Genomic DNA, 57,671 nt, shown 5'->3' on the forward strand with positions numbered 1-57,671 from the left:
TCTAAATGATTTATTCTCTTGTTTTTAATTAACCGTTTCCAGTTAATTTTTACGCTGTCAATTCAATATGTTAATGAACTTATTTCTTTACTTTTACTTAACATTGTTTTGTTAAGCGGGTGCAAATATATAACCCTTTTTTCATTCCCACAACTTTAATTTAAAAAAGTTTTTAAGCCCTTTTTCTAACTAAAATTATCTGACAATGAACGTACGAAACTTGACTTGCTGTATTTGTTTCGGGGTGCAAATATAGAACCCTTTTCTAAACCCACAACATCCTTGAGCGTTTTATTTTATTTTTTATTTTAACCCTTTAACACCCCGCAATTTAACACTCCTTAAATCTTCGGCTTCTACTTACAACACTGGTTTTTTATCGATTTTACTGCGAAAATGATGGTTTAAACTGCTCATCCTTTATTTGAATTGCCTTGCATTAGTGGTAGAAGCGGCATCCTTTTTTTATAGGACCACTTAACCTTCTTTATATACCATACATATATAGGTAAACCCACACCCTCCCCTAAGCTTTAAGTAAAAAAAGATATAGCGGATGACGCGGCACTTTTGCTGCTGAAAAGCAAAAGGGCAATGCCCTAATAAAAGCTTAACATATTTAATAGAAACTTCACTTTGTCTATTCCTTATATACGTCTATCTTTGTAAGCTAAATTTTATACAATATAAATAATGATACAAATTACTCTACCAGATGGTTCGGTTAGATCTTTTGAAAAAGATGTGACTCCTTATGAAGTGGCTGTAGACATTAGTGCTGGATTTGCACGTAATGTTATTTCAGCAAAATTCAACGATACAGTTGTTGAAACCACCACTCCATTAACCACGGACGGTAGTCTTACGCTATATACCTTTAAAGATGCAGCTGGAAAAAAGGCTTTTTGGCATTCTTCTGCGCACGTGTTAGCCCAAGCTTTAGAGGAACTTTATCCTAATGTGAAATTATGGGTTGGACCTGCTATAGATAATGGTTTTTATTATGATGTTGATTTAGGTGAAGGCACTATCTCTGAAAAGGACTTTAAGGCTATTGAGTCTAAAATGATAGAAATTGCTCGCGGTAAGCATGATTTTAAAATGCGTGAGGTTTCTAAAGCGGATGCCCTTGCTTATTATAAGGATAAGAATGACTATAAGGTAGATTTAATTGAAAATCTTGAGGATGGTACCATTAGTTTCTGCGACCACTCTTCATTCACTGATTTATGTCGTGGTGGACACATCCCTAACACAGGGATTATTAAAGCGGTTAAAATTTTAAGCGTTGCCGGTGCTTATTATAAAGGAGATGAAAACAACAAGCAATTAACCCGTGTTTACGGAATTTCGTTTCCGAAACAAAAGGAGTTAACGGAATACCTTCAACTTTTAGAAGAAGCTAAGAAGCGTGACCACCGAAAATTAGGAAAGGAACTTGAATTGTTTACCTTTTCTAAGAAAGTAGGACAAGGTTTACCACTATGGTTGCCAAAAGGTGCAGCCTTACGTGAGCGTTTAGAAAACTTTTTAAAAGCGGCACAGAAAAAAGCAGGTTATGAAATGGTGGCCACACCGCATATTGGAAGTAAGGAGTTATACGTCACTTCTGGACACTATGCAAAATATGGGGAAGACAGTTTTCAGCCTATTACCACACCTGCTGAAGGGGAAGAGTTCTTATTAAAACCTATGAACTGTCCGCATCACTGTGAGATATATAATAGCAAGCCTTTTTCTTATAAAGAATTACCAAAGCGTTTTGCAGAATTTGGTACCGTTTACAGATATGAGCAAAGTGGAGAATTACATGGTTTAACGCGTGTAAGAGGATTTACTCAAGATGATGCCCATATTTTCTGTACTCCTGATCAATTAGATGAAGAGTTTAAAGCTGTTATTGATTTGGTTCTTTATGTCTTTGGATCTTTAGGATTTGAAGATTTTACGGCACAGGTATCTTTGAGAGATCCAGAAAAGCCAGAGAAATATATTGGTAGTGATGAGAATTGGGAAAAAGCAGAGCAAGCGATTTTAAATGCAGCCATAGCTAAAGATTTAAATTATGTTGTAGAAACAGGTGAAGCTGCTTTTTACGGTCCTAAATTAGATTTTATGGTTAAAGATGCCTTAGGACGTCAGTGGCAATTAGGAACTATACAGGTAGATTACAACTTACCTGAGCGTTTTGATTTAACGTATAAAGGTAGTGATAATGAGATGCACCGCCCAGTTATGATCCATAGAGCACCTTTTGGAAGTATGGAACGTTTTATCGCTATTTTATTAGAACATACAGGCGGAGATTTCCCATTATGGCTGATGCCAGAGCAGGTTATTATCCTTTCTGTAAGTGAGAAATATGAAAAATACGCTAAAAAAGTTTTAAATGTGCTAGAAAATGACGAAATTCGCGCCCTCACAGACAACAGAAATGAAACTGTAGGTAAGAAAATACGTGAAGCTGAATTACAAAAGTTTCCGTATATGATCATTGTCGGTGAGCAGGAAGCAAATGATAATACGATAACTGTGCGTCAAAGAGGTGGTGAAGACCTTGGCACGATTACTGTAGAAGACTTTGCAACGATAGTAAAAGATAAGATTAAAAAAAGTTTAAAAACTTTTAATTAATATAAGTTTAATTTAAATACAGAAGCCATAGCAATACGTAGAAACAGAAAGAATTTTACAAGACGTGTATCTCAAGAAGATAAACACCGTATAAATTCTAAGATCAGATCTGAAGAAGTAAGATTAGTCGGAGATAATGTTGAAATAGGAGTTTATCCCGTTAAAAAAGCGTTGTCCATAGCCGATGAACAAGGTTTAGATCTCGTAGAGATTTCGCCAAATGCGAACCCTCCTGTTTGTAAAGTTATGGATTATAAAAAATTCCTTTACGAACAGAAGAAACGAGAAAAAACGTTAAAATCTAAAGCAACCAAAGTGGTTGTTAAAGAAATTCGTTTTGGTCCTCAAACCGATGACCACGATTACGAGTTCAAGAAGAAACATGCTGAAAAATTCTTAAAAGACGGAGCAAAGTTAAAAGCCTTTGTATTCTTTAAGGGACGATCTATCGTCTTTAAAGAGCAGGGTCAAATTTTATTATTAAAATTAGCTCAAGATCTTGAAGAATTTGGAAAGGTAGAACAACTACCAAAGCTTGAAGGTAAGCGAATGATTATGTTCATCGCACCAAAGAAAAAATAGTCTAAGGGCTATTAAAACAACACTTTTCTAAAGTCGTTGTGTATTAAAATGTAAAGAATATCCTTGCCTTTGGCATAGGTGTATTAAGATAATAAGCGAAACGAAATTAAATAGAGGAGAAAATGCCTAAAATGAAAACTAAATCGAGTGCTAAGAAACGTTTCAAACTAACTGGCACTGGTAAAATAAAAAGAAAGCACGCTTTTAAGAGTCACATTTTGACAAAAAAATCTAAAAAGCGCAAGCTAGCGTTAACTCATGATACAGTAGTACATAAGGCTGACGAGAAGAATGTTAAAATCATGTTACGTATTAAGTAATATTTTTTTAACCGGTTAGAATAAATTATAAACCCTGGAGTTAGGCAAAACCATTTAGCAAGTGTCTTAATAGACCGCCTACTACAAAACAAAATTAAAAGAAATGCCAAGATCAGTAAATTCAGTAGCAAAGAGAGCCCGAAGAAAAAAGGTTCTTAAGCAAGCAAAAGGTTACTTTGGAAGACGTAAAAACGTTTGGACAGTAGCTAAAAACGCGGTTGACAAAGCGATGCAATATTCGTACAGAGACCGTAGAAATAAAAAGAGAACATTCCGTTCGTTATGGATTATGCGTATTAACGCAGGTGCAAGACAACATGGAATGAGCTATTCAAAATTTATGGGAGGATTAAAAGCTAACAATATCGACTTGAACCGTAAAGTTCTTGCTGATTTAGCAATGAATCACCCAGAAGCTTTTGAAGCTATCATTAACAAAGTTAAGTAAGGCTTTTAGCCAAATTAATAACATCATTTCGCTTATAAAATCCGGTTCATTTATTTGAATCGGATTTTTTATTTCTATACATTTAAAAGCCTTAAACCATAAGCCCTAAAAAAGACTGATATGAAAGACATAAAAATGGTAGTCACCGATATGGATGGCACCTTACTGAACTCTAAGCACGAAGTTAGCCCACGATTTTTTGAAGCATTTAAACAGTTACAACAACAAAACATTCGTTTTGTAGCGGCAAGCGGTAGGCCTTATTATAGTATCGTGGATAAGCTAAAGACCATAAAGCATGACATTACGGTTGTTGCTGAAAACGGCGGTTTAGTTATAGAAGATGACACTGTTTTATTAGCCAACACCCTTGATAGAAACCGTATATTGGAACTCTATACTATTGTGACAAAAATTCCTGATACCTACCCTATTTTTTGCACTAAGGATCAAGCTTATATTTTAAGAGCTTCTGACGAGATGGTGACTATTTTTTCTGAATATTATTCAAAATACACCCTTATAGATCATTTTGATGAGATTGATGCTGATGTCATTAAAATTGCGCTCTACCATACCGTTAATTCTGAAGCGCATATCTATCCCTTAGTCAAGTATTTAAAACCTGAATTAAACGTTGTGGTTTCTGGTAACCATTGGGTGGATATTTCTGAAGCCATTACCAATAAAGGCAATGCCATTACTTTGCTCCAAAAACAATACAATATAAGTCCTGAGCAAACCATGGCTTTTGGTGATTATAATAACGATTTAGAACTTTTACAATGTGCTGCCTACAGTTATGCGATGGAAAATGCACACCCAGATGTTAAACGTGTTGCAAAGTATGAAACCAAAACGAATGATGCTTATGGTGTTGAAGTTATATTAGAGCAATTAATTTCCGAAAGCGGTAAGCACTAAAGACCTGCCACCGCCTTCATTTCTATGCTCGCAAAGGTAAATGCCTTGCCAAGTCCCTAAGTTAAGCTGGCCATTAGTAATAGGGATTTGTACAGTGCTTCCCATTAGGGAGGCTTTTATATGCGCAGGCATATCATCAGAACCTTCATATGTATGCCGGTAATAGGGCTGGTTTTCTGGAACCACTACGTTTAAGTGACTTTCAAAATCTAATCTTACTGTGGCGTCTGCATTTTCGTTAATCGTTAAACTGGCTGATGTATGCTTAATAAACACATTTAATTGTCCCACTTGTATGTTCTTAATTTCTGGAAATAATTGTGTTATTTCTGAAGTAATTAAATGAAAACCTCTTGGATAGGTTTTTAACTGTATTTCTTTTTGAATGCACTGCATCATTATTCTTATGGTTTAGTCATCAATAACCGTAGTTACGGTTTTCCTTTTTAATTCGGTATTTTCCTATTTGAAGGCTTTAAGCCTAGCTCTCTAAATTTTCCATCCTGTTCATTTGCTGTCCTTCTCCTCTATTTCAGCTTTTCATGGCGAATTACAGACTATTGTCGTCTATGTTTACCCTTAAAGATCGATGTGAATATAAGGATATCTACCTAAAAAGTAGGTATAAAAAAAGAGATCGCATATCTGCGATCTCTTTATAATGATTAAAAACCCTACTTCTTAATCATCCCTTTCGAAATTTCCCCAAACCTCGAATAATATTGTTTTGTTCTATGCTTTGCATTTTATACTGGTCTACCCCATTTGAGACCATTTTCATCTATAATTCTCTAATTATAAGAATTATGAACTATAAACACAAGCCTACCAAAAGTACAATTAAATTTAAAAACAGCCTACTATAAGGTTTGAAATACAAGATTTTGTATGCGAATGACTATTTAAAATGACTTGCGTAGGTTCTTGAAAGTGGTATTTCAAAATTATTAATACAAACCGATGATGCGGTAACGCGTCCTACCTTATTTCGGTTCACTAAATAAGACCGATGTGTTTTTACAAATAACTCAGAAGGTAGTTTTTCGGCTATAGTATTTAAAGATTGTCTTATGGTATATTTATCGGTTTCTGTATGAATATCGATATAATTTCCGTCGGCGACCACATAATTAATAGCGTCATAAGGAATGTTAAGCGTATCGTGACCATCCTTAACTTGTAAGGTTTGCACTTGCTTTTTTATAAGCGCTAAGTTAATAGAAGCTAATAAATCTACTTGTTTAATAGGCTTCGTGAGGTAGGCATGTGGATTTGTTTTTAAGGCCTTGGTCATTAAAGCCACATCGCTTTGCCCGGTTAAAAATATAACCATCGCTTCCTTATTTTTCCGTCTAGACAGTTCAATACCCGAGTTCTCCCCTTCCAAATTAATATCCATTAATATAATATGAGGTAAGAATAATGACATTTCAATTTGTGCCATCTCTTTATCATGAGTAATTTTTACATGTGTATAACCTTCTTCTGCTAGAATTTCAGAAATATGTTCAGCAATGAGCACTTCATCTTCTACAATTAAAATTTTTATGTCTTTTTTAGGATACATTATTGATCTCTTTTACGAATGAAAATTTAAACCCTTCACGAGTTTCAACTTTATATTCTAGTTTTAATTGTCGGCATAACTTGTCAATCAGTTTCAATTTTAAAGTTTTTCCTAATACGTTCTCTCCATTATCAGTATATGTAAAGTACAAGATATTTAATTTTTGTTCTAAATGAAACACAATACGGTTTTCCTCGTGTCCTTCAAAAGCATGCTTTATAGAATTAATAAACAATTCGGTGAGCAATAATCCATAATACATGGCATCATTAGTAGGAAGAATTAAAGGTTCTACTTTAAATTGAAGTTCAATATTATTTTCATCAAAAATTTCAGAAAAACTAAGCCTTACATCACGAAGGTAATTGGCAATTTCAATTTTTTCCTTGTCTTCATTTTGATGCAAATGCTGATGTAAGGTAGAGATGGTCTCTACTTTAGACAACACATTTTTAAGTAATAAGCTATTGTGTTCTGTCGCTTGCTTTAATTGATCTGATATTAAAATTATGACCAATTGTAAATTGTTATTTATACGATGATTGGCCTCACTTAATAAAAATTCGTTTTGCTGTGACAAAAATTGCAGTTTTATATTATCGCGTTTTGCTTTTTTGAAATAAAACGCCGTTAAAAAAGCCATTATTGCCGTACTAAATAACAAACTTGAACTAATGACCAAGCGCGTTTTATTCGTTTCTAGTTCCTTATTTTTACTCGATAATTCTAAGGTATTGCTCAGCAGCTGATTTTCTCTTTCTGTGGATTTATATTTCTCCTCTAGTTCAAACAAAAACTTATTATGTTCTAATTCGTAATACCGCTCCGTAAGTTTTAATCTTGTTTTTAAATATTGAAGCGCCTTATCGGTATCTCCTAACTTCTCGTATGTGTTTCTAATATTATCGGTAATAATAATTTCGCCATACAATAATTCATTTTTCTTAGCATAAGCTAAAGCCGTTAAAGATTGGTCTAACCCTTTTTTATACTGTTTAGCTTTTATGAGTATCCTCGTGTAATTAATATAAGCATCAACCTTATTTTGAACCAGGTTATTTTCATTAGCATAGGTAATAAGATCTTCTAAAAAGATAATTGCCTTATCATATTCTCTTAATTCTTCATAAACGCTAGACATTTCTAAAGTGGCATAGAAAATACCGTTGGCATCGTTAAGCTCTTTTGATAGTTGCAATGACTTTTCAGCATAGAAAAAGGTAGAGTCTGGCTGAAAATAATACTCTGTAAATAAAGCGGCTTTTCTACCGTAAAATTTGGCTAGATACCGTTTGTCAATAGTATTAGATGCTTTTAGCGCTTCTGCTTTTTTAAGATGATTGGCAGCTTCTGAAAATAAAGTCCGTTTTCTATAGAACTCAGCGATTTTTACATGATAATAGAACTCTAGATTCTTATTTTCACTTTTTTTCATTTCAGCTTGTGCCAAAGTATAATACTCTTGCGCCTTCTGATAATTAAGTTTTAATTTATAAACCTCTGCTAAGCCAATAAACAAATGCATTCTTAGGCTATGCGCTTCTGAAACTTCAATATGCGCATTATAAAACGTTATAGCCTCCTCCAGTTTATTTTGCTCAAGTAATTTGAGCCCCATATCTACAATCGGATCGTTATGAGAAAAGGACCATTGACCAACGACCAAACAAAGCCATAAGAATATATACTTCATATTAGGTCTTCTGCTTTTTCTTTTTTGCCGCAGGAAATAACACATTATTTAAAATTAAGCGATATCCTGGCGAGGTAGGATGTAAATCTAATTCCGTTTTAGGATCTCCCACTTTATGGGTATAATCCTCTGGATCGTGACCGCCATAAAAGGTAAAAAATCCTTTTCCTTTAATACCGTGGATGTATTTGGCTTCTCCATTGGTTCTGTTTTCACCCATAACCAAAACATTTGATTTGATAAGCCCTCTAGAAAATGAGGTTGTTTGTCCCATAAAACCTTTCACTAACGCGGTATGGTTTTGCGTTAACATAGTAGGAATAGGATCCCATTTTGCAGAATATTCCATTAAGGAGAAATAATCTGTCATTTTGGGAATATGGCGTTTATTGGTCATATCTATAGAAGAAAACTCATAGACATTAGGATTACGTTCTAATATATAATCTTTAAAGGCGAAAGTTTTGGTATAATCTATTTTAGTTTGATAGCCGGGATCACTACCATCACCATCAAACATAGGTTCGCAGATGTCTACACCTTCTGCGGATAAAGCGATATCAAAGCTATCGGTCGCTGAGCACATGGCAAACATAAATCCGCCACCAACAACATAATCTCTTATTTTTAAGGAGACCGCTAATTTCTCTTCAGAAACTTTGGCATAGCCTAATTTCTGCGCTAAAGCTTCAGCATTCTTTTTCTCTTCTATATACCAAGCTGCCGCACGGTAATTCTTATAAAACTTACCATATTGCCCAGTAAAATCTTCATGGTGTAAATGCAACCAATCGTACAGCAGTAATTCGTCATTTAAAACGGCCTCATCATAAATGGTTTCATAAGGAATCTCTGCGTATGATAATACCATGGTAACGGCATCATCCCAAGGTTTAGTTCCGCTTGGTGTATAAACAGCAATTTTAGGAGCTTTTTCTAAAACAATAGCATCTTGATTTACGGCAGGGCTTGCAATATCTTGTAATATTTGTGCTGCCTTGGCATCGGAAATCACTTCAAAAGACACCCCTCTAATTTGGCATTCGCGTTGAATAATTTCGGCGTCGGGTAAGAGAAAAGCGCCACCTCTATAATTCAGCAGCCATTTTACTTTTAACTCACGTTCTAAGGTCCAATAGGTCACTCCGTAAGCTTTTAAGTGATTTTCTTGTGATTCTGCATCCATCGGAATAAGAATGTAAGACGCATAGGTCTTCATGCTTAAAACAAGGAAAAAACATAAAAGGACAATTTTCTTCAAGTTCATAATTTTATGAACCGAATATAATTAATTTTTAGGCGTTAAGGCCTGAATTTATTATTCTTTTAAGACCCAAGGCACTTCTAAATGACAGATTGCTAGCTTTTAATTTAATTCGGTTTCGTTGCCAGAGAGCAAACTTGCTATGAGTTTAGTCCCTTCAAATTGCTCTAGAATAATCTTCACAAATACGGTAATAGGAATGGCCATTATTAAGCCTGGAATTCCCCATAGGAAGCCCCAGAACATCAGCATTACTAAAACTGCGATGATATTTATAGAGAACGATTTCCCCATAAAAACAGGTTCTAAAATAGCGCCAAACGTTACTTGTACCATAGAAATCGCTATAATAAAGAAGAACAGCGTACTTGTTGGATCGAGCTCTACAAAGGCGAAAATAGACAACATAATTACAGAAATAAACGAGCCTACCATTTGTACAAAATTTATGGTAAAGGCAAATAGCCCCCAAAAGATTGGGAAGCTCACATCAAAGAACACACACATTAGTCCTGTAAAAATACCTGTTAAAGCACTAACTAAAACTTTAACCTTGATGAATTTTATAAGATCTTTTTCAATCTTCATAAAGGTTTTAACCGAGGTATGCTTTCGTTTTAAGATGGTATTGTTCAGTAATTTATGGACATTGATAGACTCTGCAAGCCATAAGACGACGAAGAAGACCGTCATTAATAAGCCTGTTAGAAAGGAGTTTAAAAATCCTAAGGTAGAGCCGAGATTTTCCTTTTGAAAGAATTGCCCAAGGAGTCCATGCTCTTGCTCTACAACGATTCCGAAATTATCAAACAAATAGACTTTGAGGTCTGCTATTTTTACTTCTGCTTTCATAAGAAACTCCGTATTATTCGCCAGAATTTGCTTGCTTGAAAGTTGCACCAACTCTACCCCAATTTTAAGGCCTATAGTTACCAAAAGCAATACGATAATAATACTGACTACTTTAGGTACATTTCTACGCCCTAACCATCGCATTAAGGGTAAAAACAATAAAGCTATAAACATTGAAAAGATCAATGGAATAAAAATAAAAGACAAGATCTTAAGTAAGTAAAATACTAAAGGAACTGTAATAATTAACAACAAAATGTTTGTTGTACGTCTTTGTTCTAACATGAGGCATATTTGTTTTAACTACAAAGTTCAAAGATAAGTTAAATACAGATTTCATTTCTATAAAATCCCTTTAAAAAGGAACTCCATCATCTTCGGGTCCATCAAAAGCATCAGAAGGTGAAGGAAACTTATCTGGAGTGAAGGTATTCTCAGTTCCGGATTCGTTCATTTTAGAATGAAATTCACCGAATGGCGTATCAAAATCATCCAAATTCTCAAATTTACCGAGGTGTCCAACGAATTTAAGTCTAATATTTTCTAGTCCACCATTTCTATGTTTCGCAACAATAAACTCCCCTTGACCTTCGGTTGGAGAACGCTCTTCGTCATCCCACTCGTCAATTTTATAGTATTCGGGTCTATAGATAAACGACACAATATCGGCATCTTGCTCAATCGCTCCAGATTCACGTAAATCTGATAGTAAAGGACGTTTACTACCTCCACGCGTTTCAACGGCACGAGATAACTGTGATAAGGCAATTACCGGTACACTTAATTCTTTTGCTAAAGCTTTAAGGTTACGCGAAATCATCGATATTTCTTGTTCACGATTTCCACCTTTCTGACTTCCTCCTGCGGTCATTAATTGCAAATAATCAATCATAATCATTTTAATGCCGTATTGCGAGGCTAAACGTCTAGCTTTCGCCCTTAAATCGAAAATAGAAAGTGATGGTGTATCATCAATATATAATGGGGCATTTTCTAATGCCTTCACTTTAACATTTAATTGCTCCCACTCATGCTTCTCTAATTTCCCTGTTCTTAATTTCTCTGAAGACAAGGTTGTTTCACTAGAAATAAGACGGGTAATTAACTGTACAGAAGACATCTCTAAAGAGAAAAAGGCTACAGGAATATTACTATCTACGGCCATGTTACGGGCCATTGTTAGTGTAATTGCTGTTTTACCCATACCAGGACGAGCTGCAACAATAATTAAATCACTAGGTTGCCACCCCGAGGTAAGCTCATCGAGCTTATCAAACCCAGTAGGAATACCACTCATTCCCTCTTTATTGGACATTTCTTCAATCTTCTTTTTAGCTTGAATTACCAAACTTTGAGCCGATTCTGTAGATTTCTTTACGTTACCTTGGGTGACTTCATAAAGCTTTGCTTCCGCAGTATCTAAGAGATCAAAAACGTCTTTTGTTTCATCGTAAGCTTCTTCAATAATTTCGTTTGAAATTTTAATTAAACTACGCTGAATGAATTTCTGAAGAATAATACGCGCATGAAATTCTATATGGGCAGAAGATGACACACGTTGTGTTAACGAAATCAAATAAAAATCACCTCCAGAAGCTTCTAACTTCTGATCTTTTTTTAATTGACTCGATACGGTAAGTAAATCGATAGGTTCACTGTTTTCAAATAACTTGAAAATAGCTTCGAAGATGTATTTATGCGCTTCTTTATAGAAGGCTTCAGGGCTTAAAATATCGATAACTTCATCAACCCCTTTTTTATCAATCATCATGGCACCTAAAACAACCTCCTCTAAATCAGTTGCCTGTGGTGGTATTTTTCCTTTTTCTAAATTGATAATGGTGCCTTTATCAACTTTATAGCCTTGTACTGGATTGGGTTGTTTCATAAGTGACAAAAGTAGTTAAATACTACTGACCAAATGCAGATAATCGGATACTGATTTCAACAAATCGTCAACAGTCTAACTGTTAATAACTCTTTTTTATTGTTAATAGTGCCAAAAAAAACCGAAGCTTTAACTTCAGTTTTTCAGGTAATTGCAATGTTTATGGTGGTTTTAATCCTTGTAAACTCCCATATCATCATACTTGGCCATACGCTGACTTACTAAGTCTGCTGGCTCTAAAACTTTTAATTCGTCGTAAGCTTTAACGATAGCATTTTTTACCGCAGAAAATGTTTTATCTCTATCGGTATGTGCCCCACCAAGTGGTTCTTTAATAATCGCATCAACAAGTTTCATACGCTTCATATCCTTAGCGGTTAACTTAAGGGCTTCAGCGGCTTGCTCTTTATACTCCCAACTTCTCCATAATATTGAAGAACAAGATTCTGGTGAAATTACCGAGTACCATGTGTTTTCTAACATCATTACACGATCTCCAACACCAATACCTAAAGCACCTCCTGAAGCACCTTCACCAATAATAATGGTAATAATAGGAACTTTTAAGCGTGCCATTTCTAAGATATTTCTAGCAATAGCTTCTCCTTGACCACGTTCTTCAGCCTCTAATCCTGGATAAGCACCCGGAGTGTCAATTAAAGTCACCACAGGAATTCCAAATTTTTCAGCCGATTTCATTAAACGTAAAGCTTTACGGTAACCTTCTGGATTAGACATCCCGAAATTACGGTACTGTCTTGTTTTGGTATTGAAACCTTTTTGCTGTCCGATAAACATATAAGATTGATCACCGATTTTACCCAGTCCACCAATCATAGCTTTATCATCTTTTACATTTCGATCTCCATGTAACTCTAACCATGTGTCGCCACATAGCGCTTTAATATGATCTAATGTATAAGGCCTATTAGGATGACGAGACAACTGAACACGTTGCCAAGCCGTCAGGTTCTTATAAATTTCTTTCTTAGTTTCAGCGAGCTTTTTTTCAATTTGTTTACAGGTTTCAGTAACATCGACTTCACTTTCTTTTCCTATAATCTCACACTTATCTAGCTGCTGCTCTAGTTCTTTTATGGGTAATTCAAACTCTAAGTATTCCATACAATTTGAAATTAGTTTTTCTCTTTAGTTAGTATTTAAGGGTACAAATATAAAAACTTTAATCGGGAATACGTTCGGTTTTAGTTCTTCGTCTCTTATAGTTTTTAAAAATTGCATCAAATAAAACCGTAACCAAAACAAGCACAGCGCCTAGATAAAATTGTGGAGACATTTTTTCGGTCTCCGGAAAAAGCATCAGAGCAAAGGCAATGCTATAAACCGGTTCTAAATTATAGCTGATAATCACCGTAAATGGGCTTATATATCGCATGACGTGTACCGAACCTATAAACGCATAGGCTGTACAGATGGAAGCGAGAATAAAAAGGTAGATCCAGTCGGCAGTTGAAAGGTTGAAAAAGGCTGCGTTAAACTGTCTCCCCGACACTAATATAAAGAGCGTAAGGAAGGCTACCCCACTAACAAACTCATAAAACGAAATTACAGAAGCGGTATGTTTTTCTATAAACCGACCATTAATAACCGCGAATAAGGTGGATAACAAGGCCGAAATTAGCCCCAGCACAATACCATTAACATAGCCCATTTGGCTACTGGTAATTAAAAAGACCCCAATAATAACTATTATTCCGAAGATAATTTCTGAAGCAAAAACACGTCGTTTAAAAAATAAGGGTTCTATAAAAGAGGCAAAAAATGCCCCTGACGAAAACATCGCTAACGCAATTGAGACGTTAGACTGGTTTATGGCTTCAAAAAAAGTAATCCAATGCAGGGCTATAATCACACCCGCTACTGAAAACTGTAAAAATGTTTTCTTAGAAATTTTGAGATTTACGCCAACAATTTTAATGTAAACAAACATTAAAATACCGGCCATTACCATTCTAAACCACACTAATTCTATGGCGCCAATGGTAATAAGTTCGCCTAAAATTGCTGTAAAACCAGCAATTAAAACGAGAACATGAAGCTGTAGGTAGTGTTTTAGCTTAGCGTTTGGCATTTTGCAGCAGATAAATGGCTAAGATACCAAAGATAACATTAGGAAACCATACCGCCACCATAGCCGGAAAATTAGACTGTTCTGCCATCACTCCAAAGACCTTATCAAAAAATACATAAATCATGGCAATCGCAATACCGAAGGCCAGGTTTACCCCCATCCCTCCACGACGTTTAACCGAAGATACGGCAACAGCAATAATGGTTAGAATAAATATAGAAACAGGTAAACTCCATTTCTTTAATTTAACCACTTCATACCGGCCAATATTAGGCGAACCTCTACGTTTTTCAGCTGCAATAAACTTTAATAGCTCACCGTAAGATTTAGTTTCTGCGGCATATTCCACAGGTGTTAAGTCTTCAAGTTCAAAAGGGAATTGCATGAGTTGATTGGTATGTTTTTCTACTGTTTCTATTCCGTTATTAAAGCTACGTTTTAAATACGTAGTAAGCCTATAGGCTGAATCTTTTTCTATATAACGAATTCTATCAGCAAAGATCTTGTACTTCAATTCATTTCCTTCAAAGTGCTCGTAAGTAAAGTTTAAGCCCGATTTATTTTTAGGAATAAAATTACTTACATAAATATAATCGTTATCATTAATTTGCTGATAGACATCCCTAGTCTGTTGTACCGATTTATTTTTCTTGAGATATTTAAATTTAAATTCATTAAACCCCTGACTAGCAATCGGTGCCAAATACATTCCTAAAAACATAGCAAAGAGCGCTACAACGGTGGCTCCTATCATATAAGGTCTTAAAAATCTTGAAAAAGAAACCCCTGAACTTAAAAAAGCGACGATTTCTGTATTATTCGCCAATTTTGAGGTGAACCAAATTACAGAAAGGAACAGGAATAAAGGAAATAACAAATTCGCGAAATACACCGTAAAATCCAGATAATAGAATGCCACTTCTGAGAACGGCACGTTATTTTCTAGCATTTTCCCTACTTTTTCGGCTAAATCTACCGTTATTCCAATAGGAACAAACAGCAATAACATCATTAGAAATGTAAATAAATACCGTTTAATTATGTACCAATCAAGTATTTTCAAGGTCTTGCGTTGTTATAAATTTGTGAGTGTATTACGAATTAGGATTATAACCTATTATCCATTTGCTTTACCATCTTATCTTTCCATTCTCTAAAGTCACCAGCAATAATATGCTTTCTCGCTTCTCGCGTTAACCAAAGGTAAAATCCTAAATTGTGAATGGTAGCAATCTGCTTCCCTAACAATTCATTTACGGTAAATAAGTGTCTTAAATAGGCTTTACTATACTCTGTATCTACAAAGGTAATTCCCATTTCATCAATCGGTGAAAAGTCATTAGCCCATTTTAAATTCTTAATATTTATAGACCCATGTGCTGTAAATAACATACCATTTCTAGCATTACGCGTTGGCATCACACAGTCAAACATATCTACACCTAAAGCAATATTTTCTAAAATATTGATTGGTGTTCCCACTCCCATTAAGTAACGCGGTTTGTCTTCTGGTAAAATGCTACATACCACATCGGTCATGGCGTACATTTCCTCCGCTGGCTCCCCTACAGAAAGTCCTCCAATGGCGTTTCCTTCAGCACCTGCATTGGCGATGTATTCTGCCGATTGTTTTCTTAAGTCTTTATACGTACTCCCTTGAACAATAGGAAAAAAGGTTTGTTCATAATCATAAGTAAACGGGGTCTTTTTTAAATGTGTTAAACAACGTTCTAACCAACGATGCGTCATGTGCATAGAGCGTTTCGCATAGTTATAATCGCATGGATAAGGTGTACATTCATCAAAAGCCATAATGATATCGGCCCCAATACTTCGTTGTACCTCCATTACATTTTCGGGTGTAAACACATGGTAACTCCCATCAATATGGGACTTAAATTTTACCCCTTCCTCTTTAATCTTACGGTTAGAGGATAACGAATAAACCTGATACCCACCAGAATCGGTTAAAATATTACGATCCCAGTTCATAAATTTATGCAACCCTCCGGCTTGTTCTAATATTGGCGTTTGCGGTCTAAGGTAGAGATGGTAAGTATTCCCTAAAATAATATCGGGATTAATATCGTTTTTTAATTCGCGTTGGTGCACCCCTTTTACCGAGGCTACAGTACCAACAGGCATAAAAATTGGGGTTTCTATCTTACCGTGATCTGTGGTGATTACTCCGGCTCTGGCCTTAGATTGCTTATCTTGTGCTACTCTTTGAAATTTCATGTATTGTTTACTTATTATTTTTCAGAGGACACAAGTCGGTTGTAATTATTCATCGCTAATTTCAGCCTCCTTATTTCATGAATTGTAAGTGAGACGGCAAATATAAATAACTCTGTAAGATTCCCTCTTAAATTAGTTTTAAAAAAATATATCCTCAGTGTTTTCCCGCGATATTTTAATTTTTTTCAAGTAAAATCCCTACCAAAAATTAGAAATAAGAAAATATTGTTAGCAAATCTTGTAATTCGTTAATAAGTGCCTTACTCCAATCTTTGAATAAGTCCCTTTTAAAAGTTATTTTTGCAGCACAAAACTTAAGCAACATAACATGCCAAACATTAAAGAATTAAACGATTTAACAACCCAAGTTCGTAGAGATATTTTACGAATGGTACACAAAGTCAATTCTGGTCACCCAGGAGGATCATTAGGCTGTGCCGAATTTTTTGTTTCACTTTACAACGACATTTTAGAAACCAAAGACGGTTTTGATATGGATGGTATTGGTGAAGATTTATTTTTCTTATCTAACGGTCATATCTCTCCTGTTTATTACAGTGTTTTAGCTAGAGCAGGATATTTCCCTGTTGAAGAACTAAACACGTTTAGACTTATAGACTCGCGTTTACAAGGTCACCCAACGACACACGAAGGTTTACCAGGAATCCGTATTGCTTCTGGATCATTAGGTCAAGGAATGTCTGTAGCGATCGGTGCTGCACAAGCTAAGAAGTTAAACAATGACGATCATTTAGTTTACAGTCTTCATGGTGATGGTGAATTACAAGAAGGGCAAAACTGGGAAGCTATTATGTATGCTTCAGCAAAAAAAGTAGATAACCTTATTTCTACAATTGATTTAAACCAGCAACAGATTGATGGTTCTACAGATGATGTATTACCAATGGGAAGCCTTAGAGCTAAATTTGAAGCTTTTGGATGGACGGTTTTAGAAATTGAAGAAGGTAACAATGTGGAAGCTGTCTTAAAAGGAATGAAAGACGCTAAAGCCTTAACCGGACAAGGGAAACCTGTTTGTGTATTATTACATACGGTAATGGGTCATGGTGTTGATTTTATGATGCATACGCACGCTTGGCATGGTAAAGCTCCAAATGATGAGCAACTTGAAAACGGTTTAGCTCAAAATCCTGAAACATTAGGAGATTACTAAATAAAGTCTAATTAAACAGATACCCATTTTTATGGGCATTATTATGAAAACATATACATACACAGAAAAAAAAGATACAAGAAGTGGATTTGGTGCTGGATTAGCAGAATTAGGAAGAACAAATCCTAATGTGGTTGCGCTTTGTGCCGATTTAATTGGATCTTTAAAAATGGATGAATTCATTAAGGAGAATCCTGAGCGTTTTTTCCAAATTGGAATTGCAGAAGCAAACATGATGGGAATTGCAGCCGGATTAACCATCGGTGGTAAGATTCCATTTACTGGAACCTTTGCTAACTTTTCTACCGGACGTGTTTACGATCAAATTCGTCAATCTATCGCTTACTCTGGTAAAAATGTAAAAGTTTGTGCTTCGCATGCCGGAATTACTTTAGGTGAAGATGGAGCTACACACCAGATTTTAGAAGATATCGGATTAATGAAAATGTTACCTGGTATGGTGGTTATTAATCCTTGTGATTACAACCAAACCAAAGCTGCTACAATGGCTATTGCTGAATATGACGGTCCTGTATATTTAAGATTTGGACGTCCAGCAGTTCCTGTTTTTACACCCGCCGATCAGAAGTTTGAAATTGGTAAAGCGGTTCAGTTTACTGAAGGAACAGATGTTACTATTGTAGCTACAGGTCACTTAGTCTGGGAAGCCTTAGAAGCATCAAAAGCTTTAAACGAAGCTGGTATTTCTGCTGAAGTTATAAACATACACACCATTAAGCCTTTAGATGATAAAGCCATTTTAGATTCTGTTGCAAAAACAGGATGTATAGTTACTGCTGAAGAGCACAACTACCTTGGTGGTCTTGGAGAGAGTGTTGCAAGAGTACTTGCTGAGCACCGTCCGACGCCTCAAGAATTTGTTGCGACTAAAGATACGTTTGGTGAGTCTGGTACTCCTGCACAATTAATGGACAAATACGGATTAAACAGTGCAGCCATCCAAAAGGCCGTTAAAAAAGTTATCGCTAGAAAATAATTTTCATTTGGCATCGTTTTTGAAAGTAGGTGCTTAATCTTAAAAAAAACGAACATTATGAGTTATTTTAAAAAAGTAGTTATGGCCAGTGCATTTTTTGCATTGGTAGGATTTTCAGCCTCGGCACAAAATGGTAATTCATTTGGACTTCGAGGAGGATTAAACTATAGTGCTAACGGTGATTATTTTGAATCTGCTAGTTCTAATGCTAAGAACCCAGATCGTAATATTGGTTATCACATTGGTGTGTTTGGTAAAATAGGAAATGAGTTTTTCTTAAAACCTGAATTGGTCTACACAACCACCAAGAGTGATTATAGTGATGATGAATTTTCGGTTCAGAAAATTGATGCCCCAATATTATTTGGTGTTCAAGTTCTTGGTCCTTTAAATGTTTTTGCCGGCCCTTCTTTTCAGTATATTTTAGATACCGAGTTTGATGGTATTGAAATTAATGATGTTGAAGAAGATTTTACCGTAGGCTTAAACTTTGGTGTAGGTCTTAGCTTTGATAATATTGGTATTGACCTTCGTTACGAACGTGGTTTTAATGAAAATGAAGCCACATTTATTGACACCAATTTAGGATCTGCTTCCGTAAGTCGTATAGACACCAGACCCGATCAATTAATTCTAAGTTTATCTATCGCTCTATAATTGCTGTAGAATAACTGTTATATAGAAAAAGCCACTCCTTTTCGGAGTGGCTTTTTCTTGTTATAAGTTTGCGCCTAGCACTACCCTACTCAAGTTAATATGTCCATCGCTAAGGGCCTTTATTCAATCATTGACACTTCCTTTAAAAGACCTTTATCTTAGAGGTGAACTTCTTCAGCAATACCTATTATCTCCCCTTCACCAATAGTTGAAACACGACCGTTAATATGGCTCGTATTATGCACTAAAAAAAGAAAGCCTCGCTGTTTAGCGAGGCTTCCTTTTTTATTTATTTAAATGTTTCTATAGACTTAGTTGTTATAATCTACAGCAATATCAGCATCTAAATAATCTGGAAGTCCATCGTTGTTAGAATCGATTAAGACTACCGTATTAAGCGTTATAATACCATCTTCTTCAAATCTACCACTTACATATTCGTTATCAGCTAACATTGGTTCTACTTCACCTTCATTTGTATTAATGGTATAGCTGTTTTGTGAAATTTCGTTAATAGTTAAAATACCATCACCATCATCATCAACATCTACAAAGTCAGGAAATCCGTTGCCGTCGGTATCATCATCCGTAACATCTAAGTCGTTATTCAAATCTTCTAAATAAGACGGCACACCATCTTCATCATGATCTTCAATTTCAAACTTTAGCAATTCAAACTTAAACATTAAATTATCGTAAGACGAGCCCGTATTAGTTCCTGAAAAATAAGCCAATCCAGAAGGCACAAACATTATTCCCAATCCAGGGTTCATAAAGTTTACATTTCCATTACCATCAATACTATAGTTAGATGAAGCATTAAATGTTGGCATTACCAATTGCCAGGCTTCTATAACTGTAGAGGTTGTTCCGTTGGTTTGTAAATTGAAAAACGCAGGAATTGGAGACGAATCAAACGGCTCAAGTTCCCCTTGTAATGCATCGTTTATAGAACTTCCTTCATATCTTACACTAATAACATCCGTAAAATAAGGCGACTCTCCGTCTCCTTGGTACAGGTTAAGAACGTAATACTCATAGTCTACATCTAAATACGTTGTGTTTCTAGTTTCTACAGCATCCATTAATAAGGTATGACCTTCTGGTACGGTTTCGCCTTCTAGCAATTCGTCAATAACAATATCCGTATATTTATAATCTGTTCCTGTTTCAAAGAAGCTTGAATTGTAATAATGAGAAGATAAGTAAGTCACTAAAGAGTCATTATCTTTTTCTTGTTGTTCTGTTCTATCTTCTTCAACAAAAGGTTCTACATTATTATCGTCATCATCATTACAAGAAACCATCACGGATAACAACGCGATAAATACAAGACTAAATTTTAAAGTTTTGATTGTCATAGAAAATTATATTACCTGCTTCAACCATCACAGTTGAGCAAGGATGTTCATTATTGCTTAATTTTAATGCGCAAGATACAATAATATAATATTTTTGCACTACTAGATTAATGTAGTTTTTAGAATACAAGATATGCGAATTGATAAATATTTATGGTGTGTGCGTTATTACAAAACCCGCAGTATTGCTACGAAAGCCTGTAAAAAAGGGCAAGTAAAAGTCAATGGAGCGGCAGTAAAACCCTCTAGAGAAGTTTTCCCTACGGATAAAATAGAACTCCGAAAAGACCAAATTATCTATCAACTTACTGTAAACGACTTACCGCCTAACCGTGTAGGCGCCAAACTTGTGGATTTGTACCGTGTAGACACAACTCCGAAATCTGCTTTTGAGGCCCAAGAACTCTTAAAATACAGTAAAGATTACTATAGAAAGAAAGGAACCGGAAGGCCGACTAAGAAAGACCGCCGTGATATTGATGATTTTCGTGACGATAGCGAAGAATAGCCCTTACCTTTAAGACTTAAGACTGATGAATACCTTAGACAAAAGCTATTGGCAAAACCGCTATATTAAGAATGAAATGGGCTGGAACATTGGCGCTCCATCAAGGCCATTACAAACTTATATCAACCAGCTTAGTGATAAAACAATAAAAATTCTTATTCCCGGAGCGGGGCGTGCGTATGAAGCTGAATATTTGTGGCAGCAAGGATTTAAACAAGTTTATGTGCTTGATTTTGCCTCAGAAGCCTTAGATCATTTTAAGGCTCGTGTGCCCGATTTTCCTGAATCGCAAGTTATCATTCAAGATTTCTTTACCCTCAAGGATCAGTTTGATCTTATTTTAGAACAAACCTTTTTTTGTGCCCTTACACCACATCTAAGAACCCACTACGTGCAACAAATGCATCAGCTCTTAAAGCCCGATGGACAATTAGTAGGATTGCTATTCAATTTTGAATTAACACAAGTTGGTCCTCCTTTTGGAGGCGACTTAGAGACTTACCAATCTTTATTTGAACCCTTTTTTAAAATAAAAACTTTAGAACCTGCAATTAATTCCATAAAAGAAAGACAAGGTAAAGAACTGTTTTTTATCTTTGAAAAAAAGAGTTAATGGCACTTACAAAGAATACAATTTTAAGTCAGAAAGAGATTGAGCACAAAATTAAACGTATTGCTTATCAAATTTACGAAAGTAACGTTGACGAAACTGAACTTATCATCGCTGGAATAGAAAGTAATGGCTATCTATTAGCGAAGAAAATAAAAACCACTTTAGACGAGATCTCTACTATAGAATCGACCTTGTGTAAGGTGAAAATTAATAAAACAGAGCCTACAGCACCTATTAGCACTTCAATACCAGCAGCAGACTACACTAACAAATCTATAGTTCTTGTAGATGATGTCTTAAACTCTGGAAGTACGTTAATCTATGGTATTAAACACTTTTTAGATGTGCCTCTAAAACAGTTTAAAACTGCCGTATTGGTAAACCGAAACCATAAGAAATACCCGGTAAAAGCCGATTTTAAAGGTATTTCACTTTCAACCTCTTTATATGAGCACGTCCATGTTAATTTATCTAAGCAACCTTACGAGGCGTATTTAGATTAATTGGGTTTCTATAGCTTCAATAATTTCTTGAGGCGTTTTATGATCTGTCACTAGCACATGGTCTGCTTCACTATAATAGGCGGAACGCTCAAATAAGTGTTTGCCTATAAACTCTGTTAGGTCCTCTTTAGTTTGAAGATGACTTATTAAGGGTCTATGATCTTTCTCTTTAGATAAACGTGTTACCAAATTAGGAATGCTCAGTTTTAAATAAAAACTTTTCACGTTATCACTTTCTGTTATTATAGACATATTATTACCATAACACGGTGTTCCACCTCCGAGAGCGAGCACCGTATCTTCTTCCGCATTAAGAATAGCTTTTAAATGCGTCATCTCTTTTTTTCTAAAGTAAATTTCTCCTTTAGTTTTAAAAATTTCCGATACAGAGGCCGATTCTTGCTCGGAAATATAGTCGTCAAGATCTAAAAAACGGTAAGACAAGGATTTAGCTAATGCTTTTCCAATTGTGGATTTTCCGGAGCCCATATATCCTATTAAAACTAAAATCATAATGCTTATAAATTGATTATTAAACTGATAGGTTTTCGAACAACAAAAAAACAAAAAAAAATTAAAAAAAGTGTTGTTAAATCGAAGAAAGCTTATATATTTGCACCCTCGTTAGAAAAAACGATAACGACCAGTTAGCTCAGTTGGCAGAGCATCTCCCTTTTAAGGAGAGGGTCCTGGGTTCGAGCCCCAGACTGGTCACAGAAAATGTAAAGTATAAAAGCTTTCATTTTGACATAGATTGCCAACAAGAAAAGACATCAGAAAAATTAAAAATTTTATAGATTCTCTTCTTGTAGTTAAAAAAAAGAGGGTATATTTGCACCCTCATTAAAAAAAACATAATGACCAGTTAGCTCAGTTGGCAGAGCATCTCCCTTTTAAGGAGAGGGTCCTGGGTTCGAGCCCCAGACTGGTCACAGAAAAAAAGTTAAGCAATCCGCTTAACTTTTTTTATATTTACCTTATAGTTATTTGCGCACGTGGCGGAATTGGTAGACGCGTCAGCTTGAGGGGTTGATGGACATTAGTCCGTGGAAGTTCGAGTCTTCTCGTGCGCACCATATAAATCCTTGTTATCCTTTATTGAAAAGGCTTTCAAGGATTTTTTTGTCTCTTGGTCATACTTCCAAAAACGAGCACACTACCCAAACCCCTCCTAGTTTAAGCATTCGCCTTTATTTAGACAAAGTGCCTTGTAGAACTTCAACAAATACACATTTGAGTCTATTAAATACAAGGCTCCTTTTAGTTTTTCCACTACCATTAGTATTATGACTTGCGTTGCATACCGCTTCGGAATTGAGGTTGTTTTACTTTTCTTACACTTTTTTCTATATTTTTTGTTAATTTCAAACTTCATATAAGTTTAAACACTATTTTTGTTTAAACATTTTTACAAAAAAATGAACAATATTAAAAGTAGGTTCAGTATAAAGGACCTAGAAAATCTTACAGGTATCAAAGCCCACACCATTAGAATATGGGAAAAACGATACAACCTCCTTGAACCTAAACGTACAGATACGAATATTAGGTATTATGACTTAGCTAACTTTCAAAAGTTACTCAACGTAAGTTACCTTAATAATAATGGTTTTAAAATTTCAAAAATTGCAACCATTGATGCGCAAGAGATTCCGAAGTTAGTAAGAGAACATGCCAGTGAAGCCAATTCAGATAGCCATACGATTAACGCATTTAAATTGGCTATGCTTAATTTTGATCAAACCTTGTTTTACACCACTTATGATGCGCTGCTCTCAGAAAAATCATTTGAAACCATATTCTATAATATTTTCATTCCCTTATTACAGGATATAGGTTTCTTATGGCAAACAGATACCATCACTCCGGCGCACGAGCACTTTATTTCCATTCTTATACGTCAGAAGATTTTAATTAATATTGAAAAAATTCAAGCCAATCAACAATTAAAGCCTTTAAAGACCTTTGTTTTATTCCTTCCGGATAACGAAATACACGATTTAGGCTTAACCTTTATCCATCATGAAGTGACCAGTCATGGGCATCGTTCAATCTATTTAGGACAGAGTGTGCCCTTAGATAATTTATTGGCCTTACAGAATTATTATGATGATATCACCTTTATTTCTTATTTTACAGTGAAACCAGAACAAGATAAAGTTTTGGCCTATATCAATGAATTTGAATCGCTGTTATTAAATAAGCCTAATACCAATTTTTGGATTTTAGGAAATAGACTTAATGCTATTGACCCTGATCATTTACCTGAAGGCATCACCACCTTTAAAACAATTAAATCGCTTACTAACGCCCTATAATTACAATGCGTAAAACAATCTCTATTGTCGGTTCTGGATTTTCTGCACTCTCAGCCTCCTGTTATTTAGCTAAAGCAGGACATAAGGTTTCTGTGTATGAAAAAAATGCAAACGTTGGCGGTAGAGCACGACAAATTGTAAAAGAAGGTTTTACTTTTGATATTGGTCCCAGTTGGTACTGGATGCCCGATATATTTGATAAATTCTTCAGTGATTTCGGAAAAGCTACTAGCGACTATTACCAATTAGACAAATTGAGTCCGGCCTATAAAATTTTCTTTTCAGATGATGTTATTACCATCGGAGATCATATGGATCAAATTTGTGAAGAGTTTGAACGTATTGAAGCCGGAAGCTCTAAGCCCCTGCGTCGCTTTATTGCTAAAGCACAAGATAATTACAACATTGCCATTAATAAAATTGTTTTAAAACCAGGGCTTTCGCCATTAGAACTTGTCACTAAAGACACCATAACAAGGTTAGATCAATTTTATAAGACTATTAGTTCTGAAGTGCGTAAAAATTTTAAAAATCCTAAACTGATTTCTACCTTAGAATTTCCAGTTTTGTTTTTAGGCGCTAAACCGAACCAAACTCCGTCCTTTTATAGTTTTATGAATTTTGCCGATTTTGGCTTAGGGACTTGGCATCCTAAAGGCGGCATGTATGAAATTGTTAAGGCTATAAAAACCTTAGCCGAAAGTTTAGGCGTTACTATCTATACCGATAGTAATGTTGAAAAAATTACGGTTGAAAATAACAAAGCGGTAAGCATCACGGTGAATAATCAAATCATTCATTCTGATGTCATCTTAAGTGGTGCGGACTACCACCATAGCGAAACTCTTTTAGACCAAAAGTATCGACAATATAGCGAAGCGTATTGGGAGAGTCGTACGTTTGCGCCGTCTTCCCTCCTCTTTTATGTTGGGATTAAAAAGAAGCTAAAAAACGTAGAACACCACAATTTATTCTTCGATACTAATTTCGAAAATCATGCTGAAGAGATTTATGATGACCCAAAATGGCCTAAAAATCCATTATTTTATGTTAACTTTCCTTCAGTTACCGACGCGAGTATGGCACCTCAAGGCTGTGAGACTGGTTTTTTCTTAATTCCAATTGCCCCTGGCTTAGAAGATACTCCAGCTTTAAGAGCGCAATATTTCGATTTAATTATGGATCGTTTTGAAGCACGAACGGGTCAAAATTTAAAAGACCACATTCAATTTAAAGCCTCGTACTGTGTCAATGATTTTATTGAAGATTACAATTCTTATAAAGGTAATGCTTATGGTATGGCCAACACCCTAATGCAAACTGCCTTTTTAAGACCTAAATTAAAAAGTAAGAAAGTAAATGGATTATATTTTACAGGACAACTTACGGTTCCTGGTCCCGGCGTTCCTCCGGCTTTAATTTCAGGTAAGCTCGTTGCTGAACTGATACAACAAAATGAAGTTTAACAATTAAGACATCTGAACCTATGAAATCAATTTTTGACACCGTTTCTAAGACCTGCAGCCAAGTTGTAACAAACGCTTACAGTACGTCATTCTCCTTAGCGACCAAAATGCTCTCAAAAAATATAAGACAGGACATCTATAATATTTATGGTTTTGTACGGTTTGCTGATGAGATTGTAGATTCTTTTCATGATTATGATAAAGAAACGCTTTTTAACCGATTTGAAAACGATCTTGAAGCCGCATTAAAAGATAAGATTAGTTTAAATCCGATATTGAACGCCTTTCAAGAAACCTATCATAATTACGGAATTGACAAACACTATGTAGAAGCTTTTATGCACAGTATGCGTCTAGACCTTCATAAAAAAGATTACTTAACGGATGCTGAATATAAAACTTACATTTACGGATCTGCAGATGTTGTAGGCCTCATGTGCTTAAAGGTTTTTGTGAAAGGAGATCAGGCTAAGTTTGATGAATTAAAGGACTCTGCTATGAGTTTAGGTTCCGCTTTTCAAAAGGTGAATTTCTTGCGCGATTTAAAGGCCGATTTTGAAGATTTAAGTCGAACGTATTTTCCCAATACCGATTTAAATCAGTTAGATGAAGCTTCAAAAAAAGCCATTATCACGGAAATTGAAGCTGATTTTGCTAAAGGATTACAAGGAATAAGGAAATTACCTTTAGAAGCGAAGTTTGGCGTGTTTATGGCTTATCGCTATTATAGCAAACTACTAGAAAAACTAAAGAATACCCCGGCTTTACAGATTAAATCAACTCGAATAAGAGTTCCTAATTATAGAAAAATAGAATTACTCACAAGAAGTTATGTTAAGTACCAACTTAATTTACTTTAAACCTAGTTAACACTTATTATGCAAACGTTTTATTGGATCCTTATTTTTCTCGGAACATTTTCTATGATGGAATTTAATGCGTGGTTTACGCATAAATATATTATGCATGGTTTTCTATGGAGCCTGCATAAGGACCATCATCATAAAGACCACGATAGCTGGTTTGAGCGTAACGATGCGTTCTTTATCTTTTACGCTATTGTAAGTATCACCTGCTTTTATTTGTGGAGTTATGAAGATGTTTGGTATACCCTACCCATTGGTTTGGGCATCTTAGTCTATGGAATGGCTTATTTTATTGTACACGATATCTTTATTCACCAACGTTTTAAATGGTTAAGAAATATCGATAACAAATATGCTCGAGGCTTAAGACGTGCCCATAAAATTCATCATAAACACTTAGGCAAACACAAAGGTGAAAATTTTGGGATGCTCGTTGTTCCTTTTAAATATTTTAAATAGATAATTGCCTATAAGGTTTCCGCCAATAGTGCATCTAATTGTGCTCTAACGCTAGCACTATTCCAGTTTACAGCACCTGTTTCATCGACGACAATAGCCCCATATTTATTAATGATAAGGGTTCTAGGAATAGAACTGGTTAATAAGCCTTGCGGTGGCTTAGTTATAGGCTGGACACTTTTGAAATTGAAACCGCGCTTCTCTTTAAACGCTTCAACAGTTTCAATAGCATCATTGGTTACAAATAAAAACACCACTTCATCGCCATAATCCTCATACAAGGCTTGAAGACTTGGCATTTCTGCAATACACGGAGGACACCATGTCGCCCAGAAATTTATAAGTACCACTTTACCTTTAGTACGGCTAAAATTTATGGTATTCCCATCCTCTTCTTTTAGAATCCAATTGAGATCATCCAGTTGAATTTGTTGTTCTTCTTCGATCATAGAAGATGATTTTATATAACTCAACCCTTTATGTAACACCACTTGTAGAGGCATTCTAGTTTGAGGGATTAAAAGCAACAAAATGATTACAATAAATGAAATATTATAAACCTTTTCTTTTTTAGACTTTTGGGGTTTTTCTTGATGCATTATTAGAATGATTAAAACGTTTCGTTATGCCGTTTGGTCTTAGACCACTGCCATAACTTACGAACTTTTAAGTATAAAAAAAACTCCTGAATACTCAGGAGTTTTTATCACGTTAGGCCTTTTTAACTATTAGGCATTTTGCTTTTTAATCAGGTTTAATGCAGACCCTTCATTATACCACTCAATTTGTGCTTGATTATAGGTATGATTTAAGGCTAACACATCCTTAGTTCCATCTTTATGAACCACTTCTACATGTAATTGCTTATCTGGAGCGAATTCATTTAAATCTGTAAAGTTGAACGTATCATCTTCTTGTATTAAATCGTAGTCCGCTTCATTATCGAATGTTAAACCTAACATTCCCTGTTTTTTAAGATTGGTTTCATGGATACGTGCAAAAGACTTTACAATCACTGCAGCCACACCCAAATGTCTTGGTTGCATTGCCGCGTGCTCTCTAGAAGATCCTTCACCATAATTATGATCACCTACTACGATAGATTTTATTCCAGCTGCTTTATACGCTCTTGCGGTATCTGGCACCCCTTCATATTCTCCAGTTAATTGATTCTTCACAAAATTGGTTTTCTTTCCGAAGGCGTTTACGGCTCCAATTAACGTATTGTTTGCAATATTATCTAAGTGCCCTCTAAAACGTAACCAAGGTCCTGCCATAGAAATGTGGTCTGTGGTACATTTTCCAAAAGCCTTAATCAATAACTTCGCTCCTGTAATACTATCTCCGAGCGGTGTAAATGGCTCTAGTAATTGCAGACGTTCAGAATCATCAGCTACAGACACCACAACGCTACTACCATCTTCTCTTGGTGCTAAATAACCATTATCTTTCACTTCAAAACCTTTAGGAGGTAGTTCCCATCCTGTTGGTTCTTCAAACATCACTTCTTCTCCGTTTTCATTAATAAGTTTGTCCGTTAAAGGATTAAAATCTAAGCGTCCAGCAATAGCAATTGCTGCCGTTAATTCTGGAGAAGCGACGAAGGCATGCGTATTAGGGTTTCCGTCTGCGCGCTTGGCAAAGTTTCGGTTAAACGAATGAACGATACTGTTTTTTGGTGCGTTTTTAGGATCGCTATAACGAGCCCACTGACCTATACATGGTCCACAAGCATTAGTAAAAATTTTAGCATCTAGTTTTTCAAAAATGCCTAAAATACCATCGCGTTCTGCAGTGTAACGTACTTGCTCTGATCCTGGATTTATTCCTAAATCGGCTTTAATTTTTAAACCTTTATCTAAAGCTTGCTGCGCTATAGATGAGGCTCTAGATAAATCTTCATAAGAAGAATTGGTACAAGACCCAATGAGTCCCCATTCTACTTGAAGTGGCCACTCATTAGCCGTTGCTTTTTCTGTCATCGCCGACCCAACTTCTGTAGATAAGTCTGGCGTAAACGGACCATTTAAAAGTGGACCTAATTCTGAAAGGTTAATTTCGATCACTTGATCAAAGTATGCCTCTGGATTTGCATAAACTTCATCATCAGCTGTTAAATAGGGTCTAATAGCATTAGCTGCATCCGCGACGTCGGCACGGTCTGTAGAACGTAAATAACGTTCCATAGAATCATCGTATCCAAAGGTTGACGTTGTAGCTCCAATTTCAGCTCCCATATTACAGATGGTACCTTTACCTGTACAAGACATAGACGTTGCTCCTGGTCCAAAATATTCTACAATAGCTCCTGTCCCTCCTTTTACGGTAAGAATTTCAGCCACTTTTAAAATTACATCTTTAGGTGCGGTCCATCCTGAAAGTGTTCCGGTTAGTTTCACACCAATCAGTTTAGGGAATTTAAGCTCCCAAGCCATACCTGCCATAACGTCTACAGCATCTGCACCACCTACACCAATAGCAACCATTCCTAATCCCCCGGCATTTACGGTATGTGAATCTGTACCTATCATCATTCCACCAGGAAAAGCATAATTTTCTAAAACAACTTGGTGAATAATACCAGCACCTGGTTTCCAAAATCCAATGCCGTACTTATTAGAAACGGACTCTAAAAAATTGAAAACTTCGCTACTCGTTTGGTTAGCATGTTTTAAATCTGCCGCCGCCCCATCTTTAGCTTGAATTAAATGGTCACAATGTACTGTGGTAGGGACTGCAACTTTAGGCTTACCCGCTTGCATAAATTGTAACAAGGCCATTTGTGCTGTTGCATCTTGGCAAGCCACACGGTCTGGTGCAAAATCTACATAATCCTTCCCTCTTGTAAACGCTTGATCTGTTTTACCATCCCACAAGTGAGAATAAAGTATTTTTTCTGAAAGTGTTAGTGGTTTACCTACAATCTTGCGTGCTTCGTCTACACGGTCAGTCATTTTGGTGTACACACCTTTAATCATGTCGATGTCAAATGCCATATGTATATCTGTTAAAATTTAAATTAATTCAATTCTACAATATACAAAATATAGAATTATTATAAAAACGAAACGGGTGAAGTTTGGGGCAGATCTTCTCATTTGAAAATAAACATAGAATTAGGGCCAGTTTGCCGCTAGTCATCTTTAAAAGGATTAGCCCATTTACAAGAATTATTGACACAAAAAAGCCTGAGTTTAAAAACTCAGGCTTTGTCTCTATTAAAATATTATCTCTTATACGGCTAACAACTTGCTAGAAGGCTTAAACTTTGTTAAGTTAATCCCTTCTACAGCGGCTTGATACTCCGTAAGGTTTGGTGTTCTTCCTAAGATTGTAGATAACACTACAACTGGTGTTGACGTTAATAAAGATTCTCCTTTTTTCTCTCCTGAATCTTTAACCACACGTCCTTGGAATAAACGTGTTGATGTTGCCATTACCGTATCTCCTGGTTCGGCTTTCTCTTGGTTACCCATACATAGGTTACATCCTGGACGCTCTAAATACAACATATTTTCATATTTAGTACGTGCTGCAGCTTTAGGCGCATTATCATCAAATTCAAACCCAGAATACTTCTGTAAAACTTCCCAGTCGCCTTCTTCTTTTAATTCATCTACAATATTGTACGTTGGAGGTGCCACAACTAAAGGCGCATTAAATTCCACCTTTCCTTGTTGTGCTTCGATATTCTTTAGCATCTGTGCTAAAATCTTCATATCGCCTTTATGCACCATACAAGATCCTATAAACCCTAAATCAACTTGTTTTGTACCTCCGTAGAATGATAAAGGCCTAATGGTATCATGTGTATAACGCTTAGAAACATCATCATTATTAACATCTGGATCTGCAATCATTGGTTCTGCAATCTGATCTAGATCTACAACCACTTCTGCAAAATATTTAGCATTTGCATCTGGTGCCAAAGCAGGTTTTTCGCCCGACTTAATTTCAGCAATACGCTTTTCAGCAATGTCAATTAATCCTTGAAGTACGTTCAATTTGTTGTCCATACCTTTATCAATCATAATCTGGATTCTGCTTTTCGCAATCTCTAAAGATTCGATTAAAGTTTCGTCTTCAGAAATACAGATTGATGCTTTTGCTTTCATTTCAGCAGTCCAATCGGTAAATGTAAAGGCCTGATCGGCAGTTAAAGTTCCTAAATGAACTTCAATAATACGCCCTTGGAATACGTTATCTCCACCAAACTGTGAAAGCATTTGTTGTTGCGTTGCATGAACGACATCACGGAAATCCATATAGTCTTTCATCTCTCCTTTAAAGGTCACTTTTACAGACTGTGGAATTGGCATAGATGCCTCACCGGTTGCTAAAGCTAAGGCTACGGTACCAGAATCGGCTCCGAACGCTACACCTTTAGACATTCTTGTATGTGAATCTCCACCAATAATTATAGCCCAATCATCGACAGTAATGTCATTCAACACTTTGTGAATCACATCGGTCATTGGCTTGTATTTGTTTTCAGGATCACGAGCTGTAATCAATCCGAAATCATTCATAAATTTCATCAATCTAGGAATGTTCGCTTTAGATTTATTATCCCAAACCGAAGCGGTATGACAACCTGATTGGTAAGCCCCATCAACAATTGGAGAAATAATCGTTGCTGCCATCATTTCTAACTCTTGAGAAGTCATTAAACCTGTGGTATCTTGAGACCCAACAATATTAACTTCTACACGTACATCAGAACCTGCATGTAAGGTTTTACCCGGTGTTGTTCCTACGGCGTTTTTGTTGAATATTTTTTCAACAGCTGTAAGGCCTTGCCCTTCAATAGAGATTTCTTTTGATGTCGCATAAACGGGTACCACATCAATATCTAAGCATTTTGAAGCGAAGGTTTGTAATTTTTTACCAAATACCACAGCATAAGATCCACCAGCTTTAATAAACTCTAACTTCTGAGGCGTTAATGACGCTGAAATATCCATTAACTCTTGATCGCCGTTGTATAATTTTTTCTCTTTTGTATTAACGGTTAATACCGTACCAGTAGCTACAGAATAGGCTTCCTCTAATACAGGATCTCCGTTTTCATCTCTGATAACGTTTCCTTCTGCATCATAAGTTTTTACCCAGTTTTTAAGGTCAATTCCTATCCCTCCTGTTACCCCAACAGTGGTTAAGAAAATTGGAGATATACCGTTTGTCCCAGCAATAATTGGGGCAATATTTATAAATGGTACGTAAGGACTTGATTTAATACCGGTCCATAACGCCACGTTATTTACACCAGACATTCTAGAAGATCCTACTCCCATGGTTCCTTTTTCAGCAATAAGCATCACGCGTTTATCCGGGTGCTCTGCTTGTAAGGCTTTTAATTCATTTTGCTTTTCTTTATTGTGCTCAAATAAACACTGACCATGCAATTCTCTATCCGATCTAGAGTGTGCATCACCTCCTGGCGATAATAAATCGGTAGAAATATCACCAACTCCTGCAATAAAGGTTACAACTTTAATTTCTTCTTCAACTTCAGGAAGCTTCGTGAAAAATTCTGCTTTCGCATAGCTCTCAATGATCTCTTTTGCAATTGCACTTCCTTCTTTATAAGCCGCTTCTAAACGTGCGGTATCTGCTTCATAAAGGAATACTTGAGTTTTTAAAACTTCAGCAGCCTCTTTAGCAATAGCGGCATCGTTACCTAAAGCTAAATCTAATAAGACTTCAATAGAAGGTCCACCTTTCATATGAGACAATTGCTCAAAAGCGAAGCTTGGAGAAATTTCTTTAACCACGGCTTCTCCTAAAATGATTTCTTTTAAAAACTTGGCCTTAACACCAGCAGCACTTGTTGTTCCTGGTAACACATTATAGATAAAGAAATCTAGAGAAGCTTCTCTATCTTCATGATCTACATCTTTAATTTGCGTAATGATCTGACTTAATAAATCAGCACCATCAATAGGTTGCGGATGAAGCCCTTGTTCTTTACGTTCTTCTATCTGCTTTAGGTAATCTTTATAAATGTTCATATAATATAAAATAGAATTCTTTAAGTGTTTTATTAGTTTATTTTAAAACGAAACAAATTTACACATTTTAGAAATATAGCCGCATATGCCCTATTCTTTAAATCTATGGTGATATGAAAAACTTCGATAGCGCTAAAGATCAAATAACCCCCTATAAAACAAGGCGTTGACACACACCTATCTTTAGGGATTTATTTAGAATTAATATGAATTAATTTAAAACGGAAATGAAGGCCATAAATCGTTTCTCAAAATACGCAAAGAAAACGTTTGAAAACGCTGCATATCCTACGGTAATGCTCTAAAAAATGTAAGTAAAATTGCGGCTTTTTTTCAAGCGCAAGTCAAGCGTAAATTCCCGTAAGATGTGGTAGAATTAAAAGAGACTCTGAATAATCTTTTCTTCGGAAACGCCTTCCGCTTCAGCCTTGTAATTTTTAATGATACGGTGTCTTAAAATACCAATGGCAACGGCCTGAACATTCTCAATATCTGGTGAAAATTTACCCTGTGTTGCGGCGTGGGTTTTGGCTGCTAAAATTAAGTTTTGAGAGGCTCTAGGTCCTGCTCCCCAATCGATAAAATCTTTAACAATTTCGGCTGCAGAATTGGCTTTGGGCCTTGTTTTAGCGACTAAAGAAACGGCGTATTCAATAACATTATCGGCCACCGGAATACGACGAATTACATTCTGAAAGTCTATAATTTCTTGGGCGCTAAATAAAGCATTCACCGTCTTTTTAACATCTGTGGTGGTGGCTTTAACCACATCTACCTCTTCTTGAAACGAAGGATACTCCAAGTTTATGGCAAACATAAAACGGTCTAATTGCGCTTCAGGCAAAGGATAAGTTCCTTCTTGCTCAATTGGGTTTTGGGTGGCCAATACAAAATAAGGTAAATCTAATTTGTACTGATGTCCGGCTACCGTTACCGAGCGTTCTTGCATCGCTTCTAATAAAGCGGCTTGCGTTTTAGGTGGTGTTCTGTTAATCTCATCGGCCAAAACAATATTAGAAAATATTGGGCCTTTTATAAACTTAAACTGTCTGTTTTCATCTAGGATTTCACTTCCTAAAATATCACTAGGCATCAGGTCTGGCGTAAACTGAATACGCTTAAAATTTAAACCTAAGGCTTGTGCAATTGTATTTACCATTAATGTCTTTGCCAATCCAGGAACTCCAACTAAAAGTGAGTGACCGCCAGAGAAAATTGAAATCAGAATTTGGTCTACCACTTCATCTTGACCGATGATCACTTTGGCGACTTCTTTCTTTAGCGCAGCATATTTTTGAACAAAATTTTCAATAATGGTAACATCAGACATACATTCTTATTTTTTTAGCCAGTTACTTTGGAAATCACAATCTCTATACTCCCCATTAATTTTGATATATGTATCTACAATGGTTTCTTTTTGCCATTTTGCTATGGCTTGTACTTGCTTGTCCTGTAAGGCTAAATTTTTAATCTTAAGGTAATCTTTTGCAAAGTCCGCCTTATGGTCGTCAATTCGGTCAGTAACGGTAAGAATTTTAAACTTAATTCTATTTACCCGATCTTCATCTTGTAACACTTCACTGATTTCTCCATCTTTTAAGTCTTGAATTTGAGAATATAATTCAGGCTCAATACGAGTTAATTCAAAATTAAAATCTTGGGTCACAGGATTTGTTAATTGTCCGCCTTCATATTTCGTTTCTTTCTCATCACTAAATTCTCTAGCCGCATCTGCAAAAGTTAAAGAACCATCAATAATTTTAGCTCTTACCTCATCAATTTCATCTTTTGCTTTCTGAATGGCTTCTTGTGTAAGCTCTGGACGTAATAAGATGTGTCTTACATCGTACTCTTGACCTCTAATTTTTTCTAACAATACGATATGATAACCAAAATCCGTTTCAAAAGGTTCTGAAATTTCACCTTCTTGCATAGAGAAGACGACATCTCTAAATTCCTTAACCATTCTTGGTTGCTTTCTGTTCATGGTTGGTAATTTACCACCATCACTTTTAGAACCATCATCGGAATAGAAAATGGCTTTGGTTACAAAACTAGCACCATTTTCTTCAATATCTTTTTTAAATTCTTTTAGCCTATCAATAACAGCTTGCTTGGCATCTTCAGTAACTTCAGGAATAACAACGATTTGTGCTAATTTTAATTCCGTACCAAATATTGGACGTTCGTCTTCAGGAATGTCATTAAAAAATGTACGTACTTCTTCTGGAGTCACTTCTATATCGCCTGTTACTTTAGCTTGCATTTCTGAGGCGAGGTATCTGTTTTTATTAATTTCATTCATCTCCTCACGTAAAGCTTCTTCAGAATCTTTCTTATAGAAATCTAATAAGCCTTGCATATCGCCTTGCGTTTGCGCCAAAATACCTTGTATTTGTTGCTCTGTATTCTGACTGATATACAATTCGTTTACCAAAATACTATCTTGTATGGCTTGGTGCGCGTATAGTTTACTTTCTAAAAGGCTTCCAAAAAGTTCGCAACGCGTGATGTCTTTAAGATCGGCACCTTGCGCTTTAAGTTGTGCAATTTCGCGATCTAAGTCTGATTCTAAAATTATAAAATCACCAACAACAGCAGCCACACCATCGGCTTTAATACGGGTAGCAGGTGCCACCGTATCTTTAGGTTGTTCTACTTGTGAGGCTTCATCATCAATGATTTCTTGAGCATTGATCATGGATACAGAAATAAAGCACAGTAAAAAAGCAGCTTTAATTGTAAATTTGGAATGTATTGTTTTTAATAGCATCTGTTGTAATATCATTTTCGAGTTGCTTAATGAGCTCTAACTTTCTCTTGTTTATAACAATTTTTTTAATTGACGAATTCACATAGTCCAAAGGAGCATAATCATTTTGAAAGCGCACGTCATTAACGAGCATCAAATATAAGTTTAATGAATCTTTGAGTTGTAAAAAATTAGTTTTTTTTAACAGTTCATTTTTATCCCTGTTATTTAGGATCGGAATTTTCTCTGTAACACGACTCAGTTTTACCCAAAGGGAATCGCTTAAAGCGTAAGATTTAAATTGTACAGAAATAGAATCGAGATACTTTTTATCCTTCGCTTCAAAGCGTTTAAAACGCATTTTTATGGTATCTAAATTAATAGGATTTAAAGGCAAGCTTACGTATCTAAACTGAATTAAATCGTCATTCAATTTAAAAGACTCCTTATTGGCTTCGTAAAATAGCTCTGCGGTTTCCCTTGACACTACCGAATCTATAGATTTCTTTACTAAACCTTCTAAATAGGCCTTAGTATAGAGGTCGTTTTTATATTGTTCTACGAGTTTAGAAAATTCATTTTGTTTTTCTTCTGAAAGATTAACCAAAGCGCCATCCATAAGCAACAAACGTCTAGCCCAACGTTCTATATAGGCATTGATCATTAAGGTACTATCCTCTTTTGGCGTTCCTAATGGAACCACATCTTTTAGATCGTCTTTGTAAAGGTAGTTCTCATTTACTCTAGCAATGGGATCTTCCGTTTGCGCTGGCTTAAAGAAATCACAACCGCAAAGTAATGTACAAAGTAGACCTATATATATATAATGTTTCAAAAGACGTTTAAATTAATTTTCTAGTTGTGCTTTAACGGCTTGAAGCGTTGCTTCATTAACGGTTATATTATAACGTTCGTATAATTGATTAAGCCAATTTAATTCAATCTCAGTTTGGTAATCATTAATAACATTGCCTTTAGCTTCTTCTAAGCTTTTTTGGCCGGCTGGTAATACTGATTTTACATCTATAACATGAAACGCATCATGGTTTTCATAAACTTTAGAAACACCTTCTTTAGCTTTAAAATTAGATGGCAATAACGGGTCGGTTACCGGATAAGTCCCTATCGTAAACATAACGTTTTGTTCTTCGTCTGTGTTTATTTTAGCTTTAATAGCTGCTTGCGACTTCTCCTTCTTCATCAATTTACGAATTTTTTTCATGTGTCCTTGGTCTGCTGAAGATGCAATAACCACCTCTACACGATCGCCCCATTGGTAATTTGCTTTATTTTTCTCATAAAACTCCTCTAAACCAGTGGTATCTTTAGCGGCTTTGTTCCACACTTCTTGCTCCATTAAATCAAAAAGTAACAAGCCATCTCTATACTCTTTTAAAATATGCGCATATTCTTCATTTTCTACCTCTAGATTATCCTCTCTATATTGTAGAATTGTGCTTTTGAAAAAACTATGAAACTCTTTATCTACGATTTCTGAAAAATCAATATTTTTCCCGCTGTAACGACGTTCTGCTGTTTTTAGATGTGTTCCAAAATCTCCGTAAGTAAATACGGTTTTATTAATTTTGAAAAGCATTGTATTCGCTTTAAAATCTTTGGGCAACTCCCAAGAGCGTTTGTAATAGTCCTCGTTTAGTAGTCCTATAAAATACGCTTTGGCTTCATCGTTATACGTAATCTCGTATTTGGATTTAAGCTTCTCAACCATGGCTTCATCAATAAGCTTTGATCGTGTATCTCTTTTCACCTGTAATTCTAATTTAGATTTAGAATCTTCAAACGAAGGCACCGGCTGTAGATCAATACGTTTTACAATATGCCAACCAAAGGCCGATTTAAATGGAGCGGTAATATCACCATCGTGTTCTAAACCAAAAGCAGCGTCTTCAAATTCAGTAGAGCTTAACTGACCACTTTTAAAAGGCGCTAATTTTCCACCTTTATTGGCCGAGTTCTTATCGTCAGAAAATTGTTTTGCTAAAGACTCAAAGCTTTCGCCTTGCTGTAATTTTTTATAAATAGTATTAATACGCTCTTCTGGGTCAATTAGGGAATCTTTAGACTTAAGACTTACCATTATATGCGCAGCCGTTAAAGTTCCTCGACTTGGTCTTCTATCATTGACTTTTACCACATGATAACCAAATTGCGTTCTAAAAGGCATTGAAATTTCTCCTTTTGGCGTATTGAAGGCTGCCGACTCAAAATCATAAACCATTTTAAAAGCCGAAAAATAACCTAAATCTTCAACAAAAATAGTTTTACCATTATGTAGCGGTTTCAAATTATCGAAGCCTTCTTTTAAAGCTCTTTTTCTTAAGGCCAAAACTTGATTATAAGCATTAATCGTATCCTTAGCGTTGCTCTTTAAAAGCACCAAGATGTGTGATGCATTAAGATCAATATTGCTGCGCTCGTAAGCTTCCTTAACTAAAGCATCTGTAGCTTCATTATCTGAAATGTAATTTTTTATAAGCTGTTTTTTATACCGCTTAAATTCTCGCTGATAACTTGCTTCTTCGTCTAACTTTAAGCGCTTCGCTTCCTTTAACTTCAGTTGGTATTCCGTAAATAACTTTAAATACCCGTCAATATTTTTCTGACTTTCGTCTTGAACAAGGTCTAAGTTTTTTTTGTACACCCTTATAAATTCTGCAGCGCTGATGGCCTCGCCATCAACCTCTAAAAGGGTCTCTTGATTATTTTGAGAAAAAGAAAAATTTAGTGCCAAGCACACTACTAACAAACATTTAAATTTTAGACTCATCATTTATTCTATATATTAAACATACTGTGACATTGAATAACTTTTCAAATGCAGCAAAAATAACATAAATAGCGTATTTACCAAGCTGTTTGGAGAGCATTGTAATATTCTTAACATCGTTAAAATTGGTGTTTTCAATGTCGTACGTCGATGATTATGTCCGAAAATTGTATTTAATAAAGAAAATAGGACAGACATCGAGAAAATATTGCTTTTTTTAAACACTGTTTTATTTTTACCAAAATTTGTATCCCTATGCAATATTCTACTGAAATTTTAATTGAGAAACCCATTTCAGAAGTTCTAAAAAAATTAAACACCATTGACAACTTAAAACATTGGCAACATGGATTGGTAAGCACGTCTCATATCTCTGGGGTCCCTAACCAATTGGGCGCTAAAATTAAGCTTAAGTACAACTTCGGAAGGTGTAAAATGGAAGTCTTAGAAACTGTGACGAAACAAAACTTACCGAGTGAGCTGCATGCCACGTACACCACTAAAGGGGTAAGAAACATACAAGAAAACTACTTTAAAGTCACGGAAGACAACGCCACGCTTTGGATTTCAAAAAATGAGTTTCAGCCTACTAGTTTAAAGATGAGTTTGTGCTTATTCTTTATGCCTGGAGCCTTTAAGAAACAAACAAAAACCTTGATGTCTAATTTCAAAAATTATCTTGAAAAAGGCGTTTCTGTTCACCAACCCAACTAAGCCATACATGCGACAATTAAAACTGATCTGGGATTTTAAAGGGCCCCACGGACAAAAAACAGCAGAACACCACCTTATTCATCTTAAAGAATATATCGCTATTAATAAATTAGATATAACTATTACAGGGGTTGAAACAATTAGCGACATGCACAGCTTGGCTTACTTAGTGGTTGATGAGGCCGAGATGCGACCTATACGAGACACCTTAAAACCACATCGTGGACAAGTTTATAGCGCGGAGTAACCCTTCTCATTATAAAGTCTAATTAGAGAGCTCACAACTTTTTAGAATAAGCGCTTAAAAAATGCTTGAATAAAACGCTTAGGAGGCACAGAGAGAATAATTTTTAAATCTTCCAAATACGAGGACTCTTCATCTAAAAATTTAAAAATCGTTTTAATATGGGCCTTTTTAAACATCGCACTAAAAAGAGCGGCACCTTCTCCATTATGATTGGCCAAAACATCTAAAAAGATAAGATCGTAAAACCGGAACTTTGAAGCCTTATGAAAACGGCGAAGATCGTGATCTTGTTTTAAAAATGCCTGTAAGGCCTTTGTCTTTTTTACTGTATTTTGAAAGGTATACCCGGTACTGGCTTTTGTCCAGCCCCCTGCCGTCCCTATATGAAGGATGTGTTTTGAATTTAGCGTGTTAAAATCAAAAGAGGTCATTGGGATATTACCCTGCTCCTTTTCTACTATCGTATAATCTGTAATATTATTCGCCGTCAAATAACCTGCTATAGCCTTCTCATAGTCAGAATAGGCTAAAAGAGATTTAGAAAACAAGGTATATTCTATTAAGGCTTTGCGCTTCGATAACGGCAGTACATACATAAAACGGGTATTTCCTTTTTGAGGAATGGCAAAATCCATCATGGTAGCCTTTGAATCGTCAAAAGTATCTGATGTTGTTTCTATAAACCAACCTACAAAATGCTGATGAATTAGAGGGAATTTCGTTTGAGACTTATAGGTTTCCGGATTCGGTATACTTGTGAAAAGTTTAGCCCCATAAAACGTTGTTATAGGGGTCATCACCTGCACTTGATTATCGCCTTCTAAAACCTTTTCCACCTCAGCAGCTACAAAAGTAATCTGAGGATTTAAATCGACTTCCTTCCAAAGCAATTCATAAAACGCAGCACTACGAATCATCTTATAACGATATGGTGCTATAGCTATTGTTTTAGAAAATGTGGCACTTCCGAAATACACCGAATGCCATGTTTTTGTTAGAAGCGCATCCCAAGGACCAACACCAGACTCCCAATAACACCAAGTTCTATCATTGTCCTTTTTCTTCTCTTTATCTACAATTAAAATAGACTTTGAGCTAAAAAAAGGATCTTGAGACAATCTGTAAGCTAACAGTAAGCCCGATGCTCCTGCACCAGCAATGATATAATCGTATTTAAGACTCTTGTCTTTCATTGGTCGTAAAAAAAATCAGTAATTGGTAAACGGTAGCTTTGTTATTTTGAATGTCTTTTTTCAGCATAACCATAACCTTCCTTCCACCATTTCTCCATTAAGCGTTTGCTAAAAATAAGGGAGTTCTCGGTAAGGCTTGTTGGGGTATAATAAAGGTTGAGTTTTACGTTTTTATTTCTAGCAGCAAGTTTCCCAATAATGATATCATTACGTTCCACTTGGTTTAACAAGTGCCCAAATAAACCAATCATTAATGAAAATGGATTTTTACCCAATACTTTTTGTTTCCCTAAGGTTTCTGCTTCTAAAACAATGGCATCAATCTCTGTGGCGCCTCGTAATATAGCCTCTCGGATAGGGATTACACTCCCCAAACCGCCATCGGCATACTCATAGCCATCTACTTTAGCCAATGACATAAAAGGCACGTAATTACAAGAAATCCAAACCCAATTGCAAAACTCTTCATAGGTACACTCTTGTATGGATTTATACTCTACCCTATTCATGGATAAATTAGCAACTGTGACAACAACATCGTGCTTTTCCTTTCTAATCTGAACATACTCTTCATAGGTCACATTCTTCTGAATACTTCTTTTCAGCGCTTTACTTTCACCAAAGGTTCGTCGGCGTCTAATAAACTGCCAAAGGGAATTTATATAATCAATAGACACGTACTCACGATCGCCTTTTTTATGATGGATAAAAGGGCTGACACTAAAAATATCTTGCTGTTGTACGTTGGTAAAAATATCATAGAGTTTCCCTATTTTATTCACTGCCAAATGAGGGACCAATAAGCTACCTGTAGAGGTGCCCAAGAACATATCGTACTCTCTATTTTCGCGCTCCATTAAATATTGAGCCACGCCACCTGCAAATGCTCCTTTACTTCCTCCTCCTGAAATTACTAATGCGCGCATTACTTTTTATTTTCTTCTAATTTGTTAGATAATTCTTTTGCAAACTTTACCATTCTCCAATTATGATGGGTTTTAGCCGTTTCTAAATTGGCTCTGCACTGTTCATTACAGGCTGACATTAAGTTCAAATAATTAAAAGCCCCCATTCTCAGTTCTACATTATATTGTTCTCCGGTATAGTCTACCAACTCATCAAATAGACGCTGCTTATTATCTGTTTGATAATAGGGCGTATTTAAGTTTAATACAATCCATAATAACCTCACATTTTTATCATTGAACCCTGAAACATCGCGCGTTTTAGCCAAATACTTGGAGCGGTCTAGCGGGAAATTAGTCCAAAGATTATACAAAGCCTTCTCAATAGTGACATAAGAGTTATCTTCTAATAAAGACTCGTATTCGGTTTTTATACTCTCAGGAATTTTAGTGACGTATTGCGCAATAGCTTGGCGTACCTTAAGATTGTTTTTAAAGGTTTCTGCATTGACTAAATCTGGCACCTGACTAATAACTTTTGCTTTCGCTTTATCGGAGACATAATACTTTAAGTACTCCGCACATTTAGACGTTTTAGCTTCACAATCTACCATAGCAAATTCATTAACGGCTGGTGACTGCTTTTTTAATAGTTCGAAGGCTTTTTCATAAGGAAAGGCTTTGTTTTTAATCCAATAATTCACAAAACTAGATAAAGACTGCCCATAACCTTTTTCCACTTCAGAAATAAAATCGGTCGTTTTCACAGTTCCAAATTGATGTTTTTCCAAATACCTTTTTACAGCTTGCTTAAACACCTGATCCCCGACAATACCTCGTAAGACATGCAACACCCATGCACCACGTTGGTAAAAGGTTAAACTGCTCGATTTTGGATCTAACAGCGATGTGCCTTTTCCTGATAAGTCTTGATGACTTAAATCTATAACCGATTCTAACAATTTAAAATAGTAATAGTCTTCCCCAAAAATATCACGCTCCGCGAGCAAGGCATAATAGGTCGCAAACCCTTCTTGTAACCAATGGTGTTCTCCTGAGGTGGCCGTAACAAGATCTCCAAACCATTGATGCGCCAGTTCGTGAGCATTAATATTCACATAGTTTTTATCGTTAAACCCAATATCGTCGACCATATAGGCATCCGAAAAAATAGTAAGACTTGTATTCTCCATACCAGCATATAAAAAATCGTGTACTGGCACTTGTTTATACACTTGCCATGGGTAAGGCACACCTATTTCTTGTTCTAAAAAATTAAACATCTTTTCGGAGTAACGGTAGGTTGGCTCTACTTTTAAGGTGTCTTTAGGATAATAATACTGCACTAGAGGAATTCCACGATCTGAAACCTTGGTAGTTTTTTCATAACGGCCCAACACCAATGCTAGCAAATAACTAGACATAGGCTGCTGCATTTGGTAAGATCGCTTCAGTTTACCATTAGGTAGGCGCCCCTCTGCTAAGGCCACCCCATTAGCGACAAACGTATAATTATCCCACCCCTCTAAACTAAGATTAAAAATAATTTTATCATTAACATCATCTAAGCTAGGAAACCAATGACTGGTATATTTCCCTTGACCTTGTGTCCAGATTTGAGGTTCTTTCTCCCGTTTTAAAAAATATAAAGCTTTCTTAGGCTTTGCTTCATACTTAAAACGAACAGTATAATCTTTGTTTTTCTGAAACGGGTATTTAAAAACAATTTTATCCTTAAGGTTAGCGTGAGAAGCAGATTCTAGCTTTACACTATCCTGTAAAATTTCAACTTTATTAAAATTCATATCTACCGCATCGAGATAAACAGAATCTACGGCTTTTAATATCTTAAATTGATAGCTTACTTGCCCACTGATCCGCAAAGAATCTGCCTCTACATTCAACAAGGCATGGGCTTTTTTAAAATCGACAACTTGGGTTTGTTGCGCATAGCTCATCCTTAAAATTAAAAGGAACGCAATAACGAAAGCTTTATTCATAAACTTAAACATACATTAATTAAGACCAATGTAAAGATTTTAAATGGTCTCCTAAAAACTATGCGCTATAAATAACATTTATTTAGCCATAAGACACAAAACTTATATTTGAAGAGGGGTCTAAAAATTAATTATCATTTACTAAATTCGCAGTTATGAGTGTTAATCTGCAAACTCCTATAGACTATTTAAAAGGCGTCGGTCCTAGCCGCGCTGATTTGTTACGCTCAGAATTGGGGATTCAAACCTATCAAGACCTCCTCAATCTTTTTCCTAATCGTTATATAGACCGTACGCGATATTATAAAATTAATGAATTGCAACGCAACAGTGCCGAAGTGCAAATTGTTGGAAAAATCACAGGTTTTAGAGAAGTCGCACAAAAGCGCGGAAAACGTTTAGTCGCTGATTTTAGAGACGATACCGGCATTATGGAACTGGTGTGGTTTAGAGGTCAAAAATGGATTAGAGAGCAGGTAAAAACAGGGCAAACCTATGTAATTTTTGGTAAGACCAATTGGTTTGGCGGCAAGTTTAGCATGCCACACCCTGAAATGGAATTGCAAAAAGAACACGAGGCTAATTTACGCTCTGCCATGCAGGCTATTTATCCGTCTACAGAAAAGTTAGCGAATAGAGGAATCACTAATCGGATTGTAACCAAAATAATGCAACAATTATTTTTAGAATCTAAAGGCCGATTTGTTGAAACGCTCCCCGATTCGGTTATGAAAGACTTAAAATTAGTCTCGAAATCAGAAGCGATTTTTAACATTCATTTTCCTAAAACACCAGAACTTTTAGCAAAGGCGCAATTCCGGTTAAAGTTTGAAGAGTTATTTTACATTCAGTTACAACTCATCATTAAAAACCTTATTCATAAATCTAAAATTAAAGGTTTTACGTTTGATAAGGTTGGCCCTTATTTTAACCGTTTTTACAAAGAGCATTTACCTTTTGACCTAACCCAAGCCCAAAAGCGCGTTTTAAAAGAAATTAGGCACGATTTGGGGACTAACGCCCAGATGAATCGGCTGCTACAAGGTGATGTGGGCTCTGGAAAGACCATAGTTGCTTTTATGTCAATGCTCATGGGGCTAGACAATGATTTTCAATGTTGCCTAATGGCACCAACAGCTATTTTATCTGTTCAGCATTACCAAGGCCTGAAAGAATTATGCGAGCCACTAGGCATTAGCATTGCGTTGCTTACGGGATCTACTAAAACTTCGGAACGAAAAATCATTCATGAAAATTTAGAAAACGGCAACTTACAGATCTTAATCGGCACACATGCGGTGTTAGAAGATAAAGTGAAATTTAAGAACTTAGGCCTCGCTATTATTGACGAGCAGCATCGATTTGGTGTTGCACAACGCAGTAAATTATGGCGAAAAAACAACCTTCCCCCTAATGTCCTTGTAATGACAGCAACCCCGATTCCAAGAACCTTAGCGATGTCTGTTTATGGCGACTTAGATATTTCTATTATTGATGAATTGCCCGCTGGAAGGAAACCCATAAAAACCGTTCATCGTTTTGATAACAACCGTTTAAAAGTTTTCAAATTTATTAAAGATGAAATTGCTCTAGGTCGTCAAATCTATGTGGTCTATCCTTTAATTCAGGAAAGTGAAAATATGGATTATAAGGATTTAATGGATGGCTACGAAAGTATCTCTAGAGAATTCCCGATGCCAAAATATCAAATTTCTATTGTCCATGGTAAAATGAAACCCGCCGATAAAGATTATGAAATGGAGCGTTTTGTAAAAGGGGAAACTCAAATTATGGTGGCCACTACGGTTATAGAAGTTGGGGTAAATGTCCCTAATGCCTCTGTTATGGTTATTGAAAGCTCTGAACGTTTTGGTTTATCACAATTGCACCAACTAAGAGGCCGTGTGGGGCGTGGTGCAGAACAGAGTTATTGTATTCTTATGACAAGCCGTAAATTGAGTGAAGACAGCAAAACACGCTTACAAACCATGGTAAGAAGTAGTGATGGCTTTGAAATTGCTGAAGTAGATTTAAAGCTACGCGGTCCGGGTGATTTAATGGGAACACAACAAAGTGGGGTGTTAAACCTCCGAATTGCCGACGTAGTAAAAGACAAAGATATCTTGCAAGAAGCACGGCATTACGCTAAAAACATACTGAATAAAGATCCTAGCCTTGCTGCACCAGAACATCAAGTGATTTTGAACACCTATAGACAAATGAGTAAGTACAGAAACATTTGGAATTATATCAGTTAATGTTCAAAAGACGTACTCGCCAAGCATAAAAAAAAGAGAAACCAGTTTTGGTTTCTCTTTTTTTTTATTTTTGAAATAAGGTATCGTAATTAATTCTGCAAACTACTTAAAGCCTCTCCTATTGTGGTTTCGCCTTCTAAAATCTCGAACGTTGTATTAACAGGGGCGTCATCATTTAACGAGGCCACAAGAGTTTGCGCGACATCAGCTCTACTGATCTCACCATGCTTGTTTAAATGAGGCTTCAATTCAATGCTGCCTTTAGCTTCATTATTATTTAAAGTTCCAGGTCTCACTATTGTATATTTTAACCCACTATTTCTTAGATGTTCATCGGCATTTTTCTTAGCCTTTAAATAATCTTGTAATTCTTCCGCAGCTTCCGGATTATCAGCTCCCATTGAGCTCAACATTACAAAACGGTTAACATTTGCCATTTTAGACACCGCCATAAGACGCTTAGCTCCTTCTTGATCTACTTCTACAACATTCTTACCTCCAGAACCAGCAGCAAATACAACTTTATCGACCCCTTTCATTGTATGCGTAAGATCTTCTGTTAAATCTGCCAAGACGGTATCTACACCCTCTGATTTAAACTGCTCTTGCTGCGATGATTTTCTCACCATAGCAATAGGATTAAAATATTGTGACGCTTTTAATAAATTAACGACTTGTTTTCCTGTGGTGCCGTTAGCACCAGCTACGAGTACATTTTCCATTTTATTTTTCTTTTTCTTTTTTTTGATTCTGTTTACTTACTATTCACATAAAATGCATAAATAACTCCTGGCAACCAGCCAACAAGCGTTAACAATAAACTAATTAAAAACTCTGTTCCTAAACCTCGATTTAAGAATACAGCTAAAGGCGGTAATAGAATTGATAATATAATTGTAATTAAAGACATAATATTTGTGTTTTATAAGTTCCTTACAAAGGTAGCCTTAAGATCTAAAGCCGATTAACTGCTTTGAATGAGATCTTAGCACATATTGAAAAAAGACCGAATTCAATGTTCAACCTTACAACAGGACAATTCCTCTTTATTAATCCCCTATTTTTTAATAACTTAGTCTAAAATCATCATCATCATCATGAAAGGATTAAAAAAAAACAACACACACATTAATTATAAGCCTGGTTTTCACACTGAGCAGTTATGCCCAATCTTGGGTTGGAGCGTGGCAACACACTTTAGAAAACCATGACCATAGTCTACATACTACAGTGCTTATTGTTACAGAGCATTATTTGGTTTCTACCACTTATGATAAAAACAGCGGAGCCTTTATTAAAACAAGAGGCGGCGCTTGGAAACAGAACGCAAACGAGACCATCAATTTAACTTTAGAGTTTGATAGTGAAAACCCTGATACCGTAGGAACACAAGACGATTTTAATATCATGATGAACAAGGAAACCCTAATATTCTTAGATGATAATGTAAAGTTTCAACGCCTCGATGATGGTGGTCCCGGAATTTTAAATGGAGCTTGGTTAATGTCTGCCAGAATGAAGGATGGCACACTTCAACAACGCAACACCAACAAAGCTCGAAAAACGATGAAGATTCTATCCGGCTCGCGATTTCAATGGATTGCCTATAACACCGAAACAAAAACCTATATGGCCACAGGCGGCGGCACTTACACCTCTATAGACGAGCGCTATACAGAAACGATTGAATTCTTCTCTAAAGATCCTTCAAAAGTAGGACTCCAATTAGAATTTAGTTATCAATTAATAGATGGTAATTGGCAACATACTGGAAAATCCAGCAAAGGCGATCCCACCCACGAAGTGTGGAGCCTCCGCAAGTCATTATAATTACTCCGCTAAAAGCTCTGCCACAAAGCGCTCAAATTCCGCTTTAAACGCCGTGTATTTTTCTCCTGTAGCGGGTCCGTTAAAGCCAGTATGTATTTTTCTCACCTTCCCTGTCTTATCTATAAAGATAGAAGTCGGATAAGATAAAACGTGATTCAGCATCGGTAATTTTTCTTGTGCCTTTTCTTTATCAGAACTTCCGTACTGTGCTAAAAGGATCGGATAATCAATACCTACTCTTTCTTTTAAACGGTCTATACGACTAAAAGCAGCTTCCTCTGTTTTCGCATATTCAAATGCCAATCCCACAAATGCAATATCTTTCGATTTATTCTGCTTATAAAACTCCGCATAATATTTACTTTCATCCAAACAATTAGGACACCAAGAGCCCATAATTTGAACCACTACAACTTTTCCTTTAAAACGTTCGTCGTCTAAAGACACCAAGTTCCCCGAGGTATCAGGAAACTCAAAAGCTAAACGCTCATATCCCTCTTTTAAAAACGTTAAATCATCTGCTTCAGGCAACTCAAAACTAGGGTTTCTTTTTGCCATAAAAGGCTCTTTCCAATGATTTCCAGAATAGAACGTTCCTTCCATCGTGGAATCATTCACAGTAGCGGTAAATAAAAACGCATGCGAACCATCAAAAGCAGATAATTTCATTGTATTACCATCCATCACACCTTCTAAAAATCGGTAATCGCCGGTTGCCGTTCTAAAAGTCCCCGTTACAAGATCATCTTTCTGTGTAAAAATCCCCTTGGCCATATAAGCCTCATCTCCTTTTCCGACACTAAACGTGGTTTCCCAAACTCCAGATACATTAACGGTAGGCACTTCTGCAGTTTCAAAACGCTTTTCCACACCATAATTAGCCGTAAAAGCTACAGAACGCTCTAAGCTTTCAATTATAAATTGTCCTTTTAAGTTGTTTCCGTCTCGTTTTGCAGTAATATAACCTTCAAACACTGGTAATTTTATAAGGACAGAATCGGCGCTGTAAGTAACTTCATCCACATTGATAACCTCTTCTGCATTGTACACCTCTAGTTCATTTGTTGATGTCACCTTAAAATTAAAAGGCAGCTCCTCGCCATCCTTCACCTCTAAAACACCTCTATACATGCCATTTTTTAATGGTTGCACGGGCGAATCGGCAGTTACCGAATCTTCCGTTTTAGATTCATTCTTACAAGAGAAACAAGCAAAACACAACAGCGTAATTAATAAATATCGCATAAATAACAGGGAATTAAATCTTATATAAGTCAAATATATGACACTACCCCAGCATAAGATCTTTTGGTAGCAGCGCTAAAATACTTATAATTATACGGCATCACAATGCCTTCACCTAAAAAATGATAGAACGCTGTAGAGCGTCCGTAAAACCCAAAACTTACTTGGCGTAAATTACGGTAAACGAAACATTTTCAAGGTGACTTTTCAAACGGAAATAAATATCTTTAGATTCTCTAATTTTTTTGGAATGGATATTTCGCTAGGCAACAACTATTATTATCTTTGTAGCCTGATTAAAATCAACATATGAAGATTTCATACAACTGGCTAAAACAGTTTATAAAGACCGATTGGAACGCCGAAAAAACAGGCGAATTATTAACGGATCTGGGATTAGAAATAGAAGGTATTGAAACCTACGAATCCGTAAAAGGGGGGCTAAAAGGTATTGTCGTTGGAGAGGTACTCACCTGCGAACAACACCCAAATGCAGACCGCTTAAAAGTAACTACCGTAAATATTGGTGCAGATGCTCCTTTACAAATTGTGTGTGGTGCACCTAACGTCGCTGCCGGACAAAAAGTCCCTGTAGCCACTATTGGTACCACTTTATACACTGCAGAAGGTGAAGCATGGACCATAAAGAAAGGGAAGATTAGAGGTGAAGAAAGCCACGGAATGATTTGTGCTGAAGACGAATTAGGACTTGGAGAATCTCACGATGGTATTATGGTATTAGATGCTGATATTGCCGTAGGAACTCTAGCTGCAGACCTTTTTGAGGTAGAAAATGATGAAGTTTTTGAAATTGGCCTTACGCCAAACCGAGCCGATGCCATGAGTCATTATGGTGTTGCTAGAGACTTAAAAGCAGGACTTTTACAGAAGGAAATTTCTTTAGAACTTATTACACCATCCGTAAGCTCATACCATGTAGATGCAAGAGCCTTTAAAGTCGATGTTGATGTAAAAGACTATGAGAAAGCACCACGTTACTGTGGGGTAACCATCTCTGGAATTACAGTTGAAGCGTCTCCGGCTTGGCTACAACACCGTTTAAAATCTATTGGATTAAGTCCGGTGAACAATATTGTTGATATCACTAACTATGTATTGCATGAGTTAGGTCAACCGCTCCACGCTTTTGATGGTGATAGAATTTCTGGAAGTAAAATTGAAGTTAAAACCTGTGAGGCTGGCACTAAATTTACAACCTTAGATGGTGTAGAGCGCGAATTGCACGAAGAAGATCTTATGATTTGCGATGATCGCAGACCTATGTGTATTGCTGGTGTTTTTGGTGGCTTAGATTCTGGTGTAACAGAACATACCTCTCGTATTTTCCTTGAGAGTGCTTATTTCAATCCTGTAAGTGTACGTAAAACAGCAAAACGTCATGGTTTAAATACCGATTCTTCTTTTAGATTTGAAAGAGGTATTGACCCTAACCTTACTGAATACGCTTTAAAACGTGCGGCATTACTTATTCTTGAAATTGCCGGTGGAGAAATTACAAGTGATATTTTAGACACCTACCCTAAGAAAATTAGAGATTTTGAAGTTAGACTTAGCTTTGATCATGCTCAAAAATTAATAGGCGAACGTATCCCTGAAGAAACGATTAAAAGCATTCTATCATCTTTAGATATTAAAATTAACAACGTTACTGAAGCTGGTTTAGGCTTAACCGTCCCTGCTTTTAGAAACGATGTACAGCGTGAAGCCGATATTATTGAAGAAATTTTAAGAGTATATGGGTATAACAATATAGCCACTACTAAAAAATTAAACGCTTCAATTTCTAACTCCTCTCGTTTTGAAGATTATAAACTTCAAAATATCATAGGGAACCAATTGGCCTCACAAGGCTTTTTTGAAATTATGGCCAACTCCTTAACCACACCTAAATATGTGGAGTTGAGTGAGGATTTAAATGAGGCTCATAATATTAAAATGCTGAATCCTTTAAGTAATGATCTTGAAGTGATGCGTCAATCCTTATTATTTTCAGGTTTAGAAGCCGTAGCTCATAACATTAACAGGAAGCGTGACGATTTAAAACTTTTTGAATTTGGTAAAACCTACCACCAATTTTCAGAAGCACGCGAAGAGCATAAGCATTTATCCATTTTTGTAACCGGAAATAAAACTGAAGAACGTTGGAATACAACGGCTTCTCCAAGTGATTTCTTTTATTTAAAAGGGACCATTGAAACCATCTTAGAACGTTTAGGCTTAATACGCTTAAAAGCAGCACCTACAAACGCTGCCGTACTAAGTGAAGGATTAACACTTTCAATAGGAAAAACAAAACTAGTAACGTTTGGATTGGTTAAGAAATCCATCTTAAAACACTTTGGTATTTCTCAAAATGTGCTGTTTGCAGACTTTAATTGGGATAATGTCCTAGACATGGCAAAACATAATAAAGTTAAGTTTACGCCAATCTCTAAATACCCTTCTATTCGTAGAGATTTTGCTCTTCTTTTAGATCAAAATGTAAGTTTCCAAGATATAGACACTATTGCTAAGCAAACTGAAAAGCAACTTCTAAAAAGTGTCAATCTTTTTGATGTTTACGAAGGTAAAAACTTACCTGAAGGTAAAAAGAGTTATGCCGTAAGCTTTATTTTTCAAGATGAAAGAAAAACCTTAAATGATAAGCAAATTGACAAAATCATGTCTAAGCTTCAATCTAATTTTGAAAACAAACTGGGTGCAGAATTAAGGTAACCTTACACTCCTATACAAAAGCCCTTAATGATTAAAGTTAAGGGCTTTTTTTATAGGTCTAAATTCCGACCTTATAATGCTGAATACGAAAGAATATAGAATTCCTTCTATATTAATGTTCTAGGGACGGCAATTAAATATTAGCTAATATTTAATACTTTTCAGTAGAAAAGTTCCTATTTTTAACAAACTTAAAAACAAAAATTATGTCAAATATAACATTAGGAGGTAATCCTATAGAAACTACAGGAACCTTACCTGCAGTAGGAGAAAAAGCTCCAAATTTCACACTTACAGCTACAGACCTATCGCCAAAAACCTTATCGGATTATGAAGGAAGTCGTTTAGTATTAAATATCTTCCCTAGTGTAGATACCGGAACTTGCGCACAATCTGTAAGAACCTTTAACGAAAAAGCAAGCGAATTAGAAAACACTAAAGTATTATGTATTTCTAAAGATTTACCCTTTGCTTTAGCCCGTTTTTGTGGCGCAGAAGGTTTAGATAATGTTGAAAGTCTATCTGATTTTAGAACTGGAGACTTTGGTGACGACTATGGTATTACCTTTAAAACAGGACCTTTAGTACCTTTATTATCACGTTGTATTGTGGTTATTGATGCAGATGGTACCATTTTACATACGGAGCAAGTTGCAGAAATTAAAGATGAACCTAATTACGAAAGTGCATTAGCAAGTTTAGCCTAATTACGCAATGCACAAAAAAGAACCCTTCATAATTAATAGACTTAAAAGTTTTGGCTTTGCTTTTAAAGGGATGCTCATCCTTTTAAAAACCGAAGCGAGCATTCAAGTACAAGTGGGTATTGCTATACTTGTAACCTTTGCCGGTTTCTATTTCAATATTTCTAAAACGGAATGGATGGCACAGGTGATTATGATTGGTTTAGTTCTTAGTATTGAAGGTGTAAATACAGCTGTTGAGGCGATTGCCGATTTTGTTCATCCCGATTATCATAAGAAAATTGGTTTGATAAAAGACGTCGCGGCAGGAGCTGTATTTATCGCTTCTATAGCGGCCTTAATCATCGCAGGAATTATATATCTTCCTAAGTTTATTTAATCCCAATTCCTTTAAATTTATTCAAGGTTTACACACCAAAACACATCGAATAAACGTTTCATATTTGTATTTTTGTCCTAACCCAATTCATCAACACCAAGACCTCTAACATGAGATTATTATTTGTAACGCTTCCTATTATTTTAACGCTATTAAGTTGCAATACAAATAAGAACGACAAAGCCCTTACGGAGACGACGACAAAACCCCTCGAGGAACTTCCACTACAAAAACCGCAAATTCCCATTTCAAAAGCATTAGTTTTAGGAATGTTTAACTTTAGAACAGATTCAACTTTTACCAAGGTAGATCCGCAGTACACTTCTAAGACTATTTACCTCAATAAGGAGGTTGATTCCGCTTTTGTGGCCATGCGAAAAGCCGCAGAACACGATGGTATTTATCTTAAGGTTATTTCGGGAACTCGAAATTTTAGTGCCCAGAAAGCCATCTGGGAACGCAAATGGAAAAAGTATGCCAATTTGGCTCCTAAAGAACGGGCTTTAAAAATATTAGAATACAGCTCCATGCCGGGCTCATCGCGCCACCATTGGGGTACCGATTTAGACTTAAATAATTTAACAAATTCGTATTTTAGCAGCGGAGAAGGCCTAGCCATTTACCAATGGTTAACCACTCACGCTAATGACTTTGGTTTTTATCAAGTTTATACTACTAAAAACCAAGGACGAACAGGTTATAATTTAGAAAAATGGCACTGGTCTTATCTACCTATAGCACAACCTTATTTAGAGTATTATAATGCTCATATTACGGTTAGCGATATAAAAGGATTTGAAGGCGCAGATCAGGCCCAAGCCGTAGATATTATTAACAGTTATGTTAATGGTATTTCAAAAAAAAGTAAAGATGCAACACTAACAAACTCTTAAAACCGTAAAGGTTAAGACACCGAAAAAAATTCGGCATAGCATGGCAAAAAAAACAACGCGAAAAAAAACCAGCACAAAAGCAGCTTCAAAAAAGAAAGTCAAGGCGCCGCTTAAAATGCCGTCGTGGACACTTACCAATCAGCAAAAGCTGGTCTTGGGAAGTTTCCTTATTATATTAGGAATTCTACTTTTCATTTCTTTTCTATCCTTTGTTTTCACAGGTAAGGAAGATCAGAGTATGCTCCAAAATTTCCCGGAGCGCAGTAACAATTATAAAAATTGGGCCAGCCAATTAGGCGCATGGGTCAGTGAACTCTTTATTACTAAAGGTTTTGGTTTGCCTTCGTTTATTTTTTCAGGTTTATGTTTCCTCTCTGGCGTTTATGTGACGATTAATTTAAGCAAGGATAAATTAAGAACCCATTGGATTTGGGGAACCCTTATTGTTATTTGGTTATCTATCCTTTTAGGATTTTTTACGCATAAGTACGACTTTTTAGGAGGTACCATAGGCTTTGAGATGAATACTTATATGCAAGATTATATTGGTAAAGCCGGTGTGGTTCTACTCCTACTCTTCGGACTTATGGCTTATTTAGCTATTCGTTTTAAAGTCACAGGAGAATCTATAGTTAACAGCTTTAGATCTGCAAAAAGTGCAATTAAAGATGATTTAAGTGCGGACGCCGAGGTTAAACCTGAGGCGGTTCATATAGACAATAACCATACTAATGAAGCTGAAGACATTAAATCGGCCTTCGATATCCCAACAGAACCTGTACAACCTACAATTGATAAGGCTTCTACGCCTCCATTAGAAGAAAAAGAGCCTGAACCAGAAAAGCCGTCTACGGTAGAGGTTTTAGAAATGGAAGTGACTGAAAAACCTAAGGAGGAATCCATTGAAGAGCCTGAGTTAAAAGTTGAAGTTGAAGAATATGAAGAAGAACAATCTGAAGCCGATAATTTAGCGGATAAATTGGTGGAAGACTTCGGACAATTTGACCCAACTTTAGAGTTAGGAAAATATCAGTTTCCAACCTTAGATTTACTGAAGAAATACGACAATGAAGGTATTTCTATAGATCAAGATGAACTTGAAGAGAATAAAAACAGAATTGTTGAAACGCTTAACAATTACAAAATTGGAATTACAAGCATTAAGGCCACCATTGGACCAACCGTAACCCTTTATGAAATTGTACCTGATGCGGGTGTTCGTATTTCTAAAATTAAAAATTTAGAAGATGACATCGCCTTATCGCTTGCCGCTTTAGGGATTCGTATTATTGCACCAATTCCTGGAAAAGGAACCATTGGTATTGAAGTGCCTAATAAGAACTCTACTATTGTATCAATGCGTTCGGTAATTGCGTCACAAAAATTTCAAAAATCCACTATGGAGTTGCCAATTGCATTTGGTAAAACCATTAGTAATGAAACCTTTGTGGTCGATTTAGCAAAAATGCCACACATGCTAATGGCGGGTGCTACGGGTCAAGGTAAGTCTGTAGGTTTAAATGCCGTTTTAACCTCTTTACTTTATAAGAAACATCCGGCGGAAGTCAAGTTTGTTCTAGTCGATCCTAAAAAGGTAGAACTTACCCTATTTAACAAAATAGAACGTCACTATTTGGCAAAATTACCCGATAGTGAAGATGCCATTATTACCGATAATGCTAAAGTTATAAATACTTTAAATTCGCTTTGTATTGAAATGGATAACCGATACGAGATGCTTAAAAATGCATTTTGTAGAAATATTGCCGAATACAACACCAAATTTAAAGCCCGAAAGCTAAACCCTAATGATGGGCACGCCTTTTTACCGTACATCGTTTTAGTGGTCGATGAGTTTGCCGATTTAATTATGACCGCGGGTAAGGAAGTAGAAACACCAATAGCAAGGTTAGCCCAATTGGCACGTGCCATTGGGATTCACTTAATCATTGCCACGCAACGTCCTTCGGTTAACGTTATTACCGGTATTATAAAGGCTAACTTCCCAGCGCGTATTGCGTTTAGGGTTACCAGTAAAATTGACTCGAGAACCATTTTAGATGGCTCTGGGGCCGATCAGCTCATTGGTCGTGGAGACATGCTCTACACCCAAGGTAACGAACTGATTCGTATTCAATGTGCCTTTGTAGACACGCCTGAAGTGGAAAAAATAACCGAATTTATTGGTTCACAAAAAGCATATCCAGACGCTCATTTACTTCCAGAATACGTTGGTGAAGATGGTGGCACAAATCTTGATATAGATATTTCCGATAGAGATAAACTGTTTAGAGAAGCGGCAGAACTTATTGTCACCGCACAACAAGGATCGGCTTCCCTACTTCAGCGAAAATTAAAATTAGGCTATAACAGAGCGGGTAGAATTATTGACCAATTAGAAGCCGCAGGTATTGTTGGTAACTTTGAAGGTAGTAAAGCCCGTCAAGTTCTTGTCCCTGATTTAGTGGCGCTCGATCAATTGTTAGAAAACGAATAATAAACTTAAGATTTTAAAGACAAACACAAAAAATGAAAAAATTAATAGTTATTGCATGTATCGCTTTAGGGTTTAATGCCTTTGCTCAAAATGACGCCAAAGCAGAATTCTTACTTAACGATGTCAGTTCAAAAATTAAAGGCTATAAAAATATCAGTTTAGATTTTAAATACGAGCTTAATAATACCAGTGAAAACATTAAACAAGAAACCCGTGGTGATGTTGTTTTAGAAGGTGATAAATACAAATTAAACATCTTAGGCATTACCCGTATATTTAATGGTAAAACCTTATACACTATTAGTCCTGAAGATGAAGAAGTTACCGTTTCTTCAGACAACTCAGATGATGAAAGCACCATAACGCCAAGTAAAATGTTATCGTTCTATGAAGATGGCTACACCTACAAAATGGATATCATCCAGAATGTGAAAGGCAGAAAAATTCAATATGTAAAATTAATCCCAATGGATACCAATTCTGAAATAAAGCACATTTTATTAGGAATTGACGCTACAACAAAACATATTTACAACTTAATTGAAGTTGGTAAAAATGGGACAAAAACGATTTTAACTGTTAATTCTTTTAAAACCGACCAACCCATTTCAAAAACCTTATTTACATTTGACGAAAGTAAATACAGCGATTACTTTATCAATAAACTAGACTAAGGTTTAAAAAAATTCTATTCTGTGAAAATTTTAGATAGGTACATACTTATCACATTCTTAAAGACGTTTTTTAGCGTCTTTATTATATTCATGTTCATCTTTATTTTACAAGGCGTTTGGCTCTATATTGCTGAACTTGCTGGTAAAGATTTAGATGTCATGGTGACCGCAAAATTCATCTTGTACTACATGCCAAAGCTTATTCCTTTGGTTGTGCCTCTAACCGTACTGCTTTCGTCAATTATGGTCTTCGGTAATTTTGCCGAAAACTATGAGTTTGCCGCAATGAAATCTACAGGGATTTCATTGCAACGTGCCATGCGAAGTTTAAGTGTGTTTATTGTAGCACTAGGTATAGGATGTTTCTTTTTTGCCAATAATGTAATTCCGTGGGGTGAATATAATTTCTATAACTTAA

At 36.0% G+C, this 57,671-nt stretch carries 51 protein-coding genes and 3 tRNA genes (1 of these 54 running past the window's edge); 29 read left to right on the forward strand and 25 right to left on the reverse strand.

Annotation, left to right across the window (positions count from 1 at the left end; genetic code table 11):
- Positions 1-693 precede the first annotated feature (693 nt).
- From thrS to DFQ08_RS09060, 5 genes are all read left to right on the forward strand, one after another.
- Positions 694-2,634, forward strand: a complete 1,941-nt coding sequence (gene thrS / locus DFQ08_RS09040; RefSeq protein WP_114309710.1) for a threonine--tRNA ligase — start codon at positions 694-696, stop codon at positions 2,632-2,634.
- A 33-nt stretch (positions 2,635-2,667) separates the two neighbouring features.
- Positions 2,668-3,216: a translation initiation factor IF-3 gene (infC, locus tag DFQ08_RS09045; protein ID WP_114309711.1), complete on the forward strand. Its 549-nt coding sequence runs from the start codon at positions 2,668-2,670 to the stop codon at positions 3,214-3,216.
- A 122-nt stretch (positions 3,217-3,338) separates the two neighbouring features.
- Positions 3,339-3,536 (forward strand): 50S ribosomal protein L35, encoded by a 198-nt coding sequence (gene rpmI / locus DFQ08_RS09050; protein ID WP_114309712.1) that lies wholly within the window; start codon positions 3,339-3,341, stop codon positions 3,534-3,536.
- Positions 3,537-3,639: 103 nt separating this feature from the next.
- The gene (rplT, locus tag DFQ08_RS09055) at positions 3,640-3,984 is read left to right on the forward strand and encodes a 50S ribosomal protein L20 (RefSeq protein WP_114309713.1); all 345 of its coding nucleotides are present in this window, start codon (positions 3,640-3,642) and stop codon (positions 3,982-3,984) included.
- 120 nt (positions 3,985-4,104) lie between these two features.
- On the forward strand, positions 4,105-4,908 hold the full coding sequence (locus DFQ08_RS09060; RefSeq protein WP_114309714.1) for an HAD family hydrolase: 804 nt from the start codon (positions 4,105-4,107) through the stop codon (positions 4,906-4,908).
- On the opposite strand, the gene DFQ08_RS09065 is transcribed toward DFQ08_RS09060, so the two are convergent.
- From DFQ08_RS09065 to tgt, 10 genes are all read right to left on the reverse strand, one after another.
- On the reverse strand, positions 4,882-5,304 hold the full coding sequence (locus DFQ08_RS09065; RefSeq protein ID WP_114310170.1) for a secondary thiamine-phosphate synthase enzyme YjbQ: 423 nt from the start codon (positions 5,302-5,304) through the stop codon (positions 4,882-4,884). The two genes, DFQ08_RS09060 and DFQ08_RS09065, sit on opposite strands and share 27 nt — an antisense overlap.
- Positions 5,305-5,806: 502 nt before the next feature.
- Positions 5,807-6,475: a LytR/AlgR family response regulator transcription factor gene (locus DFQ08_RS09070; RefSeq protein ID WP_114309715.1), complete on the reverse strand. Its 669-nt coding sequence runs from the start codon at positions 6,473-6,475 to the stop codon at positions 5,807-5,809.
- Positions 6,465-8,168, reverse strand: a complete 1,704-nt coding sequence (locus DFQ08_RS09075) for a tetratricopeptide repeat-containing sensor histidine kinase (RefSeq protein WP_181858387.1) — start codon at positions 8,166-8,168, stop codon at positions 6,465-6,467. The genes DFQ08_RS09070 and DFQ08_RS09075 overlap by 11 nt, the downstream gene beginning before the upstream one ends.
- Position 8,169: 1 nt before the next feature.
- A complete protein-coding gene (locus tag DFQ08_RS09080; RefSeq protein WP_114310171.1) occupies positions 8,170-9,354 on the reverse strand; it encodes an asparagine synthetase B in 1,185 nt (394 codons plus the stop codon).
- A 180-nt stretch (positions 9,355-9,534) separates the two neighbouring features.
- On the reverse strand, positions 9,535-10,569 hold the full coding sequence (locus DFQ08_RS09085; protein ID WP_114309717.1) for an AI-2E family transporter: 1,035 nt from the start codon (positions 10,567-10,569) through the stop codon (positions 9,535-9,537).
- A 70-nt stretch (positions 10,570-10,639) separates the two neighbouring features.
- Positions 10,640-12,172: a replicative DNA helicase gene (gene dnaB / locus DFQ08_RS09090; protein WP_114309718.1), complete on the reverse strand. Its 1,533-nt coding sequence runs from the start codon at positions 12,170-12,172 to the stop codon at positions 10,640-10,642.
- Positions 12,173-12,343: 171 nt separating this feature from the next.
- Positions 12,344-13,297: an acetyl-CoA carboxylase carboxyltransferase subunit alpha gene (locus DFQ08_RS09095; RefSeq protein ID WP_114309719.1), complete on the reverse strand. Its 954-nt coding sequence runs from the start codon at positions 13,295-13,297 to the stop codon at positions 12,344-12,346.
- A gap of 58 nt (positions 13,298-13,355) precedes the next feature.
- Entirely contained in the window at positions 13,356-14,264 is a 909-nt protein-coding gene (locus DFQ08_RS09100) for a DMT family transporter (RefSeq protein ID WP_114309720.1), read from the reverse strand.
- A complete protein-coding gene (locus DFQ08_RS09105; protein ID WP_245935425.1) occupies positions 14,251-15,273 on the reverse strand; it encodes an LptF/LptG family permease in 1,023 nt (340 codons plus the stop codon). The genes DFQ08_RS09100 and DFQ08_RS09105 overlap by 14 nt, the downstream gene beginning before the upstream one ends.
- 98 nt (positions 15,274-15,371) lie before the next feature.
- A complete protein-coding gene (gene tgt, locus DFQ08_RS09110; protein WP_114309722.1) occupies positions 15,372-16,502 on the reverse strand; it encodes a tRNA guanosine(34) transglycosylase Tgt in 1,131 nt (376 codons plus the stop codon).
- A 328-nt stretch (positions 16,503-16,830) separates the two neighbouring features.
- Here tgt and DFQ08_RS09115 point away from each other — a divergent pair, with 328 nt between their 5' ends.
- Genes DFQ08_RS09115 through DFQ08_RS09125 form a run of 3 tightly spaced genes read left to right on the forward strand, consistent with a single transcriptional unit; the run spans position 16,831 to position 19,330 of the window.
- Entirely contained in the window at positions 16,831-17,676 is an 846-nt protein-coding gene (locus DFQ08_RS09115; protein WP_114309723.1) for a transketolase, read from the forward strand.
- A gap of 43 nt (positions 17,677-17,719) precedes the next feature.
- Complete coding sequence (locus DFQ08_RS09120) at positions 17,720-18,673, forward strand: transketolase family protein (protein ID WP_114309724.1); 954 nt, start codon at positions 17,720-17,722, stop codon at positions 18,671-18,673.
- A 57-nt stretch (positions 18,674-18,730) separates the two neighbouring features.
- Positions 18,731-19,330 carry an outer membrane beta-barrel protein gene (locus DFQ08_RS09125; protein ID WP_114309725.1) on the forward strand — a complete coding sequence of 200 codons (600 nt, stop codon included), beginning with the start codon at positions 18,731-18,733 and terminating at the stop codon, positions 19,328-19,330.
- Between the two features lie 311 nt (positions 19,331-19,641).
- Here DFQ08_RS09125 and DFQ08_RS09130 read toward each other — a convergent pair whose 3' ends face one another.
- Positions 19,642-20,691, reverse strand: coding sequence for an FKBP-type peptidyl-prolyl cis-trans isomerase (locus DFQ08_RS09130; protein ID WP_147269462.1), 1,050 nt, complete (start codon positions 20,689-20,691; stop codon positions 19,642-19,644).
- Positions 20,692-20,824: 133 nt separating this feature from the next.
- On the opposite strand from DFQ08_RS09130, the gene DFQ08_RS09135 reads away from it, so the two are divergent.
- Genes DFQ08_RS09135 through DFQ08_RS09145 form a run of 3 tightly spaced genes read left to right on the forward strand, consistent with a single transcriptional unit; the run spans position 20,825 to position 22,315 of the window.
- Positions 20,825-21,199, forward strand: coding sequence for an RNA-binding S4 domain-containing protein (locus DFQ08_RS09135; protein ID WP_114309727.1), 375 nt, complete (start codon positions 20,825-20,827; stop codon positions 21,197-21,199).
- Between the two features lie 25 nt (positions 21,200-21,224).
- Positions 21,225-21,812: a methyltransferase domain-containing protein gene (locus DFQ08_RS09140; protein WP_114309728.1), complete on the forward strand. Its 588-nt coding sequence runs from the start codon at positions 21,225-21,227 to the stop codon at positions 21,810-21,812.
- On the forward strand, positions 21,812-22,315 hold the full coding sequence (locus DFQ08_RS09145) for a phosphoribosyltransferase family protein (RefSeq protein WP_114309729.1): 504 nt from the start codon (positions 21,812-21,814) through the stop codon (positions 22,313-22,315). Before DFQ08_RS09140 ends, DFQ08_RS09145 begins: the two co-directional genes overlap by 1 nt.
- Here the strand turns inward: DFQ08_RS09145 and DFQ08_RS09150 are convergent.
- Positions 22,307-22,828 (reverse strand): shikimate kinase, encoded by a 522-nt coding sequence (locus DFQ08_RS09150; protein ID WP_114309730.1) that lies wholly within the window; start codon positions 22,826-22,828, stop codon positions 22,307-22,309. The genes DFQ08_RS09145 and DFQ08_RS09150 overlap by 9 nt on opposite strands.
- A 128-nt stretch (positions 22,829-22,956) precedes the next feature.
- Between DFQ08_RS09150 and DFQ08_RS09155 the strand changes: the two genes are divergently transcribed.
- The 7 genes from DFQ08_RS09155 to DFQ08_RS09185 all read left to right on the forward strand — a co-directional run bounded on the left by DFQ08_RS09155 (position 22,957) and on the right by DFQ08_RS09185 (position 27,424).
- Positions 22,957-23,029, forward strand: a tRNA-Lys gene (locus tag DFQ08_RS09155).
- Between the two features lie 145 nt (positions 23,030-23,174).
- A tRNA-Lys gene (locus DFQ08_RS09160) sits at positions 23,175-23,247 on the forward strand.
- 57 nt (positions 23,248-23,304) lie between these two features.
- Positions 23,305-23,391 (forward strand) — tRNA-Leu (locus tag DFQ08_RS09165).
- A gap of 342 nt (positions 23,392-23,733) precedes the next feature.
- Positions 23,734-24,633, forward strand: a complete 900-nt coding sequence (locus DFQ08_RS09170) for a MerR family transcriptional regulator (protein ID WP_114309731.1) — start codon at positions 23,734-23,736, stop codon at positions 24,631-24,633.
- A 5-nt stretch (positions 24,634-24,638) separates the two neighbouring features.
- Entirely contained in the window at positions 24,639-26,099 is a 1,461-nt protein-coding gene (locus DFQ08_RS09175; protein ID WP_114309732.1) for a phytoene desaturase family protein, read from the forward strand.
- Positions 26,100-26,119: 20 nt separating this feature from the next.
- Positions 26,120-26,959, forward strand: a complete 840-nt coding sequence (locus tag DFQ08_RS09180) for a phytoene/squalene synthase family protein (protein ID WP_114309733.1) — start codon at positions 26,120-26,122, stop codon at positions 26,957-26,959.
- An 18-nt stretch (positions 26,960-26,977) separates the two neighbouring features.
- Positions 26,978-27,424 carry a sterol desaturase family protein gene (locus DFQ08_RS09185; RefSeq protein ID WP_114309734.1) on the forward strand — a complete coding sequence of 149 codons (447 nt, stop codon included), beginning with the start codon at positions 26,978-26,980 and terminating at the stop codon, positions 27,422-27,424.
- A gap of 8 nt (positions 27,425-27,432) precedes the next feature.
- Here DFQ08_RS09185 and DFQ08_RS09190 read toward each other — a convergent pair whose 3' ends face one another.
- From DFQ08_RS09190 to DFQ08_RS09220, 7 genes are all read right to left on the reverse strand, one after another.
- A complete protein-coding gene (locus tag DFQ08_RS09190; RefSeq protein ID WP_114309735.1) occupies positions 27,433-28,023 on the reverse strand; it encodes a TlpA family protein disulfide reductase in 591 nt (196 codons plus the stop codon).
- A 129-nt stretch (positions 28,024-28,152) separates the two neighbouring features.
- Positions 28,153-30,420, reverse strand: coding sequence for an aconitate hydratase (locus DFQ08_RS09195; RefSeq protein ID WP_114309736.1), 2,268 nt, complete (start codon positions 30,418-30,420; stop codon positions 28,153-28,155).
- Positions 30,421-30,657: 237 nt separating this feature from the next.
- Positions 30,658-33,435 carry a bifunctional aconitate hydratase 2/2-methylisocitrate dehydratase gene (locus tag DFQ08_RS09200; RefSeq protein ID WP_114309737.1) on the reverse strand — a complete coding sequence of 926 codons (2,778 nt, stop codon included), beginning with the start codon at positions 33,433-33,435 and terminating at the stop codon, positions 30,658-30,660.
- A 376-nt stretch (positions 33,436-33,811) separates the two neighbouring features.
- The gene (locus tag DFQ08_RS09205; protein ID WP_114309738.1) at positions 33,812-34,765 is read right to left on the reverse strand and encodes an AAA family ATPase; all 954 of its coding nucleotides are present in this window, start codon (positions 34,763-34,765) and stop codon (positions 33,812-33,814) included.
- Positions 34,766-34,771: 6 nt separating this feature from the next.
- Positions 34,772-36,226: a peptidylprolyl isomerase gene (locus DFQ08_RS09210; protein ID WP_114309739.1), complete on the reverse strand. Its 1,455-nt coding sequence runs from the start codon at positions 36,224-36,226 to the stop codon at positions 34,772-34,774.
- A complete protein-coding gene (locus DFQ08_RS09215) occupies positions 36,174-37,025 on the reverse strand; it encodes a peptidyl-prolyl cis-trans isomerase (protein WP_245935406.1) in 852 nt (283 codons plus the stop codon). The genes DFQ08_RS09210 and DFQ08_RS09215 overlap by 53 nt, the downstream gene beginning before the upstream one ends.
- Before the next feature lie 12 nt (positions 37,026-37,037).
- Positions 37,038-38,948 carry a peptidylprolyl isomerase gene (locus DFQ08_RS09220; protein ID WP_245935426.1) on the reverse strand — a complete coding sequence of 637 codons (1,911 nt, stop codon included), beginning with the start codon at positions 38,946-38,948 and terminating at the stop codon, positions 37,038-37,040.
- A gap of 285 nt (positions 38,949-39,233) precedes the next feature.
- Between DFQ08_RS09220 and DFQ08_RS09225 the strand changes: the two genes are divergently transcribed.
- The gene (locus DFQ08_RS09225) at positions 39,234-39,692 is read left to right on the forward strand and encodes an SRPBCC family protein (RefSeq protein WP_114309741.1); all 459 of its coding nucleotides are present in this window, start codon (positions 39,234-39,236) and stop codon (positions 39,690-39,692) included.
- A 7-nt stretch (positions 39,693-39,699) separates the two neighbouring features.
- The gene (locus tag DFQ08_RS09230; RefSeq protein WP_114309742.1) at positions 39,700-39,939 is read left to right on the forward strand and encodes a hypothetical protein; all 240 of its coding nucleotides are present in this window, start codon (positions 39,700-39,702) and stop codon (positions 39,937-39,939) included.
- Positions 39,940-39,980: 41 nt separating this feature from the next.
- Here the strand turns inward: DFQ08_RS09230 and DFQ08_RS09235 are convergent, their stop codons facing one another.
- From DFQ08_RS09235 to DFQ08_RS09245, 3 genes are read right to left on the reverse strand one after another with little or no spacing between them, the layout of a single operon-like run.
- A complete protein-coding gene (locus DFQ08_RS09235; RefSeq protein ID WP_114309743.1) occupies positions 39,981-41,132 on the reverse strand; it encodes a lycopene cyclase family protein in 1,152 nt (383 codons plus the stop codon).
- Positions 41,133-41,173: 41 nt separating this feature from the next.
- Entirely contained in the window at positions 41,174-42,058 is an 885-nt protein-coding gene (locus DFQ08_RS09240) for a patatin-like phospholipase family protein (RefSeq protein WP_114309744.1), read from the reverse strand.
- Entirely contained in the window at positions 42,058-44,037 is a 1,980-nt protein-coding gene (locus DFQ08_RS09245; protein WP_114310173.1) for a M1 family metallopeptidase, read from the reverse strand. The genes DFQ08_RS09240 and DFQ08_RS09245 overlap by 1 nt, the downstream gene beginning before the upstream one ends.
- Before the next feature lie 155 nt (positions 44,038-44,192).
- On the opposite strand from DFQ08_RS09245, the gene recG reads away from it, so the two are divergent.
- Entirely contained in the window at positions 44,193-46,295 is a 2,103-nt protein-coding gene (gene recG / locus DFQ08_RS09250) for an ATP-dependent DNA helicase RecG (RefSeq protein WP_114309745.1), read from the forward strand.
- 89 nt (positions 46,296-46,384) lie between these two features.
- Here recG and DFQ08_RS09255 read toward each other — a convergent pair whose 3' ends face one another.
- Both DFQ08_RS09255 and DFQ08_RS09260 read right to left on the reverse strand, forming a co-directional pair.
- Positions 46,385-47,017, reverse strand: coding sequence for an SDR family oxidoreductase (locus DFQ08_RS09255; protein ID WP_114309746.1), 633 nt, complete (start codon positions 47,015-47,017; stop codon positions 46,385-46,387).
- Between the two features lie 32 nt (positions 47,018-47,049).
- The gene (locus tag DFQ08_RS09260) at positions 47,050-47,205 is read right to left on the reverse strand and encodes a YqaE/Pmp3 family membrane protein (RefSeq protein WP_114309747.1); all 156 of its coding nucleotides are present in this window, start codon (positions 47,203-47,205) and stop codon (positions 47,050-47,052) included.
- 320 nt (positions 47,206-47,525) lie between these two features.
- Between DFQ08_RS09260 and DFQ08_RS09265 the strand changes: the two genes are divergently transcribed.
- Positions 47,526-48,125, forward strand: a complete 600-nt coding sequence (locus DFQ08_RS09265; RefSeq protein ID WP_245935407.1) for a membrane or secreted protein — start codon at positions 47,526-47,528, stop codon at positions 48,123-48,125.
- Here the strand turns inward: DFQ08_RS09265 and DFQ08_RS09270 are convergent, their stop codons facing one another.
- Positions 48,126-49,370 (reverse strand): peroxiredoxin family protein, encoded by a 1,245-nt coding sequence (locus tag DFQ08_RS09270; protein WP_114309749.1) that lies wholly within the window; start codon positions 49,368-49,370, stop codon positions 48,126-48,128.
- Positions 49,371-49,679: 309 nt separating this feature from the next.
- On the opposite strand from DFQ08_RS09270, the gene pheT reads away from it, so the two are divergent.
- The 7 genes from pheT to DFQ08_RS09305 all read left to right on the forward strand — a co-directional run.
- Complete coding sequence (gene pheT / locus DFQ08_RS09275) at positions 49,680-52,106, forward strand: phenylalanine--tRNA ligase subunit beta (RefSeq protein ID WP_114309750.1); 2,427 nt, start codon at positions 49,680-49,682, stop codon at positions 52,104-52,106.
- A 206-nt stretch (positions 52,107-52,312) separates the two neighbouring features.
- Positions 52,313-52,813 (forward strand): thiol peroxidase, encoded by a 501-nt coding sequence (gene tpx / locus DFQ08_RS09280; protein WP_114309751.1) that lies wholly within the window; start codon positions 52,313-52,315, stop codon positions 52,811-52,813.
- 7 nt (positions 52,814-52,820) lie between these two features.
- Positions 52,821-53,189, forward strand: coding sequence for a diacylglycerol kinase family protein (locus DFQ08_RS09285; protein WP_114309752.1), 369 nt, complete (start codon positions 52,821-52,823; stop codon positions 53,187-53,189).
- A 110-nt stretch (positions 53,190-53,299) separates the two neighbouring features.
- A complete protein-coding gene (locus DFQ08_RS09290; protein ID WP_114309753.1) occupies positions 53,300-54,082 on the forward strand; it encodes a M15 family metallopeptidase in 783 nt (260 codons plus the stop codon).
- Between the two features lie 40 nt (positions 54,083-54,122).
- Positions 54,123-56,579, forward strand: a complete 2,457-nt coding sequence (locus DFQ08_RS09295; protein ID WP_114309754.1) for an FtsK/SpoIIIE family DNA translocase — start codon at positions 54,123-54,125, stop codon at positions 56,577-56,579.
- Positions 56,580-56,611: 32 nt separating this feature from the next.
- Positions 56,612-57,253, forward strand: coding sequence for a LolA family protein (locus DFQ08_RS09300; RefSeq protein ID WP_114309755.1), 642 nt, complete (start codon positions 56,612-56,614; stop codon positions 57,251-57,253).
- A 21-nt stretch (positions 57,254-57,274) separates the two neighbouring features.
- Positions 57,275-57,671: the start of an LptF/LptG family permease gene (locus tag DFQ08_RS09305; RefSeq protein WP_114309756.1), read on the forward strand. 1,616 nt of this gene lie beyond the right edge of the window; the window shows 397 of its 2,013 coding nt (coding positions 1-397); its start codon is at positions 57,275-57,277; its stop codon lies off the right edge, out of view.

Origin of the sequence: Winogradskyella arenosi (genome assembly GCF_003337305.1) — a bacterium.
GTDB lineage: Bacteria > Bacteroidota > Bacteroidia > Flavobacteriales > Flavobacteriaceae > Winogradskyella > Winogradskyella arenosi.

Coding starts and splice junctions, on each gene's coding strand:
- thrS (WP_114309710.1), top strand. CDS start 694: ATGATACAAATTACTCTACCAGATGGTTCGGTTAGATCTTTTGAAAAA.
- rpmI (WP_114309712.1), top strand. CDS start 3,339: ATGCCTAAAATGAAAACTAAATCGAGTGCTAAGAAACGTTTCAAACTA.
- rplT (WP_114309713.1), top strand. CDS start 3,640: ATGCCAAGATCAGTAAATTCAGTAGCAAAGAGAGCCCGAAGAAAAAAG.
- DFQ08_RS09060 (WP_114309714.1), top strand. CDS start 4,105: ATGAAAGACATAAAAATGGTAGTCACCGATATGGATGGCACCTTACTG.
- DFQ08_RS09065 (WP_114310170.1), bottom strand. CDS start 5,304: ATGCAGTGCATTCAAAAAGAAATACAGTTAAAAACCTATCCAAGAGGT.
- DFQ08_RS09070 (WP_114309715.1), bottom strand. CDS start 6,475: ATGTATCCTAAAAAAGACATAAAAATTTTAATTGTAGAAGATGAAGTG.
- DFQ08_RS09075 (WP_181858387.1), bottom strand. CDS start 8,168: ATGAAGTATATATTCTTATGGCTTTGTTTGGTCGTTGGTCAATGGTCC.
- DFQ08_RS09080 (WP_114310171.1), bottom strand. CDS start 9,354: ATGGATGCAGAATCACAAGAAAATCACTTAAAAGCTTACGGAGTGACC.
- DFQ08_RS09085 (WP_114309717.1), bottom strand. CDS start 10,569: ATGTTAGAACAAAGACGTACAACAAACATTTTGTTGTTAATTATTACA.
- dnaB (WP_114309718.1), bottom strand. CDS start 12,172: ATGAAACAACCCAATCCAGTACAAGGCTATAAAGTTGATAAAGGCACC.
- DFQ08_RS09095 (WP_114309719.1), bottom strand. CDS start 13,297: ATGGAATACTTAGAGTTTGAATTACCCATAAAAGAACTAGAGCAGCAG.
- DFQ08_RS09100 (WP_114309720.1), bottom strand. CDS start 14,264: ATGCCAAACGCTAAGCTAAAACACTACCTACAGCTTCATGTTCTCGTT.
- DFQ08_RS09105 (WP_245935425.1), bottom strand. CDS start 15,273: ATGTTATTGCTGTTTGTTCCTATTGGAATAACGGTAGATTTAGCCGAA.
- tgt (WP_114309722.1), bottom strand. CDS start 16,502: ATGAAATTTCAAAGAGTAGCACAAGATAAGCAATCTAAGGCCAGAGCC.
- DFQ08_RS09115 (WP_114309723.1), top strand. CDS start 16,831: ATGCCAAACATTAAAGAATTAAACGATTTAACAACCCAAGTTCGTAGA.
- DFQ08_RS09120 (WP_114309724.1), top strand. CDS start 17,720: ATGAAAACATATACATACACAGAAAAAAAAGATACAAGAAGTGGATTT.
- DFQ08_RS09125 (WP_114309725.1), top strand. CDS start 18,731: ATGAGTTATTTTAAAAAAGTAGTTATGGCCAGTGCATTTTTTGCATTG.
- DFQ08_RS09130 (WP_147269462.1), bottom strand. CDS start 20,691: ATGACAATCAAAACTTTAAAATTTAGTCTTGTATTTATCGCGTTGTTA.
- DFQ08_RS09135 (WP_114309727.1), top strand. CDS start 20,825: ATGCGAATTGATAAATATTTATGGTGTGTGCGTTATTACAAAACCCGC.
- DFQ08_RS09140 (WP_114309728.1), top strand. CDS start 21,225: ATGAATACCTTAGACAAAAGCTATTGGCAAAACCGCTATATTAAGAAT.
- DFQ08_RS09145 (WP_114309729.1), top strand. CDS start 21,812: ATGGCACTTACAAAGAATACAATTTTAAGTCAGAAAGAGATTGAGCAC.
- DFQ08_RS09150 (WP_114309730.1), bottom strand. CDS start 22,828: ATGATTTTAGTTTTAATAGGATATATGGGCTCCGGAAAATCCACAATT.
- DFQ08_RS09170 (WP_114309731.1), top strand. CDS start 23,734: ATGAACAATATTAAAAGTAGGTTCAGTATAAAGGACCTAGAAAATCTT.
- DFQ08_RS09175 (WP_114309732.1), top strand. CDS start 24,639: ATGCGTAAAACAATCTCTATTGTCGGTTCTGGATTTTCTGCACTCTCA.
- DFQ08_RS09180 (WP_114309733.1), top strand. CDS start 26,120: ATGAAATCAATTTTTGACACCGTTTCTAAGACCTGCAGCCAAGTTGTA.
- DFQ08_RS09185 (WP_114309734.1), top strand. CDS start 26,978: ATGCAAACGTTTTATTGGATCCTTATTTTTCTCGGAACATTTTCTATG.
- DFQ08_RS09190 (WP_114309735.1), bottom strand. CDS start 28,023: ATGCATCAAGAAAAACCCCAAAAGTCTAAAAAAGAAAAGGTTTATAAT.
- DFQ08_RS09195 (WP_114309736.1), bottom strand. CDS start 30,420: ATGGCATTTGACATCGACATGATTAAAGGTGTGTACACCAAAATGACT.
- DFQ08_RS09200 (WP_114309737.1), bottom strand. CDS start 33,435: ATGAACATTTATAAAGATTACCTAAAGCAGATAGAAGAACGTAAAGAA.
- DFQ08_RS09205 (WP_114309738.1), bottom strand. CDS start 34,765: ATGTCTGATGTTACCATTATTGAAAATTTTGTTCAAAAATATGCTGCG.
- DFQ08_RS09210 (WP_114309739.1), bottom strand. CDS start 36,226: ATGATATTACAACAGATGCTATTAAAAACAATACATTCCAAATTTACA.
- DFQ08_RS09225 (WP_114309741.1), top strand. CDS start 39,234: ATGCAATATTCTACTGAAATTTTAATTGAGAAACCCATTTCAGAAGTT.
- DFQ08_RS09230 (WP_114309742.1), top strand. CDS start 39,700: ATGCGACAATTAAAACTGATCTGGGATTTTAAAGGGCCCCACGGACAA.
- DFQ08_RS09235 (WP_114309743.1), bottom strand. CDS start 41,132: ATGAAAGACAAGAGTCTTAAATACGATTATATCATTGCTGGTGCAGGA.
- DFQ08_RS09240 (WP_114309744.1), bottom strand. CDS start 42,058: ATGCGCGCATTAGTAATTTCAGGAGGAGGAAGTAAAGGAGCATTTGCA.
- DFQ08_RS09245 (WP_114310173.1), bottom strand. CDS start 44,037: ATGAATAAAGCTTTCGTTATTGCGTTCCTTTTAATTTTAAGGATGAGC.
- recG (WP_114309745.1), top strand. CDS start 44,193: ATGAGTGTTAATCTGCAAACTCCTATAGACTATTTAAAAGGCGTCGGT.
- DFQ08_RS09255 (WP_114309746.1), bottom strand. CDS start 47,017: ATGGAAAATGTACTCGTAGCTGGTGCTAACGGCACCACAGGAAAACAA.
- DFQ08_RS09260 (WP_114309747.1), bottom strand. CDS start 47,205: ATGTCTTTAATTACAATTATATTATCAATTCTATTACCGCCTTTAGCT.
- DFQ08_RS09270 (WP_114309749.1), bottom strand. CDS start 49,370: ATGCGATATTTATTAATTACGCTGTTGTGTTTTGCTTGTTTCTCTTGT.
- pheT (WP_114309750.1), top strand. CDS start 49,680: ATGAAGATTTCATACAACTGGCTAAAACAGTTTATAAAGACCGATTGG.
- tpx (WP_114309751.1), top strand. CDS start 52,313: ATGTCAAATATAACATTAGGAGGTAATCCTATAGAAACTACAGGAACC.
- DFQ08_RS09285 (WP_114309752.1), top strand. CDS start 52,821: ATGCACAAAAAAGAACCCTTCATAATTAATAGACTTAAAAGTTTTGGC.
- DFQ08_RS09290 (WP_114309753.1), top strand. CDS start 53,300: ATGAGATTATTATTTGTAACGCTTCCTATTATTTTAACGCTATTAAGT.
- DFQ08_RS09295 (WP_114309754.1), top strand. CDS start 54,123: ATGGCAAAAAAAACAACGCGAAAAAAAACCAGCACAAAAGCAGCTTCA.
- DFQ08_RS09300 (WP_114309755.1), top strand. CDS start 56,612: ATGAAAAAATTAATAGTTATTGCATGTATCGCTTTAGGGTTTAATGCC.